The organism is Proteocatella sphenisci DSM 23131, from assembly GCF_000423525.1.
Classification (GTDB): Bacteria; Bacillota; Clostridia; order Peptostreptococcales; family Filifactoraceae; genus Proteocatella; species Proteocatella sphenisci.
On record NZ_AUID01000001.1, the window covers coordinates 57,672 to 115,342 of the forward strand.

Sequence of the window (57,671 nt, forward strand, 5' to 3'; positions counted from 1 at the left end):
ATGGCTGATCCTGAGCTTTTGCTCCAAGTCCAGGTGTCTCTGTCATAGATCCAATAACGGCTCCGGCAATAGTACCATCATTTTTTATTCCAGATATGATCTGTATATCTCCGCCATATCCTTTAGAAATTGTTTTTATTATATACGCCAGATTCTCAGAACCTGACATTGCTTTGTATACCTCTACTACATTTTCACCAAATTCTCCTTCAACTTCTTCAAAAGAATCAGCTTCTGGTATTATTTGTTTTCTCGCAGCATCATTTGCTGCCATTTGCTGAGCCGCTATTATTGGAGTAGTAACATCGTTTACCATAGCCAGCAGTCCCGATGCGATAAGTGAAATCACACAGAGGATCAATCCTAATCTTACTATATCATTTTTCATTATTTCGCTACCTCCCCAAATACTTTTGGCACTAAATATTTATCTAGTAATGGAGCCGCTACGTTCATTAATAAAATCGAGTAAGAAACTCCTTCTGGATACCCACCAAAGTATCTAATAACCGTTGTCAACAAACCGCACCCAAGAGCATATACTATCTGCGCTTTAGTATTTACCGGAGAACTCGCATAATCAGTAGCCATAAAGAATGCTCCCAGCATTAAGCCTCCTGCAAGAACGTTATATGAAATCGCAGTTACCTGGAATCCAGAAAATAAGAAGCTGAGTACAGCAACTGTAGCTATATATACAGCAGGTATATGATATGAGATTACACCTCTGTATATAAGGTAGATTCCTCCTAGAAGAAGGAGTATAGCCGATGTTTCACCAATACATCCACCTGTGTTACCAATAAGCATATCTGTAATGTTAGCAGCTTGTGTTCCCTCAATCCCCTTTAAAACAGCCAGAGGTGTTGCAGCAGAAACTGCATCCGCACCAGGAGAAGTCCAATTTGTCATCTGAACTGGCCAAGAAGCAAGCATTACAGCTCTTGCAGCAAGAGCAGGGTTCATAAAGTTATGACCTAGTCCTCCAAAAATCTGTTTTACTACTATAATTGCAAAAACTGCACCAATAAGAGTTATCCACCAAGGCAGACTTGCCGGTACGTTCATCGCAAGAAGCAGGCCTGTTACTGCTGCTGAAAAGTCTTTAACAGTCACTTCGCGTTTCATCAGTTTTTGTACTGCATACTCTGCCGCAACCGCACCAAATACTGCTACTACTATATTTATTAAAGCAGGTACCCTGAAATAATATACTCCAGCAAGAGCTGCAGGTAGTAACGCTATAAATACATCTTTCATCACTGAAGAAACATTTTTGCTGGTTCTAATATGTGGCGATGAAGATATGGTTAAATTAATTTTTTCCACTGTATATTCCTCCCTATTTACTAGCTTTTCTTCGTTGTGCCAATATTTCTTTTTTTGCCACTCTTATAGATTGTAGCAGCGGCCTTCTCGCTGGACACACAAATGAACATGAGCCACACTCTATACAATCCAGAGCCTTGTATTCTTCTGCTTTATCGTAATTATACATCAGTGAATACGCACTTATAAACATAGGCTGAATTCTAGCCGGGCAAATAGTTATACATTTACCACATCTGATACAATTGCTTGACTCTTCACAGTTTACTTCTTCTGCAGACATACACAGAATTCCAGAACTTCCTTTTGTAGAAGGCACTTCGAGTTTAGTCTGTGCAAGACCCATCATTGGTCCTCCACTTATAACTTTCGCTGGATCCACTGTGAAACCACCACATTGTTCAATTAACTCAGAATACAAAGTTCCATTTTTAATAAACAAGTTCTTTGGTTCTTTGATAACTGAACCTGTAACTGTACAGATTCTTTCAATTAGTGGTAGACCTGTTTTTAAAGTCTTTCCTATCTGAGCTGCTGTTGCAACGTTTGATACAACAAGACCAATATCCATTGGAAGTCCACCAGAAGGCACTTCTCTGTTTGTGCAGGCAGCTATCAGCTGTTTTTCTGCCCCTTGTGGATATTTTGTTTTAAATGAAACAACTTCAATTTTAGAATCATTTTTAGCTGCTTCTTCCATTACTTTAAGACATTCAGGTTTATTATCTTCGATTCCTATATAGCCCTTTTTAACATCAAGTATTTTCATAATAACTTGAAGTCCTGTAACTATATCTTGTGGAGACTCAAGCATAAGCCTGTGGTCTGCAGTAAGGTATGGTTCACACTCTGCACCATTAAGTATCGCTACGTCTATGTTCTTCTCTTTAGGTGGCGACAGTTTTACGTGAGTAGGGAACGTAGCTCCTCCCATACCAACTATACCCGCATCCTTTACCATGTTCAGAAGTTCTTCTCTAGACATGCTGTCAATTCCAGGATAAGGTTTTATTTCTTCAAAAAGCTCTTCATTAAAATCATTTTCGATTTCAATACACATTGTTTTCTGGCCACCAGGAACTGTCATTGCTTTTAAAGATTTTACTGTTCCTGATACTGAAGAGTGAACAGGTGCTGAAACAAATCCACCTGGCTCTCCGATTTTTTGCCCTTTTTTAACTACATCTCCAACTTTAACAAGCGCTGTACAAGGAGCACCAATATGCTGTGAAAGAGGTATGTATACAGACTTAGGCTGTACTGCTACTTCCACGCTTTTGTTCTCTGTACTAGACTTATGATGCGGTGGATGTATTCCTCCGTTGAAAGTAAGAACTCTCATTATAAATCCTCCTAAACAATTAAAATTTTTTATATCTGCGAACTTTATCAATAAACTGATATTCAGCCAAATGACCAATAATTAGTATACTACAAAAATTATATAAAATCACTATTTCTGATATATTTTTCTCATAATCATGATTATTTATTATTTGTCAATCAAGCCAGACTCATTAATTATAATCTCGGCTACCTGTTTGGGGTCCAAAGAATCCACGTCTATCCAAATTGCATTTTCATATCGCTTGAACCATGTAAGCTGTCTTTTTGCATATCTTCGTGAATCTCTCTTTATAATGTCAACCGCTGTTTTTAGGTCATATTCACCTTCCAAATATGATATTATCTGACGGTATCCAATTGCTTTCATTGACTGGCATTCTTTGCTTAACCCTTTTGCTAATAATTCTTTAACTTCTTCAACAAGGCCGTTATTTATCATGTAATCAACTCGTTTGTTAATCATCTCATAAAGAATGGCCCTGTCTTTACAGAGCACAAACATATTAATCTTATATTTGTTCTTAAACTTCATTTCTGAAAAAGCTTTAACTTTCCCATGATTTTTTGCAATTTCAATCGCTCTTATTACTCTTTTTATATTTTGTTTTTCAACTTTAGCCTCAGAGTCATATTTTAACAACATGTTGTACAACTCGTCTTCTCCATTTTTTTCATAGAAATCCCAAAGTTCTTTTCTGAGTGCAATGTCTATATCAGACTCGTTATAATCCATATCATAAATTATAGAATTGATATAAAGTCCCGTACCGCCAACTATTATGGGGGTTTTAGACCTGCTTATTATGTCATTTATAGCTATATCTGACATTTCATCGAAATCTCTTACGCTAAATTCTTCATCCGGATTTATTATATCTATGAGATGATGTGGTATATCTTCCATCTCAAACGCCATAATTTTAGCTGTGCCTATATCCATCTCCTTATATATCTGCATTGAATCAGCCGATATTATTTCTCCGTCAATTTTCTTTGCAGTCTCTAACGATGAAGATGTTTTCCCAACTCCTGTTGGTCCGACAATTAATATGATGTTATCCATTTTGTTTTTCCTTTTCTGACTATGCATTTTTTCGTTTGAACATTTTTTCGATTTCGTATTTTGTAAACTTGACAAATATGGGTCTGCCGTGCGGGCAGGTATATTTGTTTTCACAGGTGTTGAGTTTTTGAAAAAGGCTGTCAATTTCTATTAGTTCGATTTTTTGATTTGCTTTTATGGCTTTTTTGCATGCCATTGTAGCAAGTTTGTCTCTGAATTTATCATTAAGATCAATCTTGCCTTCTCTTATTATTATATCTTTAAGCTCTTCAAAAAAATCCGATGTCTGCTCTGTGTTAAATATAAGGGGAAGTGACCGAAGGGCAATATTTCCAAAACCAAAATCATCAATCTTGAGTCCAAAAAAATCGAAGATATGTCTATTATCCAAAATAACATGGTATTCATCCATAGTGAACTCTTTTATAATAGGAATAAGCAGCTCTTGGGATTCAAACCGTGCCTTGTCATTCTCTTTGTTCAGCTTATATTGATTTATAAACTTTTCATACATTATTCTTTCGTGGGCTGCATGCTGGTCAATAAGATACATGTCTCCTTTGTAGGTTGCCACTATATAAGTTTCAAAGACAACCCCTGATGGTACAAACTGATTGTAGTTAAACACATCACCTTCAATTATTTCAGTTTGTATGGTTTCAGGTTCATCCTTAATAGTATCCTTTGCCGACATTTTCTCAAGTATTCTGCTAAAAGGAATTTCTATATCTTCTACATCACTTTGCTGTTTTACAACAAACTCTTCTTCTATTTTGTCACTTTGCTTATATACAAAACCTGAGCTGTTTTCGAGATTTTCTTTTAAAATCGTAATTTCAGAATCTTTAGGCTTGTACTCTGGTATTAGATTTTCGCTTGATTTGAATATATTGTCTCTTACATTATTGTTTATAAGATCATCTAATAAGACTGAATCATCAACTTTGACCTCTGTCTTGGAAGGATGTATGTTAGGATCTATAAATTCTGGCAGTATTTCTATATCGAGAATAAAGACAGGATATTTCCCTATAGGTATTATCTCTTTGTATGCATTTTCAATTACATAGTTTAATTTGTTTAACTTTATATATCTTTTGTTAATAAATATATTTTGTTTCTTTCTATTTGAAGTATAAAGTGAGGTATTGGAGATATAGCCTTTTACTTTTATATATTGATTTGAAAATCCTATTTTTATGAGATTTGAAGCAACATTTTTCCCATATACAGTTCTTGTCACATTAAGTAATGACCCATCTCCTTCAGTAGAAAGAAGTTCTTTTCCATCTGATATAAGTTTGAATCTTATACTAGAATTCACTAGAGCTAACCTATTTACAATATCTATTATAACTCCAGCTTCTCTGCTCCCTGATTTTAAAAATTTCTTTCTGGCCGGGGTGTTGTAAAATAGGTCTGTAACTGATATCGTAGTTCCTTTACGCACCCCAATCTCTGATATATCGCTTACTCTTGAGTCAATTATTTTTGCTTTTACTCCAAAGCTGTCATTTGAAGTATTTGTAATAATATCAATTTTTGAAACAGAAGATATGGACGAAAGCGCTTCTCCTCTAAATCCATTTGTGTTTAAGGTCTGCACATCTTCTATTTTATGGATTTTGCTTGTAGCATGCCTTGTAAATGCAAGTTCGATCTGGTCAGAGCTTATTCCATATCCATCATCGCTGATCTTTATGATTTCTTTTCCACCGTCTTTTATCTCAATTTGTATTTGCATGGCTCCTGCATCTATAGAGTTTTCAATCAGTTCTTTTACTATTGAAGCCGGCCGCTCCACAACTTCTCCCGCAGCTATTTTGTTTATGGTAATTTCATCCAAAATCGTAATATTATTTTTCATATGATATACTCTCTATCTCAACATATTCTTAAGTTCATTTAGAATATTCATTGCCTGTACTGGAGTTATGTTGTTAATATCTATTTCCTCTACCTTCGATTCTATTGGACTTGGATTAGCTCCCTTGTTAAATTCAAAGATAGAAATTTGACTGTTGTCTTGTGTTCTGTTTTTTTTGTTTACTATTTTATTCAATTTGCTTTCGTAGACTATTTCATTTTCCTTTACTTCCAGCTCTTCTAATTTTATATTTGCATCTAAGATAACTTCATCCGCAATACCTGCAAGCTTTGCAACATGTATTCCATAACTCTTGTCTATTTTTCCGGGAAATATTTTTCTCATAAATACAATAGTGTCGTCTCTTTCATCTACAGATACATAATAGTTTTTTATATTGGAAAACTCATTTTCGAGCTCGGTTATTTCATGGTAATGAGTTGAAAATAAAGTTATACAGTTTAGATTAGAAGCTATATGTTTTAATATAGCCCATGCTATGCTCAATCCATCAAATGTGCTTGTTCCTCTGCCAACTTCATCAAGCAGGACAAGACTCTTAGAGCTGGCGTTTTTTAGTATATATGAGACTTCATTCATCTCGACCATAAATGTACTTTGACCCTGGCTTAAATCATCCGAAGCCCCGACTCTGGTGTATACGGCATCAAGAATCGGTATATTTGCATATGAAGCACTAACAAAACAGCCTATATGTGCCATTATGCTTATTATTGCAACTTGCCTCATATAGGTCGATTTACCTCCCATATTGGGTCCTGTAATAATCTGTATCTTTGATTTTTCGTCAAACAATACATCATTTGGAACAAAATTCTCTTCACCAAGAATTTTTTCAACCACTGGATGCCTTGAATCTTTTATTTCCATATGACCACAGGTGTTAAATTCTGGTCTGGTCAGATTGTTTTTAACTGCTGCTACAGCAAGTGAGCATAAAGCATCAATTTCTCCTATTATATGAGCAGTGGATTGAATCCTGTTAACCGATTTATAAAGTTCTTTTTTAAAATCATTAAATATTTCAGACTGTATTTCATATATTTTCTGTCTGGCTGTCAGAATTTTATCTTCAATTATTTTTAGTTTCTCATTTATATATCTCTCAGCATTTGATAATGTCTGTTTTCTTATATAGTCATCTGGAGGATTAAAATCCTTTAGATACGAATTGGTAATCTCTATATAATATCCAAAAACCTTGTTGTATCCGATTTTGAGATTCTTTATCCTGGTACGCTCTCGTTCTTCAAGCTCAAGCTCTTGGAGTATTTTAGCGGCGTTGCTTTCAATATATCTGTACTCAGCCAGTTCGCTGTTATATGAACTTTGGACAACTTCCCCATCTTTGATTCCCAGAGAAGGGTTTTCTACTATGACTGTATCTATATATTCATAAACATCACTTAGATTATCCATCCCCGATATCAGTTTTTGCAAATTGACAGACTTTGATTGTTCTATAGCAGCAACCAGAGAAGGAAGGTTTATTATTGAGTTTTTGAGTGAAATAATCTCTTTTGTATTAATTGACTCATAACATATTTTTGAACTCAGTCTTTCTATGTCGTATATTTTATTTAATATTTCCTTACTATCTTCTCTTAGTTCAAAATCATCAATATACTCCTCTACAGAGTCTAGCCTTTTATTAATGTCTTCCATGTTGATCAATGGTTTTTCAATCCATTTTCGCAAGGTCCGCTTGCCTATATTTGTACTAGTATAGTCTATTACGTCAAAAAGTGAATTTTTCTTATTTTTTGTATTTACATTTTCGGTTAATTCTAGATTTTTTCTGGTATTGAGGTCTAGCTTCATATAGCAGTCTTTGTTTATTACAGAGATTTTATTTATATTATTAGAAAACATTTTTTGAGTGTCGAATATATAGGTTAGCGTCAATTCTATACTTGATCTGTATTTCTCAAGTTCTTTTTTATTTTCTTCAATATATGAATCCTCAAAAAAATTATTCATAATATCTGATTTTGATACATATGTCGTTTTAACAATATCATTTAAACTTATATACTGCAAAAACTGCTTTGCTATTTCAGGTTTTTCTGATATATATGATTCTGATTCTTCGCTGATAATTATTTCAGAGGGGGCGACTTGAGCCAGAGTATCCATAAAGACATCAAGTCCTAAGTCTCCTGTATTAAACTCTCCTGTTGACAAATCTATATAGGAGAAAGACATTTTATAATCATCAGAGTATGCAATAGCCATCAAATAGAGATTTCTGTGAGATTCCAGATTATTTACTTCTAAATTTGTACCAGGAGTTACAACACGTACAACTTCCCTTTTTACCAATCCTTTTGTCGTTTTTGGATCTTCAACCTGTTCACATATAGCCACTTTTTTACCAGATAGAATCAGCTTTTGTATGTATGCATCTGCACTGTGAAAAGGGACCCCGCACATGGGAGCCCTTTCTTCTAATCCACAGCTTTTGCCTGTAAGCGCTATATCAAGTATTTTCGAGGCTGTAATTGCATCATCAAAGAACATTTCATAGAAATCTCCAAGTCTGAAAAAAAGAATTGCATCCCTATAATCTTCTTTTATTTTAAGATATTGCCTCATCATTGGAGTTAGACTTTCCATTATATTGCCATCCTTTTGTATGTTTAAATCATTTCTCCAATTAAAGAAAATGATCTGGGTTCAGTTATCTTTACATTTACCAATTTCCCAACAAGATCTTCTGTTCCTTTGAAATTGACAAGTTTATTTTGTCTGTTTCTTCCCATCATATATTCAGGGTTTTTTTTACTTACGCCTTCTACAAGTACTTCTACTACTTTATCCTGATATTTATGTGCAGTCTGTATAGCTGCTTCGTTTACTACACTTAACAATCTGTCAAAACGATCTTTCTTAGTTTTCGCATCCACATGATTTTCCATATTTTCTGCAACTGTACCCTTTCTTACAGAATACAAATACGTAAACGCGAGATCATATTGTACTTTTTCAACAACATCCATGGTATGCACAAAATCTTCCTCAGTTTCTCCTGGAAAGCCAACCATAATATCCGTTGTGATCCCTATATCATTGACTTTGTTTTTTACTTTTTTTATTATTTCAAGATAGTCTTCTTTTGTATAATGCCTCCTCATCTCTTTCAATAATCTGCTACTGCCTGACTGTATGGGTAGATGGAGATTTTCACACAATTTATCAAGATTAGATATTGCATCTATAACTTCATCAGATATATCTTTAGGATGCGATGTCATAAATCTTATTCTTTCTAATCCTTCAATATTATTTATGTCTTCAAGAAGCTTGTGAAATGGATATTGAGGAGTGAATGTTTTTCCATAGGAATTAACATTTTGGCCCAGCAATGTTATTTCTTTAACTCCTCCTTCTACAAGTCTTTTAGCTTCTGATATTATATCTTCTGGATTTCGGCTTCGTTCTCTCCCTCTTGTATAAGGCACTATACAGTAGGTACAAAAATTATTACAGCCGTACATAATATTAACAAAAGCCTTGATGTCATGTTTTCTCTGTGTAGGCAGTCCTTCAACTATCTGACCATCTATGTCCCAGACATCATACATAGTCTCGTCGCTCTCCATCACAGTTTTTAAAAGCTCTGGGAATTTATATATGTTATGAGTTCCAAAAACAAGGTTTACATGGGGGTATATATTTTTTATTTCTTCAACCACATGGGGCTGTTGCATCATGCACCCACATACTGCAATTATTAAATCTGGATTTTTCTCTTTGTATCTTCTCAAAACATGAAGATTCCCGTATACCTTAAGTTCTGCATTTTCTCTTACAGCGCAGGTGTTATATATTATCAAATCCGCTTCGCTTTGGTCTTGTGTGATCTCATATCCTATCTTTTCCAGCATTCCAAGTATATTCTCAGAGTCATGCTCATTCATCTGACAACCCCAGGTGGTTATATTTACAAGAGGTTTTCTTGTTACGAATTTATTTTTAACCGTCTCAGCCAAGTTTTCTATATACACTTCCTGTGATTTGATTTCTTCTGTTGTTACTATCAAACTCTCTCTTTTACTCATTATCATTCTCCTAAATAGTATTTTCTATGTCAATTATATCAAAAAAAACAATTTCTGTGAAGAAAAACGAAATATACCTTGTTATATCTCTGTGAAATGTTATATACTTAAAATAAATATTTCAGTAAATTATCAAGGAGAATAACAAATGAATATAAACGCCTTATATTTCAGTGCAACTGATACAAGCAAAAAAACTGTACATTGTATCGCACAAGTACTACATAAAAAATTAAACATTACTACTCCTGTAAATGTACACGACTTCACTCTTCCTGAAAACAGGAGTTTTGCTCCAAAATACTCAAGTCAGGATATAGTGGTTATCGGATTACCTGTATACGCAGGAAGAGTTCCCAACATATTGCTCGAATATCTTAATTCAATAGAGGGAAACGGAGCTCTTGCTGTGGCACTTGTCCTGTATGGCAACAGAAATTACGATGATGCACTCTCAGAATTGGTACACATACTTTCTAAAGAAAACTTTACCATAGTAGGCGCGGGAGCCTTTATTGGGGAACATTCATTCTCAAAGATATTGGCAAAAAACAGACCTGACTGTGAAGATTTTGTTATAGCTGAGAAATTAGCTGCAGATATTGCTTCAAAAATTTCAAGTTCAAGTACTTTCTCAAGTGTAGAGGTAAAGGGTACTTACCCTCCCAGAGCTTACTACAAGCCCCTTGATCCAGATGCTAATCCTGTTGATATTAGAAAAGTCAAACCCAAGACAAATTCTTCATGCATAGATTGTAAATTATGCTCCATTACCTGTCCCATGGGCTCAATTGATTTTGATGATGTAAGTAAAATTGAGGGTATCTGCATCAAATGTGGTTCCTGCATAAAAAAATGCCCTACAGGGGCGAAATATTATGATGATCAAGACTACCTGAGGCATAAAAATGAACTTGAAGCTGATTTTTCAAAAAGAAAATCACCAGAGACATTTATTTAATATCCGTCACCTTTATCGATACATATTTTGATTATCGGTTTAAAAATAGTGTGAAATGGTATAATATAGGTATTATTATAATTAACAGGAGGTATTAATATGGCACAATTCAAAATAATCACCATACTTGTCGGGCTTGTCCTTGTTACTGTTTTTGCAGTTCAAAACTCAGCTAATGTAATTATTAAATTTTTAATCTATAATTTTACAGTTTCTCAGGCACTTATAATAATTCTGTCTGTGGCTGTAGGGGTTGTAATAGGTCTTATGGTTGGACTTAGCAGAAACCTTAAAACATCAAAAAACATTAAAAAACTCAACAAAGAAAACACTGATGTTCAGACAAAGATATCTAATCTTGAAAATGAAAATCAGAATTTAATAAACAAAAATAATGAACTCATTTCCAATATAGAATTTCTAAAATCTCTGCAATCCGAAAAACCCGATGAAATCGATACTGTTTAATTCATTAAAACACCCTCAATTCATACAAATATGAAAAGAAGGGTGTTTTAATTTTTCATATAAATAAATCTTTATTTCTTTTTGTTAGATGATATCATATATCCGCCACTGTAAGATGTTATGTCGTTTACGCTTACAAAAGCATCTATATTATTCTTCTTGAGAAATCCATACAATTCATTGACCCTTTTCCTCTTAGCGGTAATAAGAATCATCTTTCTTTCTCCGTCTCTTCCTTCTCCAGCAAAAGTTGTAACTCCAAACTTACTTTGTCTTAGTTCATCTATAATATGATAATAATTCGGATTAACTATCATTCTTATCTGTACATCACCAAAAGCAAGTCTTCTCTCTATCTTGGTTCCAATGTAGTTACCAAAAGAAAAACCTAATGCATATGCTATCAGATAATACCACTGCCCAAGATTTGTGACAATATCTGTTAAAACTTTTGTATAAATAAGTATTTCAAAAAAACCCAGCACGGCTGCAGTTTTGGCTTTTCCCTTTGTTAAGAGAATTGTACGTGTAGTTGCAAGGGATACATCTACTATCCTTAGCGACATTATGATAATACAATCTATAATAATAGTAGTCATTAATCTCTCCCTTCCTTGTTTGTGCTGCCAAAAGCATTCATCATTCTATCGGATTTGAATTTCAAAAGTTCATCGTAGCTTATCTCCACAACATTTGTTTTTGGAACAGGTATAAGCAGCGCCTGAGCTATAGCCTTGTTGTAATCATACTCAATTATATCATTTAATTTGATAATTTCTTTATATTCTTTTGTATTAATAAATTCTTTTTTAATTATCAAAATCGTTTTTTTGGAGTGATTTGTAACTGGAAGTATCCACTCATTTCTATACCCACTGTCTATGACTCCAGACCGCTGTCCCAGTCCGATAGACCCAGTGGATCCTCGTTCTTTAACTATGAAACAATGCTCCTGTGAAAAACAACTTGCTATACCTGTTGGAATTTTGATTGTTTCTCCTGGTTTTATCATAAGATAATCCTGAGAAAAACATGAAAAAATATCATAGCCTGCATCTTCAGGTCTCTTCTGAGGTATTATTGCATCTTCATTTAATTTGGAAAAAAACACATTAACCATAACACGACCTCCTTATCAAGTATATTAAAAGACTTCACTCTGATATTTATATAATACCCAGTGAAGTCTTTTAATTATCAATTGTATTTTTTATACAGCTGATATTAAGAGTGCTTCTGCTACTATATTTTCTTTTGTGATGCCATAGCATTTTAACAATTCTTCTGGTTTACCTGACTGTCCAAAAACATCTCTTACTCCAATTTTTCTTACAATTACAGGGAATCCCTCACAAACTGCTTCAGATACAGCAGAACCAAGACCTCCAATTATGCTGTGTTCTTCAACAGTAATTATTTTCCCGCATTCTCTTGCCGCTTTTAAAATCAATTCCTCGTCCAGCGGTTTTATTGTAGAGATATTAATAACTCTTGCATTTATACCCTTTTCACTAAGTTCTTCGGCTGCATCAAGTGCCATTTTTACACAAATTCCTGTAGCAACTATAGCCATTGTGTCTCCAGATTTCAAGACTTCGCCTTTACCAATTTCAAAATTACATCCTTTTTCATGAAGATCTTCAACCGCCATTCTTCCTGTTCTGATGTAGACTGGTCCATTATATTCAGCTGCTGCTTTTACGGCTGCTGCTGTTTCTGTAGCGTCACAAGGGTTTATTACTACCATATTAGGAATACTTCTCATAAGTGATATGTCTTCTATAGCCTGGTGGGTCGCTCCATCTTCTCCAACAGTTATTCCTGAGTGGCTTCCAACTATTTTTACATTCATTTTTGGATATGCCACTGAGTTTCTTATCTGTTCAAAAGCTCTCCCTGCTGCAAACATTGCAAATGTTGATGCAAAAGGTATGAGTCCAGTTGCCGCCATTCCAGCTGCCATTCCAATCATATTTGCTTCAGCTATTCCTGCATTAAAAAATCTCTCAGGATATTCTTTTTTAAAATCAGCACTCTTCGTAGATTTAGACAAATCTGCATCAAGCACTACTATCTTATCATTATTTTTAGCAATTTCTGCCAACGCAATACCATAAGCTTCTCTAGTTGCTCTTTTCATATCCATTACCCTCTTTCAATCTCTTCTAATGCTTTTTCAAGTTCCTCTGGCTTTGGTGCTACGCCATGCCATCCAGCCTGATTTTCCATAAATGATACGCCTTTTCCTTTTGAAGTCTTTGCAATAATCATTGTTGGTTTATCAGTTATTTTTTTAGCTGAGTCTATAGCATTTGAAATTTCATCAAAATCATGACCATTTATATCAATTACATTCCAGCCGAATGCCCTAAATTTTTCATCAAGAGGGTCAACGCCCATAACTTCACTGTTTTTTCCATCTATCTGAAGTCCATTGTTATCAAGAAAAGCGATTAGATTGTTCAGTTTATAATGTGATCCGGCCATTGCCGCTTCCCATATCTGCCCTTCTTGAGATTCACCATCACCTATTATAGCATACACATAATAGTTTAAATTCTGATATTTTGAAGACATTGCCATTCCTACAGCAGCGGAAAGTCCTTGTCCCAAAGAGCCCGTACTCATATCGATACCTGGTGTTCCCTTCATATCTGGATGTCCCTGAAGCATACAGTCAACTTGTCTCAGGTTTTCCATTTCAGTTGAACAAACATATCCTCTTTCACATAATGCAGCATATAGCGCCGGTGCCGCATGTCCTTTGGAAAGCACTAATCTGTCACGGTTTATCATAGTTGGATCTTCAGGGTTGATATTCATTTTTTCAAAATACAAGACTGTTAGAATATCAGCAATCGAGAGCGATCCTCCTGGATGACCTGAGTTAGCTTTTGCAATCATTTTAAGAATGCTCTTTCTGATATTTTTAGAATGTAACTTTAAACTATTGTTATCCATCATTTTTACTCCTTAATTTATTAAAATAACACAATTATTATTATATTACATTAGAACAAATTTATCCACGTTAATTTATTTTTCCACAAAGTTAAATTTCATAGATTCTCCCATGTAATTATACAATTATATTAATATCCTATAATTTTTTCATGGTTTTTGGAAGTTTTGGGCTTGTGTCTGATTTAATATTTTCATCTTGATTTGACAGTCTTGCTTCCACAACATTATCATTTTTTATAAGTTTAACCGCCTGAACTCCAGGACTGATCCTTGATGATACAGGAGAAAGTAAAGAAGTATTTAAGACTGAATATCTGTCAGTTGATGATTTTATATATATTTTTTTGTCATCTTCAAGTGGAATTATATCTATGAGCTTTGATTTTTCCGAATAAACTTTTTGAAGTTTCTTCCTAAATCCTTTTGTAATATATGCTTCATAGTTTACTTTTGCTATTTTCCCATTTTCAAAAATAAGAGCAATATATTTATAGGCTATATTGGGATTTATAAGTTTTACTATTAGCTCATCTTGTTCAAAACCTAAAATATTGGGCAAAAAATCACCCAGATTGGAGGATTTTGTATCAGCAAATTCATGAAGTTTTATTTGATACAAGTTAGCTTTATTTGTTATTCCCCATAAAGTCTCATTATTCCTCGCAGAAAAATTCTCCAAAAGAGCATCATCATCTTTGAATTTTTGTTCCGAATTTCCTCTTAGAGATATATCTGTAATTTTTTTGAAGTAATTATGCTCTGTAATATATAAATTCACTGCATAGTCTTCAATAGTATCTTCTTTGATATATACTTCAACGTCGTCTTTAACCAGTATTGTGGTCTTTCTTTCTTGAGAATATTTCTTCATGACATCTTTTAAATCTTTTTCTATATTCTTATTTTGAAGTTTTTTGCTATTTAGGAGATTGTGCCCTTGGGCTATTTCTTCTTTAAGTGTTTTTATTTCAGCCAGTCTTTTTAAAATATATTCTTTGTTAAGATTTCTCAACTTTATCTCACTTATATAATCTGCCTGTTCTTTGTTTAAATCAAAATATGACATCAAGGCTGGTATAACATCTTTTTCTAATTCTGCATTTCTTATTATTTTTATGGCTGTGTCTATATCCAGTATGATTTTTTCAAGTCCAAGCAGGAGATTAAGCTTAGATTGTCTTTTCCCTATGTCTGATTCTGTTCTCCTTAGAATACAACTTCTCCTGAAATCTACCCAGTTTGAAATTATTTCTTTTACTCCCATTACTTTGGGACGGTTGTTTATGAGAATATTGAAATTGCACCCAAATGAATCCTCAAGAGCAGTCATTTTAAATAGTTTTGTCATGAGTTTATCTGGGTTTGCACTTTTTTTATATTCAATTGTAATCTTAAGACCATTTAAGTCAGTTTCGTCTCTTATATCACTTATTTCCTTTATTTTTCCAGCTTTTATAAGTTCAATCACTTTTTCTATAATAACCTCTACGTTTGTAGTGTAGGGTATTTCGTACACCTCGATGAAATTATTTTTTTTATCGACTCGGTATTTTGACCTTATTTTAAAGCTCCCTCTGCCATACTTAAATATTTCTTTCATTTCATCCGGATCGTATATAATTTCTCCACCATATGGAAAATCAGGTGCAATTACATAGTCTTCTACGAGAGTATCTTCATTTTCCATAAAAGCAATTGTATATCTGCACATTTCGCTTAGATTGAAACTTGGTATCGAGCTTGCCATTCCTACAGCAATCCCTTTGTTGGGATTTACAAGTATGTTTGGAAATCTCACTGGAAGAAGGGTAGGCTCTTTCATGGTAGAGTCATAATTATCTGCAAAATCCACAGTGTCTTTGTCCACCTCTGAAAACAATTCCTCACATATATCCATGAGCTTTGCTTCGGTATATCTTGCAGCTGCAGCCTTCATATCTCTGGAGTAGTTTTTACCAAAATTACCCTTGGAATCAACGTAGGGATAGAGCAGTGCCTCGTTGCCCTTGGTCATTCTTACCATAGTTTCATATATAGCCTGGTCTCCATGAGGGTTTAGCTTCATGGTCTGCCCTACAATATTTGCAGATTTTGTACGATTTCCTTTTTGTAAATTCATCTTATACATTGTGTATAGCAATTTTCTGTGAGAAGGTTTTAGACCATCAATCTGAGGAATTGCTCTGGAAACTATTACACTCATTGCATAAGGCATATAATTATCTTTTAACGTATCAACAATGTTTTTTGAAGTATTCATATTATTTACAATTCATCAATTTGGCTTATATACATCTCTCCAAATTCTTCAATGTATTCCTTTCTAGTTTTTAGATCATCTCCCAAAAGAAATTCAAATGTTTCTTTAGTTTCCTGGGCATCTGACGTTGTAATCTTTATTAATCTTCTCGACTCTGGATTCATTGTGGTTTTCCACATCATTTCCGGGTCATTCTCACCAAGTCCTTTTGATCTTTGAAGTGTATAGTCGGATTTTATTTTTTCTAATATTTTGTTTTTTTCTTTATCCGAATAAGCAAAATAACTATTTCTTTTTGTATTGATTTCATAAAGTGGAGATTCGGCTATAAAAATCCTTCCCTCTTCAATCAATGTAGGTGTTAGGATATAAAACATTGTAAGGAGAAGTGTTCTAATCTGGAAACCATCCACATCGGCATCAGTACATATTATAATTTTATCCCATTTGAGATTATTCAAATCAAATTGTACAAAGTCTTTAGCAAGTTTACTGTTTATTTCAATACCTGTGCCTATGACTTTTATTATATCGATTATGATATCACTTTTGAAAATCTTACCGTAATCAGCCTTAAGACAGTTAAGTATCTTACCTCTTATAGGTATTATAGCCTGAAATTCAGCATCTCTTCCTAATTTACATGAACCAAGAGCGGAATCACCCTCAACAATATAAAGTTCTCTTCGATTCAAGTCTTTAGTTCTGCAATCCACAAATTTCTTTACTCTGTTTAATGCGTCCATACTCCCTGACAACTTGCCCTTTAATGCTTGCCTGGCCTTTTCTGCATTTTCCCTAGAACGCTTGTTTATCAATACCTGGTTTACAATCTTTTCAGCGTCCTCAGGATTCTCTATAAAATATATGTTGATTTTTTCTTTTAAAAATTCAGTAATAGCCTCTTGAATAAATTTATTATTAATAGCTTTTTTAGTCTGATTTTCATAAGAAGTTATTGTAGAAAATGAGTTTATAATTATAATCAAACTTTCTTGTATGTCAATGAAAGAGATTTTTTTCTCATTTTTCTGGTATTTATTATTATTTTTGATATATTGATCAATCACACTTACAAATGCTGATTTAACTGCTTTATCAGGAGACCCTCCGTGCTCAAGATAACTTGAGTTGTGATAATACTCCATTAATCTATCTGTTTTTGAAAAAGTGAATCCGACCTCAGCTTTCAGTTTATATTCAGGTTTATCTTCCCTGTCTCTGCCTCTGGTTTCGAGCTCTAAAAACTGATTTTCTATTAGATTGTCATCGCTTGTTACCTCTTTAAGATAATCTACTATTCCATTTTCATAGTAATATTCAAATTGACTGTCAGACTCTTCATCTATCAGAGTAAATTTAAGACCTTTGTTTGTAACTGCCTGTTTTTTCAAGGTATCCTTATAATAGTCGAGTGGAATATCTATATCTGTAAAAACTTCAAGATCGGGTCTGAATTTAATTTGTGTATACGTTTTTGAGTTTTTGGTTTCCTTTTTTAAAAGTCCCCCAACGTTATAGCCTTTTTCAAAGTGTATGTTATAAATATATCCATCGCGCGCAACTTCTACGTCCATATACTCAGAAGCATATTGAGTCGCGCATGCTCCCAGTCCATTTAAACCAAGCGAGTATTCATAGTTTCCATCAGTTTCATATTTTCCTCCTGCATACAGTTCTTCAAATATCAATTCAAAATTGTATCTGTTTTCTACAGGATTATAATCTAAAGGCATTCCTCTGCCTTCGTCTCTTACCGTAATAGCCTTGTCAAGGTGTCTTATTACAAGTATTTCTTTTCCAAAACCTTCTCTAGCCTCATCAATTGAATTCGACAAGATTTCAAACATGGAGTGAGAGCATCCTTCAATTCCATCTGATCCAAATATAACTCCTGGTCTAAGACGTACTCTGTCTGCCCCCTTTAGTGAGGTTATACTGGTATTATCATATTTTTTTACATTTTTTTTATTCAAATTTTTCACCCTTTTAAGTTATTGTTAGCAATAATGATTTTATAATAAAGAAATGAATTTATCAACAATTTTTAATTTCTTTTTTTTTACTATTTACATTTTTCGATACTTATAATAGAATATTATAAAGTATATTAAATTTATTTATACAGATTAGGAGAATTTATATGAGCATAAACATAAGTGCAGAAGCTCTAAATGAGCTTAAGAGCATTCTTAGTGATAAGCAGCTTGATGGAAATATAGTACGTGTATTCGTATCTGGTATGGGCTGAAGCGGTCCTCAATTCAACTTATCTCTGGATGAGATAAACGATGATGATTTTTCATTAGTAGCTGATAATTTTACTTTCGTTGTTGAAAAAGAACTTGTCGATCAATTCGGCGGTTTTGAAATCAAATTTTTCGATGAGGACGGAGCATCTGGCGTTTACGTTGAAACAAGTGTTCAGCCTGAAAGCGGTTGTTCTGGATGTAGCGGAAGCTGTAGCTAAAAAACATTTAAAATTCCTATCTTATGATAGGAATTTTTTTATTTCTATTTATTTGTAAATTCAATGTTTAAAATTTTTCTTGGATCAAATTTTGATACTGAATCATCACGGTCTTTATTGGATTCACTTGGAGTATAGCCTTTTAGAATCCATTTTTCCGAATTACTGTAATAGGCTCTTATGCTTTCAAGAAATGATTGATATGAAATCCCATCTGGCAGTATATAGTTCATTCCCAGCATATTTAAAATAAAGCTTGGCTCAAATTCTATTTTCGAAAATGTAAAAATCATATTTTTCAACTCTTCTTTTTGTACTTCTGAAATCTTATTGTGAGATTCTATTATCTCTAGAATTCTTGATAAAGCCAGACTTTCTTCATAATAAAAACTATCTCCTCTGTGGTACAATTCTTCAATATCATATTCTTTATAACTGGTTATAGATTCATTTTGTATATCAATTAAATTTTGGATAACACCAACGAGTCCATGATGAACATACTCTCCAGCCATAACAATATTAGAATAAATCTTCTTGTCTAAAATAGATTTCGGGAATGAAAATTCACAAAGTTTTTTGAGATGATTTTTGAATTGAGCTCTATCCATTATATTAGTTATTTGCTCGCTGATTAACGAGTATACTTTTTCTTCAAGTAAGTCAAATGGTATTATTCCATAAGAATTTACATATCCAATTGTCAGTTTTATTAGCTTAGTATTCAAGTCGTTATATTTATTTATATCATTAAAATTCAGTTTTTCCACAGCCACCATGACTTCTTGCGGTATTATAAGATAATTTATATTATTACTTTTAACCCTTGAAATAAGGCATCTAGATACAAAAAAATCAATTTTCAATTCTTCTGTCTCTTTTAGAATTTTATCAAATTCCATCATGCCTTCATGATAAATAACCTGACCCAAGTAAGACAGATCTTCTTTACTTATGAGTCTTAATACCTCATTCAGATATTCAACCATATGTGGTTTTATAAAATCAATAGTTTCATTTTTACTTAACCTCTGTGGCAAACCTAAATCTAGGAATGAAGCAATTTCTTTCAAGAATTCTATAGGGTATAAATTCTCAAATTTGTATGGTTTATGAAAACTTATCCACTGCCCAAATGCCCTGTGAGACATCTGCTGCTGTCTATACTTCTTTTCCATTGATTTTACTTCTTTAGACAGATCCCCTATATTTTCAAGATTTAAATTATTAAGATCAAGTTTATCTAAAAGATCTTTCATTTCTTTGCTTTCCATAGATTTACTAAGCGTTTCAATCATATCTTTATCAAGTTCCACACCCATATTTCCTAGTATTTCTTTGAATTTATCTGTATTCTGATTATTGTTTGATTTAGGTTCTGTATTTGAATCTTTTGTTTTGTTCTTAATTTCATTAAAATTTATTACCTTGTTCTTTTCATCCATTCAGGTTATCCTCCATTGATTTTAGAACACCTTTTTCATGTTCAATAAGAAATTTCTTTATATCTATACCACTGGCATATCCTACGAGCTTTCCATTTGAACCTATTACTCTGTGGCAGGGAACAACTATAGCATACCTGTTTTTGTTGTTTGCATTTCCCACCGCTCTATATGCCTTGCTGGAGTCCACTCTTTGCGCTAATTCTTTATAGGTTATAGTCTGGCCAAAGGGTATTTGCATCAACTTTTGCCAAACTCTGTTCTGAAAATCCGTTCCTCCAAATTCTATATCTAGGTTAAATTCAGTTCTTTCACCTATGAAGTATTGGTGAATTTGTAGTCTTACAAATTCTGTAACAGGATTGGATTTTTTGTCAGATTCTGCTTCTTTAACAAAATTAACACCTGAAAGAATATGGTCTGAAGCGGAGATTTCTATAATTCCCACCGGGCTCTTATAATATGAATAATACATCTTCACCCTCCTGTTATCAAAATTATGGATGTTAAATCTTAATACAAATCTATACTAATTATAACCTAAACTTGATGATAATTACAAATTTATATTTTTTTCTATCTTAATGTGATATTATCACTTATTTTTATTAAAATAAATGATATACTTATAATTATAAAAAACAAAGGAGAGATAAACATGAAAATAAATTTAAGCGAAAGTGCAAAACTCAAGATGCAAGAGTACTTTAAAAATGAAGTTCCATTGAGGTTAATAGTTCAAGGCGTGTCCTGATGTGGTCCTACATTTGCGGTTGTTTCGGCGAAACACCTTGTTGAAGATAAGTTATATAAAGAAGACGGAATAGAGCTGGCAATAGCAGAAAATGTTATCAGTTTACTTTCAGAAGTGAAAATAGATCATTCAAACAAATTTTTCAGAAAAGGCTTTATTGTAATGCCTATCCCTAAATAAGCACTTTTAAAAAGAGCTTCATTTTTTAAATGAAGCTCTTTTTAAGCTTTTTATATTATTAATTTGCAAGTTCAAGTATTGCTGCTGCAAAGATTTTAATACCACTCATAAGTGTGTCTACGCTTATTTGCTCATCAGGCTGATGAATATTGTGATCCTCTCCAGGAAAACTTGGTCCAAATGCTACCATGTTAGGGAATGACTTAGCATATGTTCCCCCACCTATACCTATAAGTTGAGTTTTCTCACCAGTTTGTGATTCATAAACCGAAGATAATTTTTGTATAAGTTCAGACTCCGCTGGCACAAACAATGGTTTTACTAAATTTACTTGTTCTATTGTCATCCCATACTTAGAGGCTTTTCTTTCAAATCCAGCCATTACATCCTCAGCAGAATGTGTTACAGGAACTCTCGAATCAATAGTGAAAGATATTGATTCTCCATCATATTCTACCACCCCTATGTTTACAGTCAATTCTCCTGACTCTTCATCCTTACAATAAACACCAAGTGTTTTACCGTTAGTCTCCATATTTATCTCATTATTTATAAAATCAAGAAACACTTTAAAATCTCCTTCAAATCCCACTTCTTTGAGATCATTTGCCATTTTAAGAAGTGCGTTTTCACCTTTTTCAGGTGTGCTCCCGTGTGCTGATTTACCTTTTATGTCACAGCTGATGTCACCAGTAAGGGCTTCTCCTTGAATATTGAAATTTAATGGTGTTTCCATTTCTATTTTTAAATATGGCATTACAACATTCTTAACGCTTCCACCACTCAATTTTTTTAATTTATAATTCATATTAGTCTTAAGTTTTTTTCTCATTACACATGAAAACATGCCTTTTTCAGCATTTATTATAGGAAAGTCCGCATCAGGGGTAAATCCTGCAACTGGCATTTCTTCTCCAGATTTTATGTAATGCGCTACACAGCCGCTTCCACTTTCTTCATCAGTTCCAAATATAACCCTTATTCTTTTATTGAGTTCATAACCTGAATCCTTGATAGCTTTAAGTGCATAAAGTGAACCAATAGTTGGACCTTTATCATCACTTACTCCTCTTCCGTGCATTATCCCATTATGTATCTCAGCAGCTAAAGGATCGTATTTCCACCCATCTCCCAATGGAACAACATCAAGATGACCCAATATAGCCACCATCTCACTGCCTTCTCCTATTTCTGCATACCCAATTATGTTATCGATGTTCTTTGTTATCAAACCCAACTTTTCAGCCTGTTCAAGAGCATTTATCAAAGCTTTTTTAGGTCCAGGACCATAGGGTGCATCTGATTCAGACTTGCTTTTAATACTGTAGATAGATACATTGCTTCTTATCCCTTCAATAATCTCATCCTTCATATTATCAATTTCTTGATTAAGTTTTTGGTATTTCATTTTATTCCTCCTCATTTTGTCTAATACTTACTTCTCCTGAATTCAAAGTAAGCAATCCATTATTTGTTTCTATTATAAGGAAGCCGTTACTGTCAATATCAACGGCTTTTCCGTAAATAGGCGCTTCTTTTCCAAAATAACTTATTTCCAGTGTTTTTCCAAGTACCATAGATTTCTTTCTATAATACTTGATAATTTCCTCGTTCTCTATATTATTCATACACTCATCAATTTCTATGATGAGTTGTGCTATTAGATGGTTTCTTGTAATTCCTGAGTTATCGTCTGCGAATATAGAAGTTGCAGTTTCACTTATTTCTTTTGGAAAAAGGCTATATGGTGTACTGAAATTAATACCTATACCAAGTATTATTTTGCCTATCATTCCGGTTTCAAAATCGGTTACAGCTTCTGTAAGAATACCGCACACTTTCCTGTGATCAATATATATATCATTTATCCATTTTATCTGTGTGTCTTTTTGGGTTACTTTTTCTATTGCTTTACTCACGGCAACAGATGCCGCAACAGTTACCAGTATAGAATTTTCAATCTTTATAAAAGGATCTAAAATGAAGCTGCAGTAGATTCCAGTATTTTCAGGTGAATAAAAAGATCTGCCCATTCTACCTCTACCATTATTTTGAGTATTAGCAATAATTATTTCTGGACAAAAAGCATTATCCATCAATGCTTTTTTTGCAAACGTATTTGTGGAATCAACACTCTCGAGATATTGAATTTTTTTATTTTTTCCGTATTTTTTAATTATTGAATTTATAATTTCCGGAGAAATAATGTCATTAGTATCTGAGAGTCTATAACCTTTATGATGAATTGATTCAATATCAAAACCTTGTTTTTTTAACTCGCTTATTATTTTAAAAATTGCACTTCTGGTAATTCCAAGTTCTGCTATTATTTCTGAACTTGATACGCATTCACCATTTTTTTGATACAATATCTGCAATACCTTTTCTTTGTTTTTCATAAATAACTCCTTAGAAAAAGATGTATCTACTTATTAAGTAATTTTTTAACTATACTTACATCTGATAATGTATCTATATAATCAGTCCCTCTTTTTTGTCTGGTTTCTCTTCCTTTTCCGGTAACGAGAACCACAAAATCAGATTTATAATAAGACAGCCCTGTTTTTATGGCTTCATTTCTATCTTTTATTATTAAACAATCTGCTTTTCTTCCGGAAGTATGACTTTTAATCTCATTACATATTTTATCAAAATCTTCTTCTCCATAGTCTTCTTCAGTAATAATTACGAGATCTGAGAATTCTCCGGCTATCTCACCCAAATCTTTTCTTCTTGAAAACGCCTTGCCTCCCGGACATCCGAAAATTGATATGATTTTTTTTCCGGGATATTCTTCGCTTACTGATTCAAATAGCTTTTGAAAACTAAGTTTGTTGTGAGCGTAGTCTACTATTACCGTAACATTTTTCTTTTCATCTGTAAAGAGTTCCATACGTCCACTTACTTTTGCATCTGCGAGTCCCTTATATATATTTATATGAGGTATTCCCAGTTTTTTTGCAGCAGCTATTGCAGCAAGGGCGTTGTAAACATTGAATTTACCTCCCATGCCTATGCAGTAGTCTTTTACTTTGTCCATATACCTGACTTGAAAATCAAACCCATCTTGCTTTTTTCTTATGTTTATAACTTGATAATCATCTTCTGGGTAACTTCCAAATTTAGATGTCTTATTTTCATATGCTCTTGCATCTATATCAATTTCATCAAAATTAACTGAGTCTGACAATATTATATGCTTTGAAATATTAAGAATCATAGCTTTTGATGTAAAATAATCTCTATAGTCCATGTGCTCTATATCACTTATATGATCTTCGCCAATGTTAAGGAAGCATCCAATATCAAACTCTATACCTGAAACTCTTTCATATTTCAAAGCTTGACTTGAAACTTCCATAATGCAGTACTTTATTTCATTATTTTTCATATTATTAAAATGCCAGTGGAGTTTCAGTGGCTCTGGTGTTGTCAGGTGGGATTCTTCAAGTATTTCACCATCGAAATTTTCTATTGAAGAAAGTATGCCTGCAGGTTTTTCACCTTTAGAAGCAGCATAATTATCAATTATGCTCTTTAACAAATATGCAGTGGTGGATTTACCCTTGGTTCCAGTAATTCCAATAATCTTCATGTCTTTCCAGGCATTATCATAATAATAATTTCCAAGTATGCTCATTGTTTTTCGTATATCACTTACCAAAATATAATTTTTTTCTTTATCCACAAATGATTTTTCTTGAGTAATATAGCATATTGCACCCTTAGATAAGGCCTCTTGCAGATACGACGTTTTAAAATGGCTTCCCTTGCAGATAAATACGGCTCCAGGTTTAACCTCTTTTGAGTTGTCTGTCAAAAATTCGATTTCCTGAGATTTTACATTTTCCTTTAGATGCGTTTCTATAATGAGATTTTTCTCTTTTAGAATATTCATGAAATCGTTAATGTTTTTTTTCATATTAAATCCTCTCTTGCAAAGCTCCGCACAATTCTATGCATTTTTTTACCAGAATTTCCTGAGCATCTATATAAAATTCGCTCAGATTGTATAATTTATTATAATATGACAGCTCTGTACATCCAAGAATAATGGCCTGAGCACCTTTTTCTGTAAGTTCTTCTGATATTTTTCCAAACATTTCTTTGTCAGGGTCTATCCCAGCCTTTACCTGATCATATATTATATTCATAATATATGATTGTTTTTCTTCCGATGGAAGAATAATCTCTATACCATGTTTTTTCATTTTCGTTTCATATATCTTGCTTTTTATAGTGCCTGCTGTTGCCATAAGTCCAACCTTATTTATATTTCTCTTTTTGATTACAGCCGCAGTCTCTTCTATCATGTCAATAAATGAAATATCGTTTTCTGATTTTAGTTTGTCAATAAAATAGTGCGAGGTATTGCAAGGCATAGCAATATAATCTACTCCAAATTTAATTAGTTTTTCAACGTCATTTTTCAATCTTGAGTAAACTGGCTCTGTAGATCCACTGAGTATTGCAGTGGTTCTGTCCGGCATACTTGCATGATTTATTATTACCATATCTATATGGTCTTGATCTTTTTGCGCAACAGTGTTATCTATTATATCTTGATAAAAGCACTGAGTAGCCTGTGGTCCCATACCGCCTATAACTCCTAAGGTTTTTCTTGGATACATTATTTGCCTCCCATATATTTTTTATACTTTGCATAATGCGACAACTGGGATTTAATTAACGATAATGTTCTTTTTAATGATTTATCTTTGTCATAAAAAAGTGGATTCACATACTCACCCTTGCTAATAAGTTTTCTCATCTCATTTTTACATTTTTCATCTGCTATATACTTAAACGCAACCTGCTTTGGTATAACCATCCAGAGTTTTTGATTTGATACAAGTATTGTATCTTCATTTGTTTTGTTAAACATATATTCATCAACAATTATCTTTGCAAGGTTATATCCTGAGTTAGTTACATAAAAGTTGCTTCGTCCCTGTCTTGGGTTTATTTCAAAGGCCTTATATTTTCCATCTCTTTCATCATATTTAATATCAAAGTTAGAAAATCCTTTATAGTCTAGTTTTTCAAGTAAAAGATTGTACTTATCATAGAGCTCTTTATTATATTCATTTAAAATAACCGCATGGTTCCCAATTCCTTTTGGAGTGTGTTCCTCAAGTAAAACATGACCTAAAGCCATAAGCTTTACCTTGGCATTTCTATCAGAGTAAGAAGTCAGTACTCTCATATTTGAATCATCTCCAGGAATGAATTCCTGAACTACTATACTTTTTGAGTAGCCTGACTTAAATATTTTATTTAATATAGATTTTAATTCATTTTTTGTGTTTACAAGAAAAACTTTATCCTGCCCTTCAAACGGAAACCTCCAGTAGTCAACACTGTCAGCCGGCTTTATTATATAAGGAGCTGCAAAGCCCGGATCAATATCAGTACTTGTTTCTTTTTCATATATAAAGGTTGAAGGATAATCAATGCCATATTCTTGGCACATTTCATAAAATGTTTTTTTGTCTGTAAGTGGCTCGATTTTTGAAAAATTCATGTAGGGCGCTATTATATTTTCTCTGAGATCATTCAGATTTCTGCTGATAACCTCCACATAACTGTCTCCACAACCAATTAAAATTATCTTTTTATCACTATTGTTTTTTGCAAATGTATTTATTTTATTCAAAAATATTTCTTTAGTATCCATTTTGGGATGAGCGTCCAATTCTAAAATTTTACTATTTTTGCACGGACCACTTATACTTTTGCAAAAAACCATGGAATTTACATTATATTCCTGGTGAAATGCTCTTGCCATACTGTATACGTTTATGTCATTTCCCATAAACACTGGAATGAAATTGTTTTTCATCTGATATTCCTCCAAATCGTTTTTAAATCTTAACTTATATATTTTTTATAAAAATCAAATATATATAAAGCAATATAAATATTACAGGTTGATGCAATATATAAATAATTAAAGAATTCCTGCCTGTAAAGTTCAATACTTGACTGTGCTTTATATATGCTCCATCCGGAATTTTTTTATTTATTTTTAATCTCACAGAAAAAACACCTGCATAAAACAAAAATATGTGCGGTATAATTGGAAAATAGTCTGCGGACCTAAAGAATGCATCCGGAAACCCCAAAATTGAAGTTAGTGTATTTTTATAAAGGTGTTCAGGTAAAGTTATTATATACAACCCGTCAATTCCAATATAACCGCTTTTTATATTATAGCAAATTATCAGTAAAAATAAACACAATAATACCATAATGTGTGCATTTTCATTTATTCTTTTAAAATTATTTTTTAACAATCTCTTAATGATATCTAAGCTTATCATCGAAAATCCTAAAAAGTGCAAAATTCCAAATACTATAAATTCCTGAGGTATTAAAAAGTATGTAGCTATGCTTATTAAAATAGATAAAGCGAAAATTCTTGTTCCTCTTTTGAGTATATTTTTTGATTTTGAACTTGAAATTCCAGATATGAATATAAATGAACTTGAAATAAAAATTTGAAAATATTTCATAAAATCATTATTAAACAAGTTTACACTTTCATTAAGGTGAAAAACATACTGATAGGAATACAAAAAATGATATATTATCATACATATGACTACAAAACCTCTAGCTTCATCCAATACAGTAATGCGTTTATGCTCTGACATACATACTCCATTCAAAAAACAAGGAGACCTTAGTCTCCCTGATATTTTATATTCATTGCTATTTCATAGACTCTATTTTTGGATATTTTTAATTCTTTACTTACTAATCTTACTGCATCTTTTTTGCTATACTTTTCTTCAAGTCTTGACTTAATAAGATTTTCAATATCAAAATCTGTAAATTCAAATTCTATTACTTCCTTATTTCCTTCGACTATAAGGACAAGTTCTCCCTTTGCTGGTTTTTCTTCAAGAAAAGTCAACAACTCTGATACGTTTTTTCTTACATATGTTTCAAACTTCTTACTTATCTCTCTGGCAAGTACTACCTTTCGATTTCCTAATACATCCAATATATCTTCAAGCAAATCTTTTATCCTGTGCGGAGATTCATAAAATATGAGCTCTCCTTTATAGGTTTTATGGGCTTCAAGTACCAATTTTCTCTCTTTGGTCTTCCTTGAAACAAATCCCACAAAAGTAAATTCTTCTTCTACTATTCCTGAACCAATTGCTGCAGTTACAAAAGCGCAAGGACCAGGCAATACGGTAAATTCCAAATTTTTCTCTATAGCCGCTTCAATCAGTATCTTACCCGGATCTTGTATTCCAGGCATTCCCGCATCGGATACAAGTGCAATGTTTAGACCATTTTGCAAGTCTGTTATTATTGAATCAGCTTTAACAAACTCATTATGTTCATGGACGCTTACAAGCTTGTTTTTTATATCATAGTGATTCAATAGTTTTATGGTATGTCTGGTGTCTTCACAGGCAATATAGTCAACCTCTTTTAATGTATTAAGCACCCTGATTGTAATATCTTCCAAGTTTCCTATGGGTGTGGGACAAATATACAGCATTTAGAAACCTCCTAAAATTTTACTTTTATAAATTTCATTTATCTCATCTGTATATGTTCCATCAAGGTTATAAACGTGAAGAGGAGCTAACATTTTCACACCTTTATTCCCAGATTTTACATATTTTATCAATATCAGATTGGGAGCTTTTTTTATGTCCGGGTATACAAATTTAATTTCTTTTGGTTCAAGCTTGTATTTTCTTCCTGTTTCTATCAAATCAACAAGCCTGTCTGGCCTGTGAATCATAAATAAAGGCTTATTGGGCTTAAGAAGATAAGCTGCAGTTTCTAATATATCATTGAGATTACATTTCACTTCATGTCTTGATATCATTTTTTTGATGTTTTCTGATTTTATTGTATCAGTCTTAAAATAAGGAGGGTTTGATACGACAAAATCCATTGATGAATTTTCAAAATACTTTTTCTTATTTTTTATATCATCATTTATTATTTCAATCCTGGATTCGAGCTCGTTCATGATTACAGATCGCTTCGCCATTTCGTACACTTCTTCTTGAATCTCTACTCCATAAATTTTTGAAGCTTGTGACTTTGCTGCAAGAATTATAGGTATAATTCCAGTGCCAGTACCAAGGTCTACTCCACAATCGCCTCTTTTTATTTTACAGAAATTTGCAATAAGGACTGCATCTATACCAAATTTAAAACCCTCATTAGATTGAATAATCTTAAGTCCATTAAGTTGAAGATCTTCTATAGTCTCATTAGTTTTCAAGTTCACATTAAACCTCTAGTAATACTTTCAATTCTTTTTCAAGTTCTCTGTCAATTTTATCATTGGCTCTTCTTGCATATTTTAAAACAGTAATATCTTTAAGTTTATATCTTTTTATTTCTACGGTGTCATTATTTTTATCAATCTGAACTTTAAGCTCTTCTGTAATGACATATACATCCAAAACTTTTCCGTCTCCGTCAGCCGTCTTTACCCTGCTTCCAGGGGCCGGCATTACTGATATCATCTCTTCGTACATTTCATGTTCGTATTTCAGGCAGCAGAATAATCTACCACAAATCCCTGAAATTTTAGTTGGATTGAGTGAAAGATTCTGATCTTTTGCCATTTTAATTGACACTGACTGAAAATCTCCCAGCCATGTTGAACAGCACAGCGGCCTTCCACAACATCCAAGGCCTCCAAGATTTTTCGCTTCATCTCTGACCCCAATTTGTCTTAATTCTATTCTTGTCCTAAATATTGCAGCCAAGTCTTTTACAAGTTCTCTGAAATCGATTCTTCCCTCTGCAGTAAAATAAAAAATAAGTTTATTTCTATCCAAAGTATATTCAGTACCCATAATAACCATATCCAGATCATGGTCTATAGACTTTTTTTGAAAAACTTTTCCTGCTTCGGTTGCCATCACTTTGTTTTCTTCGTAATGTTTTATGTCTTCCTCGTCCGCTGATCTTAAAACAGGCTTTAGCGGTGCAATTATCTCTGATTCTTCTATTTCTCTGTTTGCTATTGCAATATTTCCTAATTCTAAACCTCTTGCAGTTTCAACTATTATCTGATCTCCTGAATTATAGATACATCCATTTGGAGAAAAATAATAAATTTTACCTGCCTTTTTAAATCTGACTCCTACTATTTCAACTTTCATTTTTCCTCCAAAATCCTGTACAACAACATGTCCATACATAAATTTTTGTTGCAGTTGGCATTTATGAATGTGTGACATTCCTGAGCCCACATTATTTTATGCATTATTCCTGTTGCGTACTTGTCGCTTAACAAAGAATCTTTCAACAAATCTTTCATAGAAGTTATAGCATTTTTAAGCAAATCAAGTATTTCTTCTTTTTCATACTTACTTTCAATTATGTTAAAAATTTCTTTCTCGCAGATACCATGCGTTGCATCTCCGTAAAGCGATTTTTCTTCATTTACAGTAGCTACATCAGTACTATTTAAATATACATAATATGCACGCGATTTTATAGTATCAAGTATATTTACTGTATTATTACATATAGCAAAAACTCTGGTATCTGCAGGTAATTCTTCAATGCTCTTTAATAAAGCATTTTGAGCAAGCTCCCCTATCCGATCAAAATTTTTGAATATGATAAATTTAGTATTTCCATACGGTTTAAGACCTATTTCAAATATGATCCGTTTTATATCTGCAATCTGCAATTCAGAAGATTCGTAAATACGAACATCCATGTTATTGCAAAAATCTGGAATACCATAATTTTCAGACAGCACTGACACCAGGCTTTCAAATACACTTCCATTGTTTTCTATCAAAAAAAATGCAGAGTTAGAATTTAGCATGCTATCTATATTGTTTTTATATCCCATACATGACACCTTCAATGGTCTTGATTATTTCAGAATTTATTTCTTCAGGTCTTTTGATATGGCCTTTTTCATTTACGCATGTAATTCTGTTCCATAAGAGCTTATTGCAAATGTCAACAGCATTTTCATATGATTTTCTAAGATAATCTTCATTTGATTCATGTATATCTTTGATCTTTTCTCCGGTAATTTTATTGTCTCTGTTTTTCATCAATTCAATTGATTTTTCATAGGGCATATCCAAAAAAATTGTTATATCTGGCTGGGGCACAGAAAAAATCCTATATTCCATGTCCTCTATCCAGTCAATATATTCCAGACGTTCATTATAATCTTCAATTTTTGATGCCTGATTTATAATATTAGAGGACGTATATCTGTCACTTATTATAATATAACCTTCATCATAATATTTTTTCCAAGAAGTCCTAAATGATGCAAATCTGTCGCAGGCAAAAAATATAGAAGCTACCTCAGCGCTTACATCTCCTGGATTTTTTCCAAAATCACCATTCAAGTACATTTTCACCAGTGCTGATGAATCGCTGTCGTAATCTGGAAAGGATATTTGTCTGGTTTTTAATCCTTTTTTCTCAAAATACTCATAAGTCATCTTAGTTTGAGTTTGTTTCCCAGAAGAATCTGTGCCCTCTATACTTATTAACATTTTATTAATCCTTTATAATATTATTTGTAGTTTATTTTCGAAACATCAATTATATTTTCAATCATTTCATTTGCAAGATTCAGCAGATTGAGTCTATTGTTTCTTACATCCATATCCTCATCCATAATCATTACAGCATCAAACATGGAATTTATATATGGAGTCAACGCTTCATAAAATTTAATTGCTGTTATATAGTTTCTGCTGTTTAGAGCAGAATTGATTTCCACTTTAATATCATTACATTTTTCATACAATTCCGATTCAGATTCATTTACAAATAAATCTGCATTTACCCCGGTATATTCTTGAGATTTAAGAATGTTCTGTACTCTAATTATTGTACTGATAGATTCAGACCGGTCTTCTTTAAGCCATAGTTCAACGTCTCTGGCAATCTTGATAAGTTCATGTAAAGATATGTTTTCATTGTCTATTACTGAATTTATTACATCATATTTTATACCCATATCGAGCATAAGGTTGTTTAATCTTTGTTTGAAAAACTCAGCCATTTCGGTCATAGTCTTGCTCTTGTCTAAAGTTTCAAACTGGGATAATGATATTTCAAAAACATCTCTAAGCCTTATATCAAAATCATTGTTCATGAGTATATGGATGATTCCAATAGCTTGTCTTCTCAGCGCGTAAGGGTCCTGAGATCCTGTAGGCTGTATTCCTATCGAAAAGAAACCTGCTATAGAATCCATTTTATCTGCTATAGACAGCAAAGTTCCTTCTTTTGTCTGAGGCAATGAATCATTGGCATTTCTTGGCAGATAATGCTCATATATAGCTTCACTGACAATAGGATTTTCTTTATCCAGTATTGAATAATATCTTCCCATGATCCCCTGCAATTCCGGAAATTCAAATACCATTGCAGTAGTAAGGTCCGCCTTAGAAAGTAATGCTGCCCTGCTTATGTGTGTTTTATCGATTTTCAATACTTCTGCTAACATCAGTGCCGATTTTGCAATTCTGTCTACCTTGTTTCTCATAGTTCCAAGTTTTTTTTGAAATACTATGGTATCAAGACCTGAAACAAAGCTCTCCAGTGTCTTTTTAGTGTCTTCTTCATAGAAAAATTTTGCATCCATCAATCTGGCAACCAAAACTCTCTCATTACCTTTTCTTACATTTTCGATCATGTAATCGTTACCATTTCTTACCGTAATGAAGTAGTTCATCAATTTTCCAGACTTATCTCTGACTGGAAAATATCTTTGATGAGACTCCATAGGAGTTATTATAACTTCCTCTGGGAGTTCTAAATACTCCTTTGCATAACTACCATAAAATGCAGTAGGATATTCAACTATAAAATTTACTTCTTCAAGAATTTTTTCATCTATGACCGCCACTCCATTTAAAGTTTTCGCGACAGCTTTTACCTGTTCAAGTATCATCTGTCTTCTTTCGTCCTGATCTAAAATTACAAAATTATCTCTTAATTTTTGTTTGTAATCCTCAAAATCAGTTATCACAAAATCTTCATTGCATAAGAATCTATGTCCCTTAGTTATATTAGTCGTTTTTATTCCCTCAATATCAAAAGATTGATGTTTTCCATAATAAACACACATAAACCATCTTATAGGTCTGATGAATTTTAGATTTTTACCGCCCCATCTCATAGGCTTTGGAAAGTTAACTCCTCTGACTACATTTTCAAGAATTTCTTTGACAAATAGTATAGTCTCTTTTCCGGGTTTTTCGACATTAAGAAATATATACTCATCATCTCCTACTTTTCTCAATTCCACATTTTCAATGCTTCCTTTTTTCCCTTTTACAAATCCGGTTAATGCCTTGGTTGGATTGCCTTCAGTGTCATACGCTATCTTTTTTGCCGGTCCCTTGTATTCTTCTTTTAAGTCTCTCTGCTTTTCATCAATGTTTTTTACAAGTATTGCAAATCGTCTTGGAGTTGCCTTTATTTCTATTTCATCAAACTGAACATTAAGATCATTAAGATTTTTTGAAAGTATATCTTTCATTTCTTTAAGTGCATTATTGATATACCTTGCCGGTATTTCTTCTGTTCCTATCTCATAAAATAAATCTCTATTCATGTCCATTACTCCTTTTCAAAAGAGGATGTCCCATTTCTGCTCTCTGTTCAACATAGGTGCTGGCTATTTTTTTCGCCATGTTCCTTACTTTCGCGATGTATTCTGCCCTCTGGCTTACACCTATTGCTCCTCTTGCATCAAGCAAATTAAAAGTGTGTGAACATTTTAACACATAGTCATACGCAGGCATTACAAGGCCTTTTTCAATAAGTTTGAGTGCTTCGCCTTCAAAAACTACAAACTGGTTGAAGAGCATTTCTTTGTCCGACTCATCAAAACTGTATACAGAGTGCTCGTATTCAGCTTTTCTGAAAACATCCCCATACTTAATATCATCTGTATAATCAAGATCGTATACGTCATTTTTATTTTGTATATACAAAGCAAGCCTCTCCAGACCATAGGCCAATTCGGCTGACTCAAGTTCACAATCAATAGCGCCTACTTGTTGAAAATAGGTATATTGAGTTATTTCCATTCCATCAAGCCAAACCTCCCATCCAAGCCCCCAGGCTCCAAAAGTTGGGTTTTCCCAGTTATCTTCTACAAATCTAATGTCATGTTCCAAGGGGTCAATCCCTATTGCTCTGAGCGAATTTAAATATAAGTCCTGGACATTGTCAGGTGAAGGTTTTAGTATAACTTGTAATTGATGATGCTGATAAAGTCTGTTTGGATTTTCTCCATACCTTGCATCAGCAGGTCTTCTTGATGGTTCAACATAACATACCTTCCAGGGTTCTGGTCCAAGCGATCTTAAAAAAGTCTGTGGATTAAGTGTTCCCGCGCCTTTTTCGCTATCGTATGCCTGCATAAGTATACAGCCTTGTCCTGACCAGTATTCCTGTAATTTTAATATCATATTCTGGAAATTCATATGTGCCTCCCTGTGTAATTGCTTGGACGATAATGCTAAAGTTCTTATTTTATAAATTCTGAAGTAATGTCTGCGGCATCCTTCCATATTTTTTCAATGTTATAAAAGCCTCTTTCTTCGTCTTTAAAAACGTGAACTATAACATCTCCATAATCCAAAAGTATCCATCTTGAAGTTCCAAACCCTTCTTTAACACGAGGCTCAGTTCCATTTTTAGCAAGTTCATCTTCAATCGCATCTGCTATCGATTTTACTTTTCTTTCATTATCTGCACTCGCAATAACAAAATAATCTGCAATTGAAGTCAATTCTGATACATCCAGAATCTTTATATCGTCAGCTTGTTTCTCATCCATTTGTGTATAAATAGTATTTAACATATCTCTCATTAGCTAAAATCCTTTCCTAATACAATAACAATGTCTGGTTCACTTGAAACTATATTTTTAGTCCCTTCTTGAACTTTCCCTGTTCTTAAAATGCCTTTTATCTTATTGGCAAAAATTAAATCATCTTTATAATAAATAATTGTATTCTCTACATTAAAATCATTTGCATTACCAGTCGCAGTGACTGTTATATCTTCTATTTTCAAAAGATCTGATGCTCTTCTTGCTATCCCACTTACACCATTCCCATTCATAACCTGAATCTTATAATTTTTTGTGTCTTTTGGGGGTGCTACTTTTTTAGTAGAAACCTCGGTTGTGTTTTTTATTCCTGTTTGATTTCCTGGAGTCTGATTTGAGTCTTCAACAATTTCAGCTTCTGGGACTGGGTAGTCACCTGATAGCAGATACGTCATATCTGCAGCCATTTCTTCTTCATTTACAGAATAGTAGGAAATTCCTCCTATCATACTTGGCTCACCAGGTATTGTTTTTTTCTCTATCCTGTTTACATCTACAGTCAGTGCCTGCTTTGCAACCACCAACATGTTCTTCATAGTCATATCTGTTTCAACATATTTTGACATTGTATCTAAATATTTTGGGATATTAATTATAGAAGATGGAGATTTGACTTTTTTAAACAGAGCATCTAAAAACATTTGCTGCGCCTTTATTCTTCCAAGATCTTGATTTGCATAACCTTTTCTAAATCTTAAGAACCCCATTGCCTGTTCTCCATTTAATGTCTGAATTCCTTTTTTAAGATTTATATTAAGAGGTGGCTTGGCTACAGAATCCACATATCTCATGTCTACGGGGACATCAACTTCTATTCCTCCCAGATCATCTACTGTTTTAAACAGTGCTCTATAGTCAACTTTAACATAATGATGTATAGGTATATCCAGGAAGTTTTTTATTGTAGAAAGCGCAAGTTCAGTCCCTCCATAGGAGTGTGCATGGTTTACCTTATCAAAGCCTCCCCCATTAGCGATTTCAACTCTAGTATCTCTTGGAACAGAAAGTAAAAATCCAGTTTTAGTTATAGGGTCAATACTCAAAACCATTATCGTATCTGTTCTGGTTCCAATACCGGCGCCATCATTTTCTAAAGTATCTACTCCTAATAAGAGTATATTTACTCTTTCCTTATAAGTGCTTATATCTAAATCTTCAAATTCATCCGTTACGTTAGTTTCATTACTTTCGGTTGCTTCATTAACATCATTCTTAAAGTAAAAATACATTGCGGTACTTATTACCATAGAAAAAACTACAAATAAAATTAAAAATATCTTCAAAAAACTCTTCATATATTCACCTCTTTATTTTTATCTATAAAATAGTTCCTTGCGGTCACAGAGTCAGGGTGAATCTTATGATCACTATTAAGTAGATGGGTTATAGTATGTTTATAAATCATCAAAATCGCCTTATTTATATCATGAAAAGCCAAATCTCTTACTGCCTCAACTCCAGGATACTTTCTACCCGGTTCAATTGAGTCAGCCACAAATATTATTTTTTCAATCATTGACATATAAGCTCTGCCAGTCGTATGAAAGGATATAGCGTTTAATATGTCTTCATCGTATATTCCATATTCTTTTTTAGCTATTTCTGCTGCCAGTTTTGAATGCGATAATTGAATAGAGTCTTTTTCAAGTATATCCAATTTTACACAATACTCCAATATAGTTTGTTGTACTTGGTCTTTCGTGAACTGTTTGGCATAGTCATGAAATATTGCTGCAATCCTGCATTTTTGAACATCTTCGCCATATATATCTGCAAGCTTTGAAGATGTGTTCACTACCCCAATGACATGTTGATACCTCTTTGAAGTCATTATTGATTTAATTTTCCTGTCTACTTCTTTGTATATATCCTTATAATCCTTCATTTTTTTCCTTATATAAATTATTGGTTTTTATATACTTTATTATTTTATTATTTAAACCGTTTATTTCTCCAAAATCTCCGTTTATCTTGTCTCTTATTTCACTTGAAGAAACATTGTCCGTAAAAGCCCCAATATAATGTATTTTTGTACTATGTTTTTTTTCAAGATAATCTATTTTTTTAAATAGTTCTTCAGTTGTAGATACTTCAGGGCGCTCAAATACTATGAGTTCACAAAGCTTTAGTATCTCATTGGGATTGTTCCAACTTTCTACTTGAAATACACAGTCTGAACCAACTATAAAATATAATTTATCACCCGGATATATTAACTTTAAAGCTCTTAACGTATCCACAGTATATGACTTTTTATTGTTTATCTTGTTTTCTATGTTTGAAACAGAAAAACCTTCTATTCCGTCTATTGCCAGCTCCACCATGCTAAACCTGTGATGAAATGATTCTATCTCTGGGCCCGACTTATGCGGAGGATTTGCAGAAGGAATAAAGATAACTTGATTAAGTTTCAATAATTCCTTAGATTTGTCTGCCATCTTTATATGCATAGAATGAATAGGATTAAATGTACCTCCAAGTATACCTATTTTTTTCAAAGCAATATCCCTCCGATTATTTTCTTGGCAAAATTATCTGAGGATCTCTTCTGAAACCTCTATATAAAACTATTTTACTTCCAATACACTGTATGCATTCAGCATTTAATTTATCTGCTAAGACACTTCCAGCTTCTTTACTCGAAAGTCCAGAATTGTCAAGAAGCTTGATCTTTATTAATTCTCTTGTTATCATTGTTTCCTCTATAGAATCAATTACACTATCTGTTATCCCTTCTTTTCCTACATGTGTTGTTGGTTGAATGGTATTTGATAGACCTCTTAAAAACGCTCTTTGTTTGCTTGTAATCATATATTTCTCCTACTCAAAAAAATCGAATTCTAATTCATAAATTTTAACAGTGTCTCCATCTTCAATACCCATTGCTCTTAATCTATCAAATACCTTGAATTTATCAAGCATTTTCTGGAAATATCTTATAGATTCCATATCTTCAAAATGAACAGAGTATAACAGTTTTTCAAGGGCTGTTCCCTCCACTATATATGCTCCATTTTCAATCCTTATATCTATTTTGTCTATTTCGCTTTCTTCAGCTACATCTTCGATAAAATATTCTTCTTCATCAAATATTTCAGATTCTTCCGCTTCTTTTAATATCATATTAGCTTTATTGAGGACTTCCTGAACTCCTTGATTGGTTGCTGTAGACATTGGTATAACTTCATACCCTTCGCCTTCAAGAACTTCTTTGAATTTGTTTAGGACAACGTCATCTTCAAGTAAGTCTATCTTGTTGGCAGCTACTATCTGTGGCCTGTTTGCAAGTTTAGGATTATACTTTTTAATTTCATCGTTTATTTTTCTAAAATCATCAAGTGGATCTCTGCCTTCAATTCCAGATATATCAACAATATGAATAAGGACTTTAGTTCTTTCTACATGTCTCAGAAAGTCATGTCCAAGCCCAGTTCCTTCACTAGCACCTTCTATAAGCCCTGGTATGTCCGCAATTACAAAACTGTCTCCGCTCTTTAAATTTGCAACTCCAAGATTTGGATATAAAGTCGTGAAATGATAGTTTGCTATTTTCGGATTTGCCTTTGTTACTATAGATAAGAATGTTGATTTTCCTACATTTGGAAATCCCAGAAGTCCAATATCTGCAATAAGTTTAAGTTCAAGAACTATATTTCGCTCATGTCCTTCTCTGCCAGCTTGTGCAAAAGCCGGAGCCTGTCTTATGGAGTTTTTGAAGTGAGTATTTCCTTTTCCTCCAGTGCCACCTCTTACGGCTATATAGGTGTCCCCTTCTTTTGAAAGATCCGCAATCACAAGATTGGTCTTCTCGTCTCTTACTACTGTTCCAGCAGGTACTTTAAGAATTAGATTTTCACCATTCTTGCCGTGCATGTTGGCGCCTCTTCCTTTTCCACCCTCTTCTGCCACGTATTTTCTTTTGTATTTAAAATCCATCAGAGTTCTCATGTTAGTATCAACTACGAGCATGATGTTTCCACCACGACCTCCGTCTCCACCGTTTGGGCCTCCAGCTGGTACATATATCTCTCTTCTGAAAGCAACGGCACCATCTCCTCCGTTTCCAGCTTTTAGATGTATATGTGCTTTATCAATAAACATTTTTTATTCTCCTTTTTATCATGTTACTTAATGTATTCAATTACTGGAACCCCTCCACAATAATAGAGTTTTATTACAGTACAATTATCAATTTTAAAATTCCAATATAAGCTGTCATTTTTAAGCAAAATATGTGATATGAGAGCTTGTATCACTCCACCGTGAGATACTATTACAATTTCATTAACATCCTTGTATTTCTCTTTTATTATTTCATATGAATGGGCCACTCTTGAAAAAAAAACCTTCTTATCTTCGCCCCCAGGATATTTGAAATTTTCACTGTCATCGTATAGGTTTTTGAAGGATTCCGGAAATTCCATTTCAATCTCTTTATGTGTCATTCCTTCAAAATCCCCAAAGTCAAACTCACTGATTCCATCCTCAACGACAACTTCAAAACCAAGTGACTTTGCTGTGAAAAATGCTCTCTTTCTTGGGGAGCTTATTACCACGGGTTCTCCAAATTCGCCAATTTTGGCTAAAATTTGATTTTTTATATCATTTTGCGAGTCGATTAACTCGCTTTCCGTTTTACCACACAAAGCGCCTTTTAAATTCGCCCGTGTTCTTGCATGTCTTATTAAATAAATAGATTGCATAAAAACACTCCAGTGTAAAATACAGGTATATGCAAAGTTTCAGATATTTCACATATAGCGCCTAAAATATCACCTGATATCCCATCAATTTTTTCGTATGAAAATTTTTTCAAATTTATAACTATGAAATGTAGAATGAAAACAGTAAATATAAGAGATAATCCATATATTAATCCATAGCTAACATACATTATCAAAGATATAATCGCTCCATAAAATAATATTATACCATAATAATATCTTTTACTCAATTTCCCAATAAAAGGTTCCCCCATTATAGATTTGCTTATGGTTTTTCCTTTGTAGCAAGCCATTACCAATGACATTCTGCCTATTACCGGCATTGTTAAAATCATTATATATTTTCCGGATTCAATAACCATCTCAATAAGAGCTACTTTAAACAATATTATAAAAACCACTGCCAGGAGTCCCATGGCGCCGACTCTGGAATCTTTCATTATCAATATTATTTTTTCCTTGTCCCTGTAACTCAAAAGTCCATCAAAACTGTCCGAAAGTCCATCAAGATGCAATCCTCCGGTTATAACTACAAGCGCAAGCACTGTGATTATAGAACTTATATTGCTTGGGAATATCAAGCTGGATAAATAGGCCACAAGTACTAAAACACTTCCAATTATTATTCCCACAAAAGGAAAATAAAAAACATTCTCCACTTTTGCCTCATATTTAAATGGAATCTTTACTGGTATCCTTGTTAAAAATACAAGCGAACTTAAAAATCGATTAATATATTCTGACATTTCATATCCTCTGCTACATTCATTATTTTATTTTTACTGGAATTGAACTTACAACCAAATATACTTCATCCGCTTGCTGTGCACACGTCTGATTTACCCTTCCTACATAATCTCTGTATATCCTGGACAGTCTATTGTCAGGCACTATACCCATACCAATTTCATTACTGACAATCACAAGATTTCCTTTTGCTTTTTTTGCAATTTCTAATATTTCTTCAATAGAAGTTTTTATTTCATTTTCTATAAGATTGACAATATCCATTGAAATATCTTCATAATCATATTTCTGACTAAACATTATATTACTTATATACATAGTAATACAATCTAGTAATACATAATCGTGGTTTTCAAGGATGTCATGCACGTATTTTTCTAAAAAGATACTTCTTTCATAAGTTGTCCACTGATCTCCTCTTTGACTTCTATGTTTTTGTATCCTGTCTTTCATCTCAATATCGAGAATTTCCGATGTTGCTATATAAGCTAGATTTTCACCCCCGTCTTTACAGTACTTTTCTGCAAAAGTACTTTTCCCCGATCTTGCTCCACCAGTTATAAATATAATTTTTCCCAAATCTTCACCTCTTTAATTATTGTCCTTACTCAGCATCAACTTCACCAGTCTTTTGTTTGACTTCCTTAGTTCCTCTCATGATAACTTTGGTCTGACTTGGATATCTATCTTTATTAATTAATTGTTTCACTCCATTTACCATAAGGTATGTTTCAGACCTCACTTCATCTCTTCCTTTAGTTTTTACAACTTCTTTTCCTTTTTCTAGATTAGGGTCGTCAATATATTTTATTTCTCTTGCTTTCCTGGATACAACCTGAGATATTATCTCTATATCTGGAACCTTGTTTACATCACCATATATATTTACCGTTACGCTTGAACTTCCAACAGAGGTCTTCAGGTAAATTGGAAAACCATAGTTGTTCTTAAATTTAAAATCTATGGCATTGTCACTTACAACCGCATCTCTTCCATAATTTACATAATTCGACGGTATAGAGTGAGGGCGCCTTTGCACAATTTCCAAGCCTGAATAGAGAACGCTGTTATATAACGTAGATGAAACTTGGCAAACTCCGCCACCTAGTCCTTCTTCAATTTCTCCATTTACAATAACTGTCGCATTTTTGTAACCGTTACTTACTGTTTTTAGCTTTGTGACTTTATTGTATGAAAAAACTTCTCCCGGCATGAGTAAATAGTCATTCATATATTGTGCTGAAAGCCTTATATTTTCATTCCTTCCAGCTATATTTGGAGAAAAGTTCGTAGTGTAACTTCCTATTATGCCATTGATATCATTGAGCTGTTCGCTGGTTACTTTTGGTGCAACACTTACAATTGGAACAGCTACCCTTACGTCTTGGTTTGGAACAATAGAATCATATAAACTCTTTTTAAATTCGCTGCGGTCTATTTTCACTCCTTCTGTTCCTTTTTTAACGTTAATTGAACCGCCTATATAAACAGAAGCATTAACCGGTTCTTTTTCTATGTCACTTTTGATGTCCTCATAGATTTTTTCTTCTATCCCTTGTGGTATATTTACTTTGGCATCGAAAGTTTTATTGTTCTTTAAAAATTTCAGATTTACAAAGTCAGATAAATTTTCAAAAAAATCCTCGCTTCTGCCTACTTCCAAAGCTTGATCTATAGCTTCGTCAACACCGTAATCAAATCCCAGTTCAGACAAGTTATATATATGATCGCCATTTCCATAGACAACATTGAGATTCTTAAAGCTATTATTTTGTTTTATGAGTTCTCTGGCTTCTTCTTTGTTCAAACCACCAACATTAAAATCATTAATGTAGATATTTGATAAGATTTTATCTTCAGATAAAGAATTGTTATATGAGTGTATAACAAAACCGCCAGACATAAGCAATGCTCCTATCAAAACAACCACTATTCTAAAGAATTTATTTTTTAACAATATTATTTACTCCTTTATTTTTAAAATAATTACAATCTGAAGTAAGCATGCATCTGTCACACTCGGGCTTTTGTGCCTTGCACATTCTTCTTCCATGAAAAATGATTGCATGATGAGCTTTTGTGTACATATATTTTGGAATTTTTGAGGTTATATCTTTTTCAACAATGTCTGGGTCTGTACTTTTAGTGAGCCCCAGTCTGTAGCTAACCCTCTTTACATGAGTATCCACGGCAAATGCCGGAATCCCAAATGCATTACTCAATACCACATTTGCAGTCTTTCTTCCCACGCCCGGCAATTTAATCAACTCCTCCATTTTTTCAGGTACTGATGAGTGGTACTCTTCTATCAGTATTTTAGAAGTCTTTATTATATTTTCTGATTTAGAATTGTAAAATCCTATGCTCCTTATTATGCTCCTGAGCGTATCGGGGCTTACATTGGCCATTTTTTCAACTTCACCGTAATCTCTGAACAATTCTTTTGTCACTATATTTACCCTTATATCTGTTGTCTGAGCGCTGAGAATCGTTGCTATAAGCAATTGAAAAGGTGTCTTATAATGTAACTCGCACTCAGCGTCTGGATGCATTTCGCATATACTTTTTATCACTCTTGTGTGTCTATTCATTTTCCCCTGCCTATACTAATATTCCTGGCAATTATATTTTTACCTTTCCACGAAAAATTTCTGTCAGAAAATTTTCTTTTAAATTCACGATTACTAAGATATTCTATATCCTCTAATTCTATATTATACAATAAATCCCTCTTAAAATCTTCTATATTTGAATATTTTTTATTTTTATTTTCATGACAAACTTCCTGACACACATCACATCCAAAAATTTTATTCTGTGATTTTAATAACTGCTCTTCAGTTTCACTAAGTTTTTTCTTTTGAGTTAGATAAGATATGCAGCGATTAAAATCTATACCTTCACTCGATATAGCCTTGGATGGACATTTTTTTATACATTCACCGCAGTGATTACAGTGCTTTTCTTGCGTTTTATATTCTTTTATCATAGCATCCGTTATTATAAGCCCAATAAATCCATAACTCCCATAGACATCATTAATTATGGTTGAATTTGTGCTTTTTTTTCCAAGTCCAGACTTGATCGCAAAAAAACGTTCATTATAAGGACCGTTATCACACTGTATATAGTAATTATTTTCTGGATATTCATTTTTTAAATCCATGACTATATTACTCATCAAGTTTTTTGCTATAAGATGATAATCTATAGAGCAAGCATGAGAAGATAAATTTGATTTTTTTGAAAATTTTATCTTCTCTTCAGTCATGTAGGGTATGAATAATACTATGGCGGTCATTGCTTGGAATCCACATTTTATTGAAATAGAGTCTATATTGTCTCCAAATACCTCGTACTCATTATTTAATCCACACTTTCTTCTGTCCTGAAGCTCTTTTGTAAATTTATCATATTCATCTTTGCAGCTCTCTATACTCAATACTCTATAGTCTACATTGTCATATTTTTCTATGATTTTATTCATTAATATTCACCTTTTAAAAAAACCTTTGAGAAATACGTTCTCAAAGGTTTTAGTAATTGCTATTTACCGCAGCATTTTTTATATTTTTTTCCACTTCCGCAAGAACATAAATCATTTCTACCAATTTTGTTTTCATTAACAACAGTCCTTGTCTTGTTGTACTCTTTTTTTATCTGTTGTCTTTTTTCCGTAGTAATTATATTGTCCCAATGACCCATTTCATACAACCAGTCAGCTTTTGCAGCCAACATATTAAAGTAAAGTTTTTCAAAATCAATTTCCAATGCTAATAGAGTTTCTTCTTCAAGCGATTCCATATCGAGTTCAGAAACTAAAGACGTATTTATTCCGTCTAAAAATCCGATTACTGTCAAAGCATCTACTTCGAATTTTTCTGCTATTTCTTTCACTGTTCCTTTTAATATTTCCTTATGGTTTTCCAGAAGATATTCATAAAACTTTGCTTCTTTTGGAAGGTATTCCCCCCAGAATGTATCATATTCTGATTGATTATCAATTTGATAAGCCTTCTTATCCCACTTACTGTATAACGACATAATTTATGTTTCCTTTCAGTTTTATTAACTTTTGTATTATAGCAAAAAGCAAGGCTATTGTAAATAGATACTAATAATTTTTCATCTCTCTTTGCAGCCTTCTTTCAGCATCTTTTTTAGCTAAAGATTCTCTCTTGTCATATAATTTTTTACCTTTTGCAAGCCCAATCTCTACCTTAACTTTTCCTCTTTTCAGGTATATCTTCAAGGGTACAATGGTGTATCCTTTTTGAGTAGTCTCTCCTATCAGATTAGCTATTTCCGACTTGTGCAGCAACAATTTTCTTACTCGAAGAGGGTCTACGTTAAATATATTCCCTTGTTCATAAGGGCTTATATGGACCTGCTTGAGATAAACCTCAGCATTGTCTATAGATACATAACCATCTGAAATGTTGACTTTTGACATACGTATAGACTTGACCTCGGTACCCTTTAGCTCTATCCCAGCTTCATAGGTTTCTATAATCTCATAGTTAAATCTTGCTTTTTTATTTTTAGCAACAATTTTTATATCAGACACATTATTCTCCTCTTAATTTCCTTGCCATTTCCTTTGCTATAACAGAAAGGCTGTCCAGATCTTCTTTATTTGGTGAACATTTTGCTTCAACCATATGGTCTATAACGTCGTATTGGCTACACTGCGCAAATTGCTTAAGCATCTTCACTCCTCCACCGCTCCAGCTGTAGGATCCGCATATTCCAAGTATATGTTTTTGAATATTGTTCATTTCAATGACCTTTACTAAATTTGCCATAGGAGGGAAAAGACCATTATTATATGAGCAGCTCGCAAGTATAAGACCTTTATATCTCCATATGTCATTTATTATATATGAAGCATGAGTCTTAGAAACGTCATATATCTTAATGTTTTTTATCCCTTCTTGGGCAAGTTGCCTTGCTACTGTTTCTGCCATAGTCGCAGTATTTCCATACATAGAACCATATACTATAACCACGCCTTCTTCAGTCTCGTAGTTAGACCATTTTCTATATTCTTCAATTATTTTGGCTGGGTTGGTTCTCCATACAGGACCATGTACAGGACAAATCATGCTTATTTCAAGATCAGAAAGTTTTTTAAGCACGCCCTGAACTTGCTTTGAGTGTTTGCCTATTATATTTGAGTAATATCTTCTTGTCTCTGATTCATAATATTTCCAATTTATTTCATCATCAAATATCGGTCCATTAAGTGCTCCAAATCCACCAAAGGCATCTTGTGAAAAAAGTATTTTGTCACACATTTCATAACTCACCATAGATTCAGGCCAATGAACCATCGGAGTCATAAAGAACTTGAGAGTTCTTTTTCCCAGGCATAGCTCGTCGCCTTCTTTTACCTCTATCATTTTCAAATTTTCTATACCATAGAATTCTTTAAGCATTTCTTTTGTTTTTTTATTCCCGACAAGAGTAATGTCTGGATAAAGACTTAGAATCGTCCTTATCGAACTTGAATGGTCAGGCTCCATATGATGTATTACAAGATAATCAAGACGTCTTCCACCAAGTGCTTCTTCCATTTTTTCAACAAAAAGGTCTACCTTGTTGATTTTCACAGTATCAAGAAGTACATTTTTTTCATCCTTTATTAGATATGAATTGTAGGTAACCCCATTATCCAGTGGCCACATATTTTCAAATAAATGTGTCTCCCTGTCATTAACTCCAATGTAATATATGTCTTCTGTAACTTTAACTGAAAGTGTATTCATTGTAAAATCCTCCACATTAATTTTTTATAAATTATATTATGCTCAATCTTATCTCTTTAAATGCAAAATCCACACTATCTACCCGTACATTAACAGGATTGCCTACATGATATACTTTCCCGCTTCGTTCTCCTCTGGCACAGTAATTAGCCTCATCAAATACAAAATAATCCGTGTTCATATCTGCGAATCTAACTAAACCTTCAACAGTGTTATCAAGCATTATAAACATTCCAAAATTTGTAACACTTACAATTATTCCTTTAAATTCATCCCCTATATGACTTTTCATATAATGGCATTTTAAAAGATCATCCACACTGCGCTCAACATCCATAGCCTGAATTTCCATTTCAGAAGAACGCTCAGCTACATCATCAATTATACTTTCATAGTGCTTGATTCTCTTTTCATCCAAAGCTCCAGATATGCTTTCCTTTATTATTCTGTGTATCTGCAGATCGGGATAACGTCTTATAGGTGATGTAAAGTGAGAGTAATATTTCGCTGCAAGTCCAAAGTGACCAGTACAATCAGAAGAATATCTGGCCTTTTTAAGAGATCTCAGTAGTGCATACGATATTACCGTGCTTTGTTCAAGATCTTTTGTTTCATCAAGTATTTTTTGAATATCAGACGGATGAACTTCTCCATCTTTTCTCAATTTTACATTTATATTCATGTTCTTTATAAATTTCATTATATTAGCTATTTTTTCATCATCTGGATTCTCATGAATTCTGTAAAGGAAGGGTGCTTCTTGTACGCAGAAAACTTCAGAAACAAGCTCATTTGCAGCAATCATGAATTCTTCTATGATTTTATTTGCAAGGCCCATTTCTCGTTTTTCAACATCTACAACCTTATTGCCCGATATGATGAATTTGGACTCGGGTAAATCAAAATCTATATACCCACGCTTTCTTTTACTTTTTTCAAGTATCTGAGAAAGCTCATAAGAGAGTCTCAGCGCCTCTTCAAGGTCCGCATCTTTATACTGAGAAATTTGTCCTTCTTTGTCACCTTCAAGGAAATCTGTAACCTGATTATATGTCAGCCTGTAAGATGATTTTATTACACTGTTTACCACCTCGTATTCAACCACTTTTCCCTTTTGGTTTATTTCCATTATACAAGATAGAGTCAGCTTGTCTTCATTGGGATTTAATGAGCACAAATCATTTGATATCTTTTCTGGCAGCATGGGTATAACCCTGTCTGCAAAATAAATAGAAGTCCCTCTTAGCAAAGCTTCTTTGTCTACAGGTGAGTTTTCTTTAACATAATTGCTCACATCAGCAATGTGTACCCCAAGGACATAATTGCCATTTTCATTTTTCACTATGGATATAGCATCATCCAAATCTTTTGCATCCTCGCCGTCTATAGTAAAAATAAGAGAATCTCTCAGATTTTTCCTTTTGCTGAGTTCTAATTTATTTACGTCACTTTCAATTGCCATTGCATAACTCATGACTTTTTTTGTAAATTCAGTTCTTATCTTTTTTTGAATAAGCTCACTGTTTATCTCAACAGACAGGTCGTTCTTTTTACCTAGAATTTCAATTATTTTCCCTTCTGGCTTTTTGTTCTTTGCAGGATAAGTTATTATTTTGCAAACAACTATATCTTTATCCTTGGCATCATTTATGTTGTTTCCGGCAATAAATATATCATATTTCTGCTTGCTGTCCATAGGAATAACAAAACCGAAATTCTTATTGTCCACGAAAGCTCCTACTATTATGTCCGTATTTCTTTGAAGAATATTTACAACTTCACCTTCAGTACTGCTTTTTTCATCTTTTTCTTCTACAATTTTGGCTAAAACAATGTCTCCATCCATAGCTGTCATCATATTATTGCCGGAAATATATATATCATCGCCTTCTTGTATAATAAACCCGAAGCCCTTTGGATTGATTCTTATCTTTCCCTTAACATATCCATTTTTTGTTGTAAGACCGTACTTACCTTTTTTAGTCTTTAAAATTTCTCCTGATTCTATCAAAGTATCTAGTATTTTAAATAACTTGTCTTCATCAGATTTATCAGACGCAAATATAAGACTCAGTTCTTTGAATGTAAGATTCTTGTATGCATCTTCGCTCATTAATTCTATAATTCTTTCAGAAATATTTTTTCTCATTTTTCCTCCATGCAGATCATGCTCATTTAAGGTTACCCGCATACTATAATTGTTTAAATTTCTATTGCCAGTTCCTGACCTCTTTTTTCTATTTCGATTATTTTGGTATTCTTATTTTGGCTATCCATAAGAGTCTTGAATTTTTTTGTTATATAATGACAATCCTGAAAATGCATAGGAATGAATATTTTCGGTCCTATTTCTTCTATAAAGTGCTTTCCACCAAAATAATATGCATCTTCCAGTCTTGGATCAACTGGAAAAAAAGCTATATCCACATCGTTTTTTTTCAAAATATCAATTTCTCTAAAGAATGATTGTTTGGCTGATTCCTTCTCAGTTTCGGTCTCGCCGTCCCAATGCCACCAATTCAGGTCCCCTGCATGAAAAATAGATTTCCCATCTATTTGAATAAGATAACTTAATCCCTCATCCGTTGAACCAAATGTTTTTATCTTTATTCCTTCAACTTCAAATTCCTGATAAGGTCCACACATCACTATATTTTCATTCTTAGCTATTTTAAGATCATTAGAAATAACATACTTTGAATTTTTGTGAAGGCTGAATATTTCTTTTCCAAAATGGTCGTAATGAGCATGAGAAACAAAGAACACAACCGTCTTGTCGTCAGAAAAATCCTCAGGAGTAAGTCTGCCACATTCCGAATTATTTTTCTTTTTACAGTTATCTTCGAAATAATCGAATACAAGAGTATACTTATCTGTATTTATCAAAAAACCACTATGAAACAAATATTTAATAACCATCATTTATATGCCTCCTATTAAACTAATTTATTTGAACAGGATTACTTAATATTACAAAATTGTCTGTTAATAAAATTTATAATTACTTATAAAGCTACTGTATTAATTATACCGTAAAAAACAATATTCTAAAAGCTAATTATGAATAATGATATTATATAGTAATACAAAACCAGTTATGATATAATTTTTTTGTAAAAGATAATGTAAATAAGAAGAATGAGGTAATATGTATGAGACTAAATAAATATATAGCTGAAGCTGGCATAACATCAAGAAGAAAAGCCGACGAACTTATAAAAAATGGAGAAATTGAAATTAACGGAGTAGCAGTAACAGAGCTTGGCATAGACGTTTCAGATAAAGATATCGTGAAATACAAAGGCAATATATTGGAAAACCAAGGCAAAAAAATGTATATAATGCTCAACAAGCCGGCAAAATACCTTTCCTCAGTAACTGATGACAGGAGTAGAAAAACCGTAATAGACCTTGTAAAAAACAGATATACTATGAGGCTTTACCCTATAGGAAGACTCGATTACGAAACTGAGGGTCTGCTGCTTTTGACCAATGACGGAGAAATTACAAAAAAATTAACCCACCCCAGTCATAATATAAAAAAAACTTATTTTGTAAGGACTGACAAACCCTTTAACAAAATTCAGATAGAAAACATAATGAACGGAGTCGACATCGGTGGATATGTTACAAGAAAATGTAAAATCAATGTTAAAGAAGGTTCTAAAAACGAGTGTCATATAACCATAGGTGAGGGTAAAAATCGTCAGGTCAGAAAAATGTTTGCTACTCAGGAACTCGAAGTAACCTATCTTCAAAGAGTTTCAATTGGAGAGATTCCTCTGGGTAATCTTGCACTTGGGAAAACGCGTGAATTGACATCTAAGGAAATATTATATCTAAAGTCAATAAATTGAAGCTTTTCCTTCTTGATATTTCGTTAGTTATTTCACATTAAAATAACTTTTCTCTCAAATATTTTTACAGACACCATTTAATAAAAATGACACAACTCATCATATGGTGAGTTTTTTAATGATACTCATTTTTTTAATATATTTTTATACAGACGTTATGTATTATTAAAATGCGAATAATTGTTATTTTTTTATTTATTATTGCAACCCTGAAATCTATTAATTCAAATATGCACTTTTAGATTTATTTTGTTATATTTATATGTTATTTTATAGATATACCTAATTAAACTAAAGGAGATTCACAATGAATAGAATGATAAATATAACCGAAACAGTATTGAGGGATGGCCACCAATCCTTAATGGCAACGCGTCTCTCAACCGAAGATATGATGCCTATAATAAAGGAAATGGATGAAGCAGGATATTATTCTCTTGAAATGTGGGGAGGGGCTACATTTGATTCATGCCTTAGGTATCTTGATGAAGATCCATGGGAACGACTTAGACTTATAAGAAAAAATGTAAAAAACACTAAACTTCAGATGCTGCTAAGAGGCCAGAATCTACTTGGTTACAAGCATTATAGCAATGATGTAGTTGATATGTTCATAAAAAAAGCTATAGAAAACGGAATAGACATAATCAGGGTTTTTGATGCCCTCAATGACTACAGCAATCTAATATCAAGCATAAATTCAATCAAAAAATACGGTGGTATAGCCCAGGCTGCCATTGTTTACACTGTAAGCCCTGTTCATACCGTAGAGTATTATGTTGACCTTGCAAAAAAACTCGAAGTTATGGGAGCCGATTCCATCTGTATAAAAGACATGTCTGGTATACTCCTTCCAAACGATACCTACGATCTTGTAAAGGCACTTAAAGAAAACCTTACTGTCAGCGTTCATATTCACACTCACTGCACTGCAGGACTCGCAGAAATGAATTATATGAAAGCAGTGGAAGCTGGAGTCGATGGAATAGATACAGCAATATCGCCTTTTTCAAAAGGAACATCACAGCCTCCAACAGAGACTATGGCCGCTTCACTTAAAAATATGGGTTATGATACAAATCTTAATTTTGATATTTTGAATAAAATCTCTGACTACTTTACAGTAGTAAGAGAAAAATATATAGAATCAGGCTTATTCAACCTTAAAATGCTTGATACCGACATAAAAACTCTAGTATACCAGGTTCCAGGTGGCATGCTCTCAAATCTCATGTTCCAGCTCGAGCAACAAGGAATGTCAGATAAATTCAACGAGGTACTTAAAGAAGTACCAAGCATAAGAAAAGACCTTGGATACCCGCCTTTGGTAACTCCTATGAGTCAAATGGTTGGTACTCAGGCAGTATTTAATGTAATGCTCAAGGAAAGATACAAGATGGTGCCAAATGAAATAAAAGACTATGTTCTTGGCAGGTATGGAACACCGCCAGTCTCTATTGATGAATCTGTAAAAAAAATCGTTCTTAAAAACCACGTTTATGAAGATGCTTCAGTAAAAAGTTATATGCAGTTTAAAAAAGAAATAAATGGACTTGCCCTTACAGAAGAAGATGTGCTTTCATATGCACTATTCCCTGATGTAGCAAGAAAATTCCTTGAAAACAGATGGTCCATAACCAATAAGATAGAAAATACAATATATGAAGAAAGTAACTTAAATCATCCGATTTAGATATAAAACATAAACATAAAAGAAATACCCCTGATGGAAAATGCGACCATCAGGGGTATTTCTTTTTATTAATTAAGATATATTTATCTCTAAATTTATATTTGCTCCACCAACTAATCCTGAAACCGCATAGTTTCCAGAAGTAAGCACAGAAGAAATTACAAAGCCATTTGTTCCAAGACTAACCCTCGAAAGTCCCGTCTTAGCAGAAGGGGCTCCAATTACTAAAGGTACCGTCTTAATCCCATCTATTCCTTTTAAAGTATACGTCCCCGGTTTAAGATCCCCGGCCTTGACATTTACTCCACTGAAATATACGGTTTTCGTCTTATATGGAACAGTAAATGACATATTTATATTGTTTCCATTTTTTCTATAATTTAGTTCTGTACTTTTTGATCCATATCTAACAGCATCAGAGTCCGCTCCAATAAAGCCTTCAAAACTGTTTCCAATAGGACTGGAACCATCAAACTTGCCCGATCCAGATATAGATGCATTATCTTCAAGATATACAGAGCCTCTGTTAGTAATAGATATGCCAGAGTTTGCTCTCAGAGTCTTGCCCTGCTTTACATTAAGTCTTGCACCGTTTGCAACTACAAGGCTCTTGTCAAGAGTCATCGACTGTATAAGATCGGCATTTCCACTCAGAGTCATTATCTGACCTTCAGAGGTTCCGGATATTACTATCGCTGAATTGCCATAAGTCTTGAGCGCAGTACCTTGTTTTCCGATCAGCTTTTTGCCAGCAGTGCTCAGAGTACCATAGACAATTACTTTTCCTCCATTTTCAATAATCATATCCCCTGTACCAATTTTATTAAGAGTTGCCTGGTCCTCAACTGTTATTGTTCCATTTTTTGTTACTCTAAATTGTCTAAGCTCTCTGTTTCTAACTTCAAAAAGTGAATCATTACGAGAATTCACAGGTGCATCCGTGTAATATGTCAACACGCTGTTGTTTATTAATACGACTTCCTTGGTAACTGTCACCGATTTTGCAAGCGTTATATTTGCCGCTACTTCTATAACAGAAACCTTTGGATTAGAAATAGCACTGTAGAACTCATCTGCTGTTTTTACCTGAACAGTAGAGCCCGTTGCTGCAGGAGGCGTCAATGACATTGACATAGGTGCAGGCGTTTGGGCAAAACTTGATGTGCCCGGTTCGGTTGATGCTGCCATATCGGAGAACAATATTCTGAATGTAACAGTATCAGCATCATCTGAAATCACAAATGAACCAGTTTCTGGAGCTTTAGCAATACCGTTAGTGTCAACTACCGTTACATCTGATTCTTTTATATCATAGAATGTATATCCACTTTTAGCTCTGAGTTTTACAAGTGCACGATACGGAGTTAATGCCTTAAACTTGCCAGCATCTAAATCTCCCATCCAGCTTATAGATTCACTTCCAAATTCAAGATACCAATCTGGAGTAGGCGCCACCGTTGTTTTTGGAACCTCTCCAACCTTAGGCGTAATTGAATAAATATTTGCTTTTAGTATTTTAGTTCTTACTTTCATAACATTAGAGTATAAAGTTCTCGTCTGATTATCCTCGATTACCGATATCTTTATCTTGGCTCCGTCATGAATTTTCGTCAATGTTATATTTTTTGGATTTTGTTCTTCTACTCCATCTTTTCTTTGAAGTGTTATTGTTATACTTTTTAACATGTCATTAGCACTCGGGTTGGATTTAAGATCGAGAAGGTCTTGATAGCTATATTCTTTTCCCTCTTGCCCATACAATTTTATAAGCATCGAAAGAGAATTTATATTTAACGTTACTCCTTCATAAAAAATCTTAGTTTTACCTAGATCCGTATCAAAAGTCGGATCTTTTGAAATTTGAAATATTTCTATCCCTTTTTCTGGTTTTACTACTATTGGTATATATGCCAACTCTATATTGTCATAACTGCTAGGGATAGGGTTCCCATTAGAATCCACTCTAACTCCCGACTCCGAGTGAAGTATCTTGACTCCTACATCTTTGGGTTGCCATTTGTATTCAGGCGAAGTTGCAAGGTCTGGTCCAGCAATTACACTCCCACTAGAAGTCTTTTGCATAACTATTATTTGCATATTCCTGTAAGTGTCTCCATCTTTGAGGTTGTATTTTTTATTGCCGTTTACATTGTATTCATATAGCAATTTAGACTCTTTATCATAAAGCACCTTGATGCTGTCCGAAGCCTGCATATCATTTGGATTCTGATTCACCACAGAATCTCTGAATACTGTAATTGACCATTTATCCAAATTAGACTCCTGACCTTCGTCAAACTTAACTCCCATATTCATTACAGTAGCACTTACCGCTTTTGAAGGTGGTTTTATCTTCATATTTATCTCAGTGCTCGCAGGTGTAACATCTTTTGCATGATGCGTAATCTTAAGGACTTTATTGTTATCCTGATCTCCAAGACCTACATCATCATCATGCTGAACTGATATATCTTTTTTTGCTATAGACTGAGTTATTTTAACTTCTCTGAGAATATCTCCGTTTGAAGCAATCTGCTTAAATAAATCATCTTTCGTATATTCGCCAGAATCTTTTTTGATTACAAAATCATCAAGTTCAGGCATATACTTCAGAACCATCTGAGGTATATCCGGATTACTGTTTACAAGCCTAACTTCTAGATTTGTAAAATCAAATTTATCTCCATATATATAAGAAAATTTATACCCACTTGCAGAAACTCCACTTATTCTTGGAACTGGAATTATCTTTAGATAAAGCGGATCAGCAGATTTTATTAACGTATTGTTTGAGTTTCTGAATGACACCGATATATCTTTTAACTCTTCCTTGTCCCCAGGGCTTTTAAGGTTTAACTTTGTCCCATTTGGTATTCCTGTTTCAAGTCCCATATCCCTGAATGTATCTGAATCATTACCCGCCGAATTTTTTGTTTTCTCAAATGTGACAGCCTTAGTGGTCTCATTGTCAAATCTTAAAAGCACCTTCATTCCTGTAAGGTCAAGATTTTCTCCGTTGACGTATTCTTTTTTCGGAGATTCAGTAATCATGAGCTCTTTAACCTTTGGAATCGGATTGACTGTCAGCGTGAGTGTTGCCGTTTTTTTACTTGGGGCATGAGTAATCTTTACGGTTTTGGTACTCGCAAGAACTTTGGTATTTCCGTCCGGATTTGGATTTATAGATATTGAGTTTGAATTAAGGTCTTTTATACCTAAATTTTTCGTTGTCCCATTATCATATTGCATCGTAACTTCAAGCCCAGAAAGATCTAGAGTGTCTCCCACTTTATAAACTAATTTTTCCGCGGATGGATATTTGGTAATTTCCATACCCGTTACCTTTAGATTTGGATTAACAGGATTTACCCCATTGTCCAAGTTTCCTCCTGGAGTAGTGTTTCCTGTTGAGCCTCCTGGTATAATCGTTCCGTTTGAAGTCGTGCCTTGTGCATCTTTGTCTACCTCTAGTTTTGTAGGTACAGTATCTACAATACAGTCATTACCATTTATTATGGCATTGTCTACAGTTCCTTGTCCCCTTATAGAAACTCTATCTGCTTCTGTCTTTACAGTAGTAGTCTTGCTTCCTTTTTCAGCCTTGTATTCAGAAGCCTTCGCTGATGATGTAAATAATACATTATTTATAGTTCCATATGCCTGTGTCTTTACAAAAGGAGCATATACAACTACAGATGTGATTTTTCCATCAAGTGACATGTAGGTATCTGCCGCTTTTCTGTTTACTGTAATAGTGTTTATCGTAGATTTCTTGTCTACATAAAGATTTGAACTTTCAGACTTTATTTGGATAGTCTTGATGAAAGCTTCGTCAATATTTAAATTACTCCCTTTAACGTTTTGTATAACAGAATCAATTTCACCGGTTAGATAGTTTCTCGAACCAGCGTTTATATTCACATTTCCTACAACAGCAGGTGATTCAACCTTAAGCCTTAGATCTCCTGACTCTTTTTCCATATATACAAGAGCAACATCAGACTCTCCTTTTATAATTACCGACTTTGGTCCCCCGCCTTTTATGACAAGTTTTCCTCTTACTGTAACATTTTCAAGGGTAACATTGCCTTCTCCTACGCTTGAGGATATCCATAGGTTATCTACTATCCTGTTGCTTATTACTTCTCCTGGTTTTTCAACCAGTAAATCTCCAGGTCCTACAAATATTGGGTGCAGATCTGAACCAGATGAGCTCATCATTGCTCTATTGGCAACTGCTGAAATTATACCTCTTGTAACTGTAGTTTTTGGTCTTACTGTATTATCCGGGTAGCCTACAAACAATCCCTCACTAACTGATGCAGCAAAATAATACTGGTATCCTCCAGTTATTTTGGCATAATCCTTGAACCCTGCTATTGAATCCAGAGAATCAAGTGGAAGTCCCATGATTTGTGCAAACATTGCACCTATCTGTTCTCTTGTTGCTGGTGAGTTGGGTCTTAATTGCATTCCCGAAGCAATGGGCTGAATATATCCATTTTCTACAGCAAGGGCAATATCGTTAGAGTACCATTCGTGGGGCTTTACATCTGTATAAGGGATGTTATATACATCTCCTGATCCATCTATCTGAAAAGCTTTGTTTATTATTTTAACCGTTTCTGCAATTGTTACGTAACGATCTGGTTTCATAGATCCATCTGGATAACCTCCCATGACTCCATTATCTTTCATTGTCAATAAGTCACTTTCAGCCCAGTGGCCTGAAATGTCATTTGTGGTTTTTCCTCTTGCCGGTGCAGAAAAAACTGGCATAGTTGAAGTAAAAACCATCATCAATGCCAGAATAACTGATAACTTTCGCTTTAAAACTATCTTCATAGAAATATCCTTTCTTGTCTAAAATCATAAATGCTATATATCCAATATTTTATCATAATTCTTTTTAAAAGTCATCACATTGTGCAATTGTCATCAATTTGTATAATTTGAGCTTTGCCGGCCAAATGAAATGATACAGAATTTTCGAAATATATCATTTTTTTGTATTGACATTAACTTGTTTATTATGTATGCTTTTCATGAAAGTATTTACATTAAAGTACGTTAGGGGATACATAATAATGTCTTTTGGAAGAAAACTAAAACAACTTAGAAAAAATGCCAGAATAACTCAAACAGAACTGTCAGAAAAACTAAATATAACGACTAGAACTCTTATAAATTATGAAACTTGTAAGTGTTATCCTAAGCAGACTGAGATATATGCTGATATAGCATCTATTTTTGATGTAACAGTTGACTTTTTAATGTCTGGGGATAAAGATTTTTATAAAAATGGAAAACATTACAAAAAAACACCTCAGAATACAGCAAAAAAACTGACGGAAGAAATTACAGAGCTATTAAAAACTGACGCGCTTACTGAACAGGAAAAAGACACTATGATGAAATCAATAACCGAAGCTTACTGGGCCTCAAAATGTTAAAAATCAGAAACCCACGAATAAAATATTTTTATTCAAATGAGTTTCTGATTTTTTAATTAATTATAATTTAGATTTGCTCAGTATTTTTCCTTCAAATTCTACAGCTCTAATCTCTAATTCACGTACTTTATCAGCATATTCTCTTACAAATTGCTCATCTTTTATTGACCCTAAATTTATTTTGGTATTAAGGAGTGCTGAAAGTACTGCTGTTCTTGCCATCATAGCCGCAACAAGGCCATCTGTAACCGCATTTGTATTTCCTTTTTCTACTGCAATTTCCGCCAGTTCCATTATTCCATATGCAGTGTTTGCAACCTCAAAAGGCACTATGGCCGCAGCTTTAAGTCCTGC

General features: G+C 33.4%; 52 protein-coding genes (2 of these 52 cut by a window edge). 5 read left to right on the forward strand and 47 right to left on the reverse strand.

What is annotated here, in order from left to right; translation table 11 throughout:
* From G558_RS0100265 to miaB, 7 genes are all read right to left on the reverse strand, one after another.
* Nucleotides 1–388 carry the 5' portion of an RnfABCDGE type electron transport complex subunit G gene (locus G558_RS0100265; RefSeq protein WP_028828360.1) on the reverse strand. The gene continues 170 nt to the left of window position 1, outside the view, so only the first 388 of its 558 coding nucleotides appear in the window; its start codon is at nt 386–388; its stop codon lies beyond the left edge, outside the window.
* Nucleotides 388–1,329 (reverse strand): RnfABCDGE type electron transport complex subunit D, encoded by a 942-nt coding sequence (locus G558_RS0100270; protein WP_028828361.1) that lies wholly within the window; start codon nt 1,327–1,329, stop codon nt 388–390. The genes G558_RS0100265 and G558_RS0100270 overlap by 1 nt, the downstream gene beginning before the upstream one ends.
* Before the next feature lie 13 nt (nt 1,330–1,342).
* On the reverse strand, nt 1,343–2,671 hold the full coding sequence (rsxC, locus tag G558_RS0100275; RefSeq protein WP_028828362.1) for an electron transport complex subunit RsxC: 1,329 nt from the start codon (nt 2,669–2,671) through the stop codon (nt 1,343–1,345).
* A gap of 150 nt (nt 2,672–2,821) precedes the next feature.
* A complete protein-coding gene (miaA, locus tag G558_RS0100280) occupies nt 2,822–3,739 on the reverse strand; it encodes a tRNA (adenosine(37)-N6)-dimethylallyltransferase MiaA (protein ID WP_028828363.1) in 918 nt (305 codons plus the stop codon).
* 19 nt (nt 3,740–3,758) lie between these two features.
* The gene (mutL, locus tag G558_RS0100285) at nt 3,759–5,606 is read right to left on the reverse strand and encodes a DNA mismatch repair endonuclease MutL (RefSeq protein WP_028828364.1); all 1,848 of its coding nucleotides are present in this window, start codon (nt 5,604–5,606) and stop codon (nt 3,759–3,761) included.
* A gap of 12 nt (nt 5,607–5,618) precedes the next feature.
* The gene (gene mutS / locus G558_RS0100290; protein ID WP_036931285.1) at nt 5,619–8,243 is read right to left on the reverse strand and encodes a DNA mismatch repair protein MutS; all 2,625 of its coding nucleotides are present in this window, start codon (nt 8,241–8,243) and stop codon (nt 5,619–5,621) included.
* Nucleotides 8,244–8,266: 23 nt separating this feature from the next.
* Nucleotides 8,267–9,688: a tRNA (N6-isopentenyl adenosine(37)-C2)-methylthiotransferase MiaB gene (gene miaB / locus G558_RS0100295; RefSeq protein WP_028828366.1), complete on the reverse strand. Its 1,422-nt coding sequence runs from the start codon at nt 9,686–9,688 to the stop codon at nt 8,267–8,269.
* 148 nt (nt 9,689–9,836) lie between these two features.
* On the opposite strand from miaB, the gene G558_RS0100300 reads away from it, so the two are divergent.
* Together G558_RS0100300 and G558_RS0100305 are read left to right on the forward strand one after the other, a co-directional pair.
* Nucleotides 9,837–10,649 carry a flavodoxin family protein gene (locus tag G558_RS0100300; protein ID WP_028828367.1) on the forward strand — a complete coding sequence of 271 codons (813 nt, stop codon included), beginning with the start codon at nt 9,837–9,839 and terminating at the stop codon, nt 10,647–10,649.
* A gap of 99 nt (nt 10,650–10,748) precedes the next feature.
* Nucleotides 10,749–11,117, forward strand: a complete 369-nt coding sequence (locus G558_RS0100305; RefSeq protein ID WP_028828368.1) for a LapA family protein — start codon at nt 10,749–10,751, stop codon at nt 11,115–11,117.
* A 71-nt stretch (nt 11,118–11,188) separates the two neighbouring features.
* On the opposite strand, the gene G558_RS0100310 is transcribed toward G558_RS0100305, so the two are convergent.
* The 38 genes from G558_RS0100310 to G558_RS0100505 form a co-directional block, all read right to left on the reverse strand.
* A complete protein-coding gene (locus G558_RS0100310) occupies nt 11,189–11,716 on the reverse strand; it encodes a DUF2179 domain-containing protein (RefSeq protein WP_028828369.1) in 528 nt (175 codons plus the stop codon).
* Nucleotides 11,716–12,237, reverse strand: coding sequence for a dCTP deaminase/dUTPase family protein (locus tag G558_RS0100315; RefSeq protein WP_028828370.1), 522 nt, complete (start codon nt 12,235–12,237; stop codon nt 11,716–11,718). The genes G558_RS0100310 and G558_RS0100315 overlap by 1 nt, the downstream gene beginning before the upstream one ends.
* 90 nt (nt 12,238–12,327) lie before the next feature.
* A complete protein-coding gene (locus G558_RS0100320) occupies nt 12,328–13,257 on the reverse strand; it encodes a transketolase family protein (RefSeq protein ID WP_028828371.1) in 930 nt (309 codons plus the stop codon).
* 5 nt (nt 13,258–13,262) lie between these two features.
* A complete protein-coding gene (locus G558_RS0100325; RefSeq protein ID WP_071604431.1) occupies nt 13,263–14,081 on the reverse strand; it encodes a transketolase in 819 nt (272 codons plus the stop codon).
* 136 nt (nt 14,082–14,217) lie between these two features.
* Complete coding sequence (locus tag G558_RS0100330; protein WP_028828373.1) at nt 14,218–16,341, reverse strand: DNA gyrase subunit A; 2,124 nt, start codon at nt 16,339–16,341, stop codon at nt 14,218–14,220.
* A gap of 5 nt (nt 16,342–16,346) precedes the next feature.
* A complete protein-coding gene (locus G558_RS0100335) occupies nt 16,347–18,326 on the reverse strand; it encodes a toprim domain-containing protein (protein WP_334290850.1) in 1,980 nt (659 codons plus the stop codon).
* 529 nt (nt 18,327–18,855) lie between these two features.
* Nucleotides 18,856–20,256 (reverse strand): hypothetical protein, encoded by a 1,401-nt coding sequence (locus G558_RS0100345; protein WP_028828375.1) that lies wholly within the window; start codon nt 20,254–20,256, stop codon nt 18,856–18,858.
* Entirely contained in the window at nt 20,249–20,731 is a 483-nt protein-coding gene (locus tag G558_RS11965) for a methylated-DNA--[protein]-cysteine S-methyltransferase (RefSeq protein WP_036931286.1), read from the reverse strand. Before G558_RS11965 ends, G558_RS0100345 begins: the two co-directional genes overlap by 8 nt.
* 517 nt (nt 20,732–21,248) lie before the next feature.
* Complete coding sequence (gene pepV, locus G558_RS0100360; RefSeq protein ID WP_028828376.1) at nt 21,249–22,598, reverse strand: dipeptidase PepV; 1,350 nt, start codon at nt 22,596–22,598, stop codon at nt 21,249–21,251.
* Nucleotide 22,599: 1 nt separating this feature from the next.
* On the reverse strand, nt 22,600–23,589 hold the full coding sequence (locus G558_RS0100365; protein WP_028828377.1) for a biotin--[acetyl-CoA-carboxylase] ligase: 990 nt from the start codon (nt 23,587–23,589) through the stop codon (nt 22,600–22,602).
* A gap of 26 nt (nt 23,590–23,615) precedes the next feature.
* Nucleotides 23,616–25,112 (reverse strand): Mur ligase family protein, encoded by a 1,497-nt coding sequence (locus tag G558_RS0100370; RefSeq protein WP_028828378.1) that lies wholly within the window; start codon nt 25,110–25,112, stop codon nt 23,616–23,618.
* A 1-nt stretch (nt 25,113) separates the two neighbouring features.
* The gene (gene cuyB, locus G558_RS0100375; protein ID WP_028828379.1) at nt 25,114–25,821 is read right to left on the reverse strand and encodes a cysteate racemase; all 708 of its coding nucleotides are present in this window, start codon (nt 25,819–25,821) and stop codon (nt 25,114–25,116) included.
* Complete coding sequence (locus G558_RS0100380) at nt 25,821–27,032, reverse strand: carboxylate--amine ligase (protein ID WP_028828380.1); 1,212 nt, start codon at nt 27,030–27,032, stop codon at nt 25,821–25,823. Before G558_RS0100380 ends, cuyB begins: the two co-directional genes overlap by 1 nt.
* Nucleotides 27,033–27,066: 34 nt before the next feature.
* A complete protein-coding gene (locus tag G558_RS0100385; RefSeq protein ID WP_028828381.1) occupies nt 27,067–27,846 on the reverse strand; it encodes a heparan-alpha-glucosaminide N-acetyltransferase domain-containing protein in 780 nt (259 codons plus the stop codon).
* Nucleotides 27,847–27,875: 29 nt separating this feature from the next.
* Entirely contained in the window at nt 27,876–28,709 is an 834-nt protein-coding gene (rsmI, locus tag G558_RS0100390; RefSeq protein ID WP_028828382.1) for a 16S rRNA (cytidine(1402)-2'-O)-methyltransferase, read from the reverse strand.
* Nucleotides 28,710–29,456 (reverse strand): tRNA1(Val) (adenine(37)-N6)-methyltransferase, encoded by a 747-nt coding sequence (locus G558_RS0100395; protein WP_028828383.1) that lies wholly within the window; start codon nt 29,454–29,456, stop codon nt 28,710–28,712. It abuts the gene before it with no gap.
* 1 nt (nt 29,457) lies between these two features.
* Entirely contained in the window at nt 29,458–30,342 is an 885-nt protein-coding gene (locus G558_RS11970) for a PSP1 domain-containing protein (protein WP_036931287.1), read from the reverse strand.
* Nucleotides 30,339–31,046, reverse strand: a complete 708-nt coding sequence (locus G558_RS0100405; RefSeq protein ID WP_028828384.1) for a hypothetical protein — start codon at nt 31,044–31,046, stop codon at nt 30,339–30,341. The genes G558_RS11970 and G558_RS0100405 overlap by 4 nt, the downstream gene beginning before the upstream one ends.
* A complete protein-coding gene (locus tag G558_RS0100410) occupies nt 31,036–31,713 on the reverse strand; it encodes a dTMP kinase (protein ID WP_036931288.1) in 678 nt (225 codons plus the stop codon). Before G558_RS0100410 ends, G558_RS0100405 begins: the two co-directional genes overlap by 11 nt.
* Nucleotides 31,714–31,733: 20 nt before the next feature.
* Nucleotides 31,734–33,788, reverse strand: a complete 2,055-nt coding sequence (gene glyS, locus G558_RS0100415) for a glycine--tRNA ligase subunit beta (protein ID WP_028828386.1) — start codon at nt 33,786–33,788, stop codon at nt 31,734–31,736.
* The gene (gene glyQ, locus G558_RS0100420) at nt 33,781–34,665 is read right to left on the reverse strand and encodes a glycine--tRNA ligase subunit alpha (protein ID WP_028828387.1); all 885 of its coding nucleotides are present in this window, start codon (nt 34,663–34,665) and stop codon (nt 33,781–33,783) included. Before glyQ ends, glyS begins: the two co-directional genes overlap by 8 nt.
* A gap of 44 nt (nt 34,666–34,709) precedes the next feature.
* Entirely contained in the window at nt 34,710–35,054 is a 345-nt protein-coding gene (gene rsfS / locus G558_RS0100425) for a ribosome silencing factor (protein ID WP_028828388.1), read from the reverse strand.
* Entirely contained in the window at nt 35,054–36,370 is a 1,317-nt protein-coding gene (locus G558_RS0100430; protein WP_028828389.1) for an LCP family protein, read from the reverse strand. The genes rsfS and G558_RS0100430 overlap by 1 nt, the downstream gene beginning before the upstream one ends.
* Nucleotides 36,367–36,960: a bis(5'-nucleosyl)-tetraphosphatase (symmetrical) YqeK gene (yqeK, locus tag G558_RS0100435; RefSeq protein WP_036931291.1), complete on the reverse strand. Its 594-nt coding sequence runs from the start codon at nt 36,958–36,960 to the stop codon at nt 36,367–36,369. Before yqeK ends, G558_RS0100430 begins: the two co-directional genes overlap by 4 nt.
* Complete coding sequence (gene nadD, locus G558_RS0100440) at nt 36,947–37,573, reverse strand: nicotinate-nucleotide adenylyltransferase (RefSeq protein WP_028828391.1); 627 nt, start codon at nt 37,571–37,573, stop codon at nt 36,947–36,949. Before nadD ends, yqeK begins: the two co-directional genes overlap by 14 nt.
* A gap of 16 nt (nt 37,574–37,589) precedes the next feature.
* Nucleotides 37,590–37,886, reverse strand: a complete 297-nt coding sequence (locus G558_RS0100445; protein ID WP_028828392.1) for a YhbY family RNA-binding protein — start codon at nt 37,884–37,886, stop codon at nt 37,590–37,592.
* A 9-nt stretch (nt 37,887–37,895) separates the two neighbouring features.
* Nucleotides 37,896–39,176: a GTPase ObgE gene (obgE, locus tag G558_RS0100450; protein WP_028828393.1), complete on the reverse strand. Its 1,281-nt coding sequence runs from the start codon at nt 39,174–39,176 to the stop codon at nt 37,896–37,898.
* Nucleotides 39,177–39,199: 23 nt separating this feature from the next.
* On the reverse strand, nt 39,200–39,778 hold the full coding sequence (locus G558_RS0100455; protein WP_028828394.1) for a histidine phosphatase family protein: 579 nt from the start codon (nt 39,776–39,778) through the stop codon (nt 39,200–39,202).
* Nucleotides 39,760–40,545, reverse strand: a complete 786-nt coding sequence (gene cobS, locus G558_RS0100460; protein WP_051188378.1) for an adenosylcobinamide-GDP ribazoletransferase — start codon at nt 40,543–40,545, stop codon at nt 39,760–39,762. Before cobS ends, G558_RS0100455 begins: the two co-directional genes overlap by 19 nt.
* Nucleotides 40,546–40,567: 22 nt before the next feature.
* The gene (gene cobU / locus G558_RS0100465; protein WP_028828396.1) at nt 40,568–41,125 is read right to left on the reverse strand and encodes a bifunctional adenosylcobinamide kinase/adenosylcobinamide-phosphate guanylyltransferase; all 558 of its coding nucleotides are present in this window, start codon (nt 41,123–41,125) and stop codon (nt 40,568–40,570) included.
* Between the two features lie 25 nt (nt 41,126–41,150).
* Nucleotides 41,151–42,503 (reverse strand): VanW family protein, encoded by a 1,353-nt coding sequence (locus G558_RS0100470; RefSeq protein ID WP_028828397.1) that lies wholly within the window; start codon nt 42,501–42,503, stop codon nt 41,151–41,153.
* Nucleotides 42,490–43,137, reverse strand: coding sequence for an endonuclease III (nth, locus tag G558_RS0100475; protein ID WP_028828398.1), 648 nt, complete (start codon nt 43,135–43,137; stop codon nt 42,490–42,492). The genes G558_RS0100470 and nth overlap by 14 nt, the downstream gene beginning before the upstream one ends.
* Nucleotides 43,134–44,033, reverse strand: coding sequence for an epoxyqueuosine reductase (locus G558_RS11975; protein WP_051188379.1), 900 nt, complete (start codon nt 44,031–44,033; stop codon nt 43,134–43,136). The genes nth and G558_RS11975 overlap by 4 nt, the downstream gene beginning before the upstream one ends.
* Before the next feature lie 59 nt (nt 44,034–44,092).
* Entirely contained in the window at nt 44,093–44,590 is a 498-nt protein-coding gene (locus G558_RS0100485) for an SEC-C metal-binding domain-containing protein (protein WP_028828399.1), read from the reverse strand.
* Nucleotides 44,591–44,660: 70 nt separating this feature from the next.
* Nucleotides 44,661–45,113, reverse strand: coding sequence for an SsrA-binding protein SmpB (gene smpB / locus G558_RS0100490; RefSeq protein ID WP_028828400.1), 453 nt, complete (start codon nt 45,111–45,113; stop codon nt 44,661–44,663).
* Nucleotide 45,114: 1 nt separating this feature from the next.
* A complete protein-coding gene (locus G558_RS0100495; RefSeq protein WP_028828401.1) occupies nt 45,115–46,314 on the reverse strand; it encodes an FprA family A-type flavoprotein in 1,200 nt (399 codons plus the stop codon).
* Between the two features lie 31 nt (nt 46,315–46,345).
* Entirely contained in the window at nt 46,346–48,463 is a 2,118-nt protein-coding gene (gene rnr, locus G558_RS0100500; protein ID WP_028828402.1) for a ribonuclease R, read from the reverse strand.
* Between the two features lie 53 nt (nt 48,464–48,516).
* The gene (locus G558_RS0100505) at nt 48,517–49,236 is read right to left on the reverse strand and encodes an MBL fold metallo-hydrolase (RefSeq protein WP_028828403.1); all 720 of its coding nucleotides are present in this window, start codon (nt 49,234–49,236) and stop codon (nt 48,517–48,519) included.
* A 230-nt stretch (nt 49,237–49,466) separates the two neighbouring features.
* On the opposite strand from G558_RS0100505, the gene G558_RS0100510 reads away from it, so the two are divergent.
* Together G558_RS0100510 and G558_RS11980 are read left to right on the forward strand one after the other, a co-directional pair.
* Complete coding sequence (locus G558_RS0100510; RefSeq protein ID WP_028828404.1) at nt 49,467–50,171, forward strand: pseudouridine synthase; 705 nt, start codon at nt 49,467–49,469, stop codon at nt 50,169–50,171.
* A gap of 307 nt (nt 50,172–50,478) precedes the next feature.
* Entirely contained in the window at nt 50,479–51,864 is a 1,386-nt protein-coding gene (locus tag G558_RS11980; protein ID WP_036931294.1) for an oxaloacetate decarboxylase subunit alpha, read from the forward strand.
* Nucleotides 51,865–51,936: 72 nt separating this feature from the next.
* On the opposite strand, the gene G558_RS0100520 is transcribed toward G558_RS11980, so the two are convergent.
* Complete coding sequence (locus tag G558_RS0100520) at nt 51,937–56,709, reverse strand: S-layer homology domain-containing protein (protein WP_028828405.1); 4,773 nt, start codon at nt 56,707–56,709, stop codon at nt 51,937–51,939.
* A 242-nt stretch (nt 56,710–56,951) separates the two neighbouring features.
* Here G558_RS0100520 and G558_RS13270 point away from each other — a divergent pair, with 242 nt between their 5' ends.
* On the forward strand, nt 56,952–57,317 hold the full coding sequence (locus G558_RS13270) for a helix-turn-helix domain-containing protein (protein ID WP_051188380.1): 366 nt from the start codon (nt 56,952–56,954) through the stop codon (nt 57,315–57,317).
* A 60-nt stretch (nt 57,318–57,377) separates the two neighbouring features.
* On the opposite strand, the gene G558_RS0100530 is transcribed toward G558_RS13270, so the two are convergent.
* Nucleotides 57,378–57,671, reverse strand: the 3' portion of a protein-coding gene (locus G558_RS0100530; protein WP_036931296.1) for a cyclodeaminase/cyclohydrolase family protein. It continues 327 nt past the right edge of the window; 294 of the gene's 621 nt are visible here — the last part of the coding sequence; its start codon lies off the right edge, out of view; it ends in the stop codon at nt 57,378–57,380.

What these genes read in the sequence shown, in the direction of transcription:
- rsxC (WP_028828362.1), bottom strand. Translation starts at nt 2,671, where the DNA reads ATGAGAGTTCTTACTTTCAACGGAGGAATACATCCACCGCATCATAAG.
- miaA (WP_028828363.1), bottom strand. Translation starts at nt 3,739, where the DNA reads ATGGATAACATCATATTAATTGTCGGACCAACAGGAGTTGGGAAAACA.
- mutL (WP_028828364.1), bottom strand. Translation starts at nt 5,606, where the DNA reads ATGAAAAATAATATTACGATTTTGGATGAAATTACCATAAACAAAATA.
- mutS (WP_036931285.1), bottom strand. Translation starts at nt 8,243, where the DNA reads ATGGAAAGTCTAACTCCAATGATGAGGCAATATCTTAAAATAAAAGAA.
- miaB (WP_028828366.1), bottom strand. Translation starts at nt 9,688, where the DNA reads ATGAGTAAAAGAGAGAGTTTGATAGTAACAACAGAAGAAATCAAATCA.
- G558_RS0100300 (WP_028828367.1), top strand. Translation starts at nt 9,837, where the DNA reads ATGAATATAAACGCCTTATATTTCAGTGCAACTGATACAAGCAAAAAA.
- G558_RS0100305 (WP_028828368.1), top strand. Translation starts at nt 10,749, where the DNA reads ATGGCACAATTCAAAATAATCACCATACTTGTCGGGCTTGTCCTTGTT.
- G558_RS0100310 (WP_028828369.1), bottom strand. Translation starts at nt 11,716, where the DNA reads ATGACTACTATTATTATAGATTGTATTATCATAATGTCGCTAAGGATA.
- G558_RS0100315 (WP_028828370.1), bottom strand. Translation starts at nt 12,237, where the DNA reads ATGGTTAATGTGTTTTTTTCCAAATTAAATGAAGATGCAATAATACCT.
- G558_RS0100320 (WP_028828371.1), bottom strand. Translation starts at nt 13,257, where the DNA reads ATGAAAAGAGCAACTAGAGAAGCTTATGGTATTGCGTTGGCAGAAATT.
- G558_RS0100325 (WP_071604431.1), bottom strand. Translation starts at nt 14,081, where the DNA reads ATGATGGATAACAATAGTTTAAAGTTACATTCTAAAAATATCAGAAAG.
- G558_RS0100330 (WP_028828373.1), bottom strand. Translation starts at nt 16,341, where the DNA reads ATGAATACTTCAAAAAACATTGTTGATACGTTAAAAGATAATTATATG.
- G558_RS0100345 (WP_028828375.1), bottom strand. Translation starts at nt 20,256, where the DNA reads ATGGATGAAAAGAACAAGGTAATAAATTTTAATGAAATTAAGAACAAA.
- G558_RS11965 (WP_036931286.1), bottom strand. Translation starts at nt 20,731, where the DNA reads ATGTATTATTCATATTATAAGAGCCCGGTGGGAATTATAGAAATCTCC.
- pepV (WP_028828376.1), bottom strand. Translation starts at nt 22,598, where the DNA reads ATGAAATACCAAAAACTTAATCAAGAAATTGATAATATGAAGGATGAG.
- G558_RS0100365 (WP_028828377.1), bottom strand. Translation starts at nt 23,589, where the DNA reads ATGAAAAACAAAGAAAAGGTATTGCAGATATTGTATCAAAAAAATGGT.
- G558_RS0100370 (WP_028828378.1), bottom strand. Translation starts at nt 25,112, where the DNA reads ATGAAAAAAAACATTAACGATTTCATGAATATTCTAAAAGAGAAAAAT.
- cuyB (WP_028828379.1), bottom strand. Translation starts at nt 25,821, where the DNA reads ATGTATCCAAGAAAAACCTTAGGAGTTATAGGCGGTATGGGACCACAG.
- G558_RS0100380 (WP_028828380.1), bottom strand. Translation starts at nt 27,032, where the DNA reads ATGAAAAACAATTTCATTCCAGTGTTTATGGGAAATGACATAAACGTA.
- G558_RS0100385 (WP_028828381.1), bottom strand. Translation starts at nt 27,846, where the DNA reads ATGTCAGAGCATAAACGCATTACTGTATTGGATGAAGCTAGAGGTTTT.
- rsmI (WP_028828382.1), bottom strand. Translation starts at nt 28,709, where the DNA reads ATGCTGTATATTTGTCCCACACCCATAGGAAACTTGGAAGATATTACA.
- G558_RS11970 (WP_036931287.1), bottom strand. Translation starts at nt 30,342, where the DNA reads ATGAAAGTTGAAATAGTAGGAGTCAGATTTAAAAAGGCAGGTAAAATT.
- G558_RS0100405 (WP_028828384.1), bottom strand. Translation starts at nt 31,046, where the DNA reads ATGGGATATAAAAACAATATAGATAGCATGCTAAATTCTAACTCTGCA.
- G558_RS0100410 (WP_036931288.1), bottom strand. Translation starts at nt 31,713, where the DNA reads ATGTTAATAAGTATAGAGGGCACAGATTCTTCTGGGAAACAAACTCAA.
- glyS (WP_028828386.1), bottom strand. Translation starts at nt 33,788, where the DNA reads ATGAATAGAGATTTATTTTATGAGATAGGAACAGAAGAAATACCGGCA.
- glyQ (WP_028828387.1), bottom strand. Translation starts at nt 34,665, where the DNA reads ATGAATTTCCAGAATATGATATTAAAATTACAGGAATACTGGTCAGGA.
- rsfS (WP_028828388.1), bottom strand. Translation starts at nt 35,054, where the DNA reads ATGAGAGATATGTTAAATACTATTTATACACAAATGGATGAGAAACAA.
- G558_RS0100430 (WP_028828389.1), bottom strand. Translation starts at nt 36,370, where the DNA reads ATGAAGAGTTTTTTGAAGATATTTTTAATTTTATTTGTAGTTTTTTCT.
- yqeK (WP_036931291.1), bottom strand. Translation starts at nt 36,960, where the DNA reads ATGAAGGATTATAAGGATATATACAAAGAAGTAGACAGGAAAATTAAA.
- G558_RS0100445 (WP_028828392.1), bottom strand. Translation starts at nt 37,886, where the DNA reads ATGATTACAAGCAAACAAAGAGCGTTTTTAAGAGGTCTATCAAATACC.
- obgE (WP_028828393.1), bottom strand. Translation starts at nt 39,176, where the DNA reads ATGTTTATTGATAAAGCACATATACATCTAAAAGCTGGAAACGGAGGA.
- G558_RS0100455 (WP_028828394.1), bottom strand. Translation starts at nt 39,778, where the DNA reads ATGCAATCTATTTATTTAATAAGACATGCAAGAACACGGGCGAATTTA.
- cobS (WP_051188378.1), bottom strand. Translation starts at nt 40,545, where the DNA reads ATGTCAGAATATATTAATCGATTTTTAAGTTCGCTTGTATTTTTAACA.
- nth (WP_028828398.1), bottom strand. Translation starts at nt 43,137, where the DNA reads ATGAATAGACACACAAGAGTGATAAAAAGTATATGCGAAATGCATCCA.
- G558_RS11975 (WP_051188379.1), bottom strand. Translation starts at nt 44,033, where the DNA reads ATGAATAAAATCATAGAAAAATATGACAATGTAGACTATAGAGTATTG.
- G558_RS0100485 (WP_028828399.1), bottom strand. Translation starts at nt 44,590, where the DNA reads ATGTCGTTATACAGTAAGTGGGATAAGAAGGCTTATCAAATTGATAAT.
- G558_RS0100495 (WP_028828401.1), bottom strand. Translation starts at nt 46,314, where the DNA reads ATGAATACACTTTCAGTTAAAGTTACAGAAGACATATATTACATTGGA.
- rnr (WP_028828402.1), bottom strand. Translation starts at nt 48,463, where the DNA reads ATGAGAAAAAATATTTCTGAAAGAATTATAGAATTAATGAGCGAAGAT.
- G558_RS0100505 (WP_028828403.1), bottom strand. Translation starts at nt 49,236, where the DNA reads ATGATGGTTATTAAATATTTGTTTCATAGTGGTTTTTTGATAAATACA.
- G558_RS0100510 (WP_028828404.1), top strand. Translation starts at nt 49,467, where the DNA reads ATGAGACTAAATAAATATATAGCTGAAGCTGGCATAACATCAAGAAGA.
- G558_RS11980 (WP_036931294.1), top strand. Translation starts at nt 50,479, where the DNA reads ATGAATAGAATGATAAATATAACCGAAACAGTATTGAGGGATGGCCAC.
- G558_RS0100520 (WP_028828405.1), bottom strand. Translation starts at nt 56,709, where the DNA reads ATGAAGATAGTTTTAAAGCGAAAGTTATCAGTTATTCTGGCATTGATG.
- G558_RS13270 (WP_051188380.1), top strand. Translation starts at nt 56,952, where the DNA reads ATGTCTTTTGGAAGAAAACTAAAACAACTTAGAAAAAATGCCAGAATA.